Here is a 57134-nt window from a genome sequence, read left to right as displayed (position 1 = left end):
CTAGAAATTGCATAAGAATATTTATCCGTATAAATGCTTATTTTATTTGGGGAAATTACAGTTTAAAAAAGCTGATATCTTCCTATTATTTATCGTAAGGGTAATTTAGATGCATATATCGGCTCAAAATCAATCGGAAAAATGGCGCTTGCCGCAAAATTTGTAGCAAAACGGATTGAAATGGAGGAGCTTGTACCTACCGTCATACGTGATGTTAAAGAATAGCAGCAAAATGCAAATAAAAATGAAAGATTGTATTAATATTTTCGACGCAATAAACAAATTGCAGGTTTTGGGCACTATTAAGCAGATATAAACGTAAATGAGAGCTTCCATAAGCAGGGGCTCTCCTTCACATTTACGATTGGGCAGCCTCGCCGGAGATTTCGCGGTGAACGATGTCATAGGCTTGTGAAATCTCACGCATATCTTCCGTATTTTGCGCTATTAATTTTTCAGCCGCTTGTTTTAAAGTATTCGATTCATTCCCTAAAGTTTTATGCATAATATGTTCTTTTAATAGAGCTACATAATTTTGAGGCATTATTTTCCCACCTTCACTGTTTTTAATCTATATTGAATAAACAAATTTTAAAATACATCCAATGATCCCCATGACAAAGCAGTAGCTTCATTCAAAAAGGCAGGATTTCTGGCTTATCGTCGTTTCCCGCATTTTCTTGTTTCGGCAGTAGAAGAAAATACAGAAGATCCTGAATCACAGTTGCAAAGCAGCGACGGGCTTTCACCGTTCTTTCCTTTTAATTAGATTACCCAATTAAACCTTTTCCAAAGACAGAATCTTATTGATTCCAAGACGGCTATTTGCAAACTTATAGGGGAGAGTTCAAACAAATAGACATCCGGCAAACAGTAAAAAACCATCTTCTGCTAGTGGAAGATGGTTCAATTAATGAAGTCAATACAAATAAACCTGCTGTGTACAGGTATTTCAATTCGTTTGACGTACGCTTGATTTCACCGCCCATTTCCACGTGAGCATTGGTGTGTACTGGAAATTGGCAGGTCTCCTGGCTCATCATCTACATTTTTTGCGCCTTCCCAAGCGGCCGCTTAGTGGCATTTGCAAAAAACTCCGAAATTACAGTTGCGGGACAGCGACGGAATTCCACCGAACTTCCCTTTTAAGCTTATTTTCATAAGCACCAATTTTTACACGATTCATATATGTTTTTTTAAAACTAATTTGATTGTAGAGGAACATTTTCGAAACGTCAACAAGGAAAGTTATATTAAAAAACCTGCATTTAAAAAATTGAAAGTTAAAAACTAAAAAATTCGCACATACTATTGTCAAAAAATGACGAGGTATGATAGAGTTAACAGTAATTTCATAACAAAGTGTAGAAGTGCTCTTTAATGAGTTAAAAGGGAAACTAGTGAAAGTCTAGTACAGCCCCCGCTACTGTAACAGCAAATGAAACTACGATGGCCACTGAGAAATCGGGAAGGTGTAGGAGTAAAGTGAAGCTGAAGTCAGGAAACCTGCTTTTTCACGTATAAACGACTTTTCGGAGGGAGAAGGACGGCGAGAATACATTATTTTATTTGATTTGTAGTCATTTCATTTATCATTTTAGCCCATTTCCTGCATCTGCCTGCCGGAAATGGGCTTTTTGGTATTTCGTGTGCAAACACTGAATATAAAATGATTTTGATAAGGAGTTTAAAAACATGAAAGCATTACGTATTTTATTGCTGTCATTAATGGCGATCATTTTGGTCGCTTGTAATAATGACGATGCGGCCCCAGATACGACTAAAGGAACGACAGCGGGAGAAGCAGCGAACGAGACAAAGCAAGAGGAGACTTCGGAATATCCTAAAACATTTACAGATGGACGAGGAAAAGAAGTAACCATTAATGAAAAGCCATCACGCATCGTATCTACAACATTGGCGATGGATGAATATTTAGTCGCGTTAACAAATTTGGACAACATTGTTGCGGTAACGAATATGTCTACTGATGCAACAATTTCAAATGTAGCGGGCCTAACAGATACAGTGAAAACGAAATTCGAAACGGTAACGTCCGAACAGATTTTGGCGCTGGATCCTGATTTAGTGATCGTGCCATCTTATATTAGCCCTGATATATTGAACCAGCTGGATGACGCAGGGCTTACTACATATCAAATTACGGATAACTCATCATTTGAAGGCGTCATTGATTCAGTGAAAGTTATCGGTGAAATCATCGGTGAAGAGCAAAAAGCAAATGAGATTGCAGCAGATATTGAAAAGCGCATGGAAACGTTGAAAGCAGATGCTGAAGGAGTTGAATCGAAAAAGCGCGTGCTTTACTATACAGAATATTTATCAAGTGTTACGGATAATACGACAATCGGCGAAATGATTCAATTGGCCGGTGGCGTAAACGTTGTGTCCGAAGCGGGAATTGTCGGGGATGATTATCCTGACTTTCCGAACCTTTCGAAAGAAGTATTGGTCGAGCTAAATCCGGAAGTTATATTTACTACTGCATGGGGTGCTGTAGAAGGTGAACCAGCATTCGTGACAGAATGGAAAAACGACCCGGCATTGTCGGACGTCGCAGCTATTAAAAACAATCAAGTATATGTTCTTGATGGAGCAAATGTAACGACGGCATCTCACTTTATTATTGAAGGCGCGGAAGAAATGAAAGCGATTTTAGCCGGGGAATAAAATGATTAAACAATATAAATCCACATCGATGTTTACATTGCTATTTATATTGTTGCTGTTTGCAATCGTCATTGCCACAATGTTAGGTGGCGTGACGATTCCTTTAAAGGAAACGGTAACAATTTTATTGTCGTCCTTGCCATTGATCGATCTGGATGTCACATCGACATACGAAAAAATCATACTGCAGATTCGCTTGCCACGGGTGCTTGTAGCGGGTTTGGTCGGGGCAGGGCTTGCTGTTGCGGGCGTTGTCATGCAAAGCATTTTTCGCAATCCAATGGCAGATCCGGGAATCATCGGCGTGTCTTCCGGCGGCGCATTGGGCGGGGTTGTTGCCATCTATTTTGGTTTCACTGCAATCGGAAGCTTCATGATTCCGGTATTTGGATTTATCGGTGCATTTATTACACTTTCCATTGTATATGTCATTTCGACAAGCAATGGCCGTACATCGGTTTTGACGCTTCTGTTAACAGGTGTCGCGATTAGTTCATTTTTATCGGCTTGTACATCGCTTATTTTAACGTATTCGAATTTAGCGCAAGTGCAGCAAATTTTATATTGGTTAATGGGCGACTTGAACGGACGAGACTGGGATCATTTACAGCTAATGATTATTCCTGTACTGATTTCATGCGTCATTTTTTATATTTACCGCAATGAACTCGATATTTTGCTGCTGGGAGAAGAGGAAGCGAAAAACTTAGGCATCAATGTGCAATTCACAAGAAATTTGCTATTAATTGTGGCGTCTATATTAACAGGTGTCTGTGTATCTTTGACGGGCGCAATTGGCTTTGTCGGATTAATCGTTCCGCATATGATCCGTTTATTGATCGGTCCTTCACATAAATACCTCATCCCTGCGAGCATTTTGGGGGGCGCTATTTTTTTGATTTTGGCAGATTTGATTGCGCGACTATTGATCCGCCCCGCTGAAATCCAAATCGGCATTATTACCGCATTTTTTGGAGCGCCTTTTTTCATTTACTTAATTATTTTGAATAAGCGAAAGGAGTTAGATTAAATGACGATTCTCAACATCCAAAATGCGAGCTTTTCAAGGAAGACCCGCAAAATATTCGATAATTTTAATCTAGCTGTGCAAAAAGGGAAATTAATCGGCTTGCTTGGCCCAAACGGCACAGGGAAGTCCACATTGCTGAAAATGATGTCAGGGATTTTGCCGATTGAGGAGGGTGCCATTTATCTATTTGACATGCCGCTGCAGAAAATGAAGCAAATCGAGCGGGCGAAATATATATGCTATATGCCCCAAACAACGCATTTGGAAACAAACTTTACTGTAGAGCAAGTTGTGAAGATGGGGAGATATCCGCATAAAAAGCGTTTCGGCAACTGGACGACAGAGGATACGGAAGCCGTGGAGAGGGCGATTGACTTTACAGGTATTGCCCATTTAAAGGATCGCTTGCTTCCCAGCCTATCTGGCGGAGAACGGCAGCTTGTCTATTTAACGAAGGCGATCGCACAGGATGCCCCGGTATTGTTATTGGATGAACCGACGTCTGATTTGGATATTTACCATCAAATTATCGTAACAGAGGTTTTGAAAAAACTAGTCGCCGATGGAAAAACAATAGTTGCTGCGATTCACGATATTAATTTGGCTGCACGTATTTGCGATCAGTGCCTTATTATAAAAAACGGCGAAATCATTGTTTACAGCGAAAATGATATAGCGCTGAGCGAACACTATCTGCAAAGAGGTTTCCAAGTGAAAGTCCATGTATATGAAGAACAATTCACAAAGTCGATGCAAATGATCCCATATGAGGTAGAACCATGATTTATGATGTTTGTGTGATCGGCGGCGGACCAGCCGGCATGTACAGCGCCTTTTACAGTGCTTCAAGAAGATTGGATACAGTACTTATTGAAGGAAATGATGAACTTGGCGGCAGGCTCAATTTGTTTCTGGACTATGCGATTTACGATATCCCGGGGCAATTCGGGATATTAGCGTGCGATTATAAAAAAGCATTGATTGAGCAATTGAAGGCAAGTACCGCAAATGTGCAGCTTGGTGAGCCTGTATTGAAAATCGAGAAGGCAAATGAGTTGTTTAATGTGACGATGGCAGCCAAAACAATTGTTGCGAAAACGATTATCGCAGCAACCGGAAATGGATTTAGCGAGGCGAAAAAACTAAAGAACGCCAACTTTTCGCGTGAAATCCATTATGGTACGCCGACAATAAAACAATATGATTGTCCAATCGCCATCATCGGCCATACACCGATGGCAGCTGATTGGGCGATTCAATTAGCGCTCCAAGGAAATACAGTAGCATTGTATGCAGATCAAGAGCTAAGTTTACAGCCCATTTTAATGGATGGGCTAGCATTGCTGAAAATTCCAATTTGTGCTTTCTCGGATTTCGATGAAGACGGCCATCATTTGATTTTTTGCCATATTGGAACAAAAAAACGATTAATTGAGCATGAACGGCGAATCGTACAAAGTGATAACGGGTTAACCGATTTTCCGGGCTATTTTGTCGCAGGAGATGCACGTCATGAACAGGGCAAACTAAAGCTTATACACGGGGCAACACATGATGCAATGCAAGCGGTCAATAGCGCTTTTCAACATTTACATAAAAATGGTAATTATCAGCCTATTGTTTCAACACATGAACCAATTTTTAAGGAGTGGAAGAAATGAAGAAGGATTTACGATACATTTGTTATACTTATATGCGCGAAAAGAGCTGTAAAGTGGACTATGAGCTGCTATCAGACTGCTTAACAGTTTCAATCGGAATGGTATTGCCGTATTTAGTGAAAGAAACGGAACAAAGTGTAAAAGAAGATTTAATGAAAATGCAGGAATTGGTGTATCATGCAAATGGTTCTGTACGGGGAATGCTTGCGATTACAGAGCAGGATATTGAATGGCTAAGTGGGCGCTATGATCATTATTGCGGGCTAGTAGGGGAAAAAACAAAGCATTTCGTCATTCCCCAAGGCTGTTTAGGAGCAATCCATCTTCACCAAGTCCGAAATGACGCAAAGCTTGTATACCGTGCGCTCCATCATTGCAATAAAGAAGAGCCTGTACCACAGCTTATTTTTAAGTTTACAGGCATTTTGTCGAATATTGCTGCAGTGCTCGCACTATACGTGAATGAATTAAACGGGGTGGAGGAGATTCCGTTCCATACGAAATCCTATATTTTAAAATAACCTATTAAATAGGAAGAAAGAGCCGTCCGAAAAGATAAATTTTATCGTTTCTTTTCGTGGCAGCTCTTTTCTTTACGGGATATTATCCATCATTTAAAACTTAAACGTATCATCCGTTATTGGGGCGACTTTTGCTACTGCGTAAGTCGCTCCTTTTTGGCTGAAGAAATCATATGTGGACCCTGTGTTGGAAATGCCGTTCATGACAACTGGATTCACTTCCTCGTCTGGGAACATCGTATCCAGCCCCAAATTCATCAATGCTTTGTTTGCATTATATCGCACGTATTTCTTCACTTCCGGGGATAGCCCTGTTTCCGCATATAAGTCATCTGTATACTTCATTTCGTTTTGATATAAATCGAGCAAATATTCGTAGCCCCATAATGTTAGTTCTTGCTGTTTTTCCGTTGTGAACGTTTTAAATATGTTCTGCGCGAAAAAGCCGACTGCCACTCCATGAATGGACTCGTCACGCAAAATTAAACTGATCACTTCGGCACTGTTTCTCAGTATGCCTTGCCCGCCTAAATAAAGGGGGTAGAAGAAGCCTGAATAGAACAGGAAGCTTTCAAGCATGACAGAAGCATACATCGCTTTCCATAAGCTTTCTGGATCATCTTCTTTTATCGCGGTATAAACCTCCCCAATGCGATTAGCTTTATATTGAAGAAACTCGTTTTTTTGTACCCATTCAAACACTTCGTCAATTTCCGTGTTTGTACAAAGGGTTGTGAATATATACGAATAAGATTTCGCGTGGATCGCTTCAAATGAGCCGAATACGGTTAAAACAGCTTTTTCCTGAAAATCCGGCGTGAATTTCGCGATTTCGTTCATGCCGATATTCGTTTGGACCGTATCGAGCAATGTTAAGCCTCCGAACACTTTTTTGTATGTATCCTGATGTTCGAATTCCTTCCATTGCTTAACATCTTTACTTACGGCGATTTCTTCGGGGAACCAGATCTGCTTCCATTGCTGATCCCAGAAAATGCGTGCAAGTTCGCTTGTGGGCGTGTTCCAGTTGACTGCTTTATACGTTAAATTTGACATGCGACACACTCCTCAATTGTTAGTAAACGTTGACGGACATAATAAACGGATTTAATTCCTTTTGTCCATGCATAAATATAAGCTTTTGCCAATTGTTCGGTGTTCCATTGATCTGTAACGTAAAGCGTCATGGAAATGCCTTGGTCCACATGCTGTTGGGCAGCTGCGTAAAGGTCGATCAGTTCATACGGGTTCACTTCATAAGCTTCGGTATATAGCTCTTGATTGTCATTCGTTAAAAATGGCATCGGATAAATCGTGCGGCTATCCGCATAGTCTCTTACTTCCACACGCTCTGTTACCGGTGCGATGGAAGCCGTACAGCTGCGGATGTAGGAGATACTTCCAGTGGGAGCGATTGCGAGCCTGTATGAATGGAACAATCCATGCTCTAATACATCAGACTTTAACTGTCTCCACATTGTCTGTGTAATGATAGGGGTTGCTCCTAGTGCTTTAATTACTTCCGGTAGCAGTTCTTTTTCCTCTTTATTAACATAGCTTTCAAAATAAACCCCGCTCGCATAATCGCTGTCCTCGAAACGATAAAACGTTTCTTTCTTTTCCTTCGCGATTTCCATCGACGCTTTTAATGAATAATAATTCAAAGCTTCCATGAATGCATCGATAAATTCAATCGACTCTTTGGAACCATAACGGATGCCGCTTTGTACAAGGTGACCATGCAAGTTCATGACACCCAATCCGACAGAGTGCATCACTTTGTTTGCCTTTGATACAGAAGGGACGTTGACGATATCGGTCATCGTCGAAACATTCGTCAAAAGGCGCATCGCTGTATCGACAAGCTGTCCGAAATCCTGAACTTTCGTTGCTTCATGAATGTCGATTGAGCCTAAGTTACAGGATACATCCAGCCCGTATTCGTTTGGTTCGTTTTGATTACTAATAACGCCTGTTTGCTGGTACTGAAGAATTTCCGTGCATAAATTCGACATCTTCACACGTCCGATTCCCTTTAATGGATGGGCGTTATTGACATTATCGTCCAGAATTTCGAACGGGTAGCCTGATTCAAATTGTGCTTTTTTTACTTCTGTATATAGTTTGCGGGCATTTAATCGTTTTAGTTTACGGATGTTCGGATTATCCAATAGCTCGTAGTACATTTCCGTAATCGAAATTTCCGACATCCGTTTGCCGTATTCTTTGTAAATATCATAAGAACTGAATAAGACGATATCTTTATCTCGTCGCATCAGTTCAAAGAAAATATCCGGTAAAATAATCCCTGTTGATAGAGTAGCTAAACGGATTTTGTCATCGGCATTTGGTTTTTTGGAAGAAATGAACGCTTCAATATCACCATGGAAGACGTTCAAATATACGACGCCGGAACCGTTTCGTTGGCCAAGCTGATTCGAATATGAGAAAGAGTTTTCCAGCAGCTTCGCAACAGGCATAACTCCGCTCGCACGGTTCAAAATCCCTTTAATCGGATCCCCTAGCGGACGCAAATCGGTCAAGTTTACCCCGACGCCGCCGCCTAAACGGGAAAGCTCAAGACAATAGCCGATATTCTCGGCGATTGAATTCATCGTGTCATCCATCGTTAATTTAAAGCATGATACAAGCTCGCCGCGCGCCTTTTTCCCGCTGTTCAATGCAGTAGGTGTCGCAGGCTGGTAGGCAGTCATGACCGCTTCAATGGCCTTTTCCGCCAGCGCTTCGTCGCCTTGTGCTAAATAAAGGGCGATAATGACGATTCGGTCCTCATACTTTTCCAGAATTTCCTTTCCGTCACGGCTTTTCATCGCATAGCTTTCATAGAACTTTGAAGCACTCATGAATGAAGGGAATCGGAATTTGTATGAATAGGCTTTTTTGTACATTTGCTTAATGAATTCCATCGAGTATAGATCAAGAAACGCTTTTTCGTAATAGCCTTCATCAACTAAATAGCGCACTTTTTCCTCAATATCGATGAAATAACGTAAACGGACATTGACGTCTTCCAGAAAATAGCGCCGTGTTGCTTCTTTATCTTTCGCCAAATCCAGTTCGCCTGTAGCACGGTAACGGTTCAGAATATCGTTATTTAATTTTAAATACTGTTTCATATCGATGCCTCTTTCCAAATGGAGTAATAGTAATCTGTAATCGCTTCATAATTTGCCGGAGTTCCACGCATTTCCACTTTTTCGATTAACGGAATACCGTATTTTGCAGCTAAAAGGTCACCTGCACGACCGAAGAAAGCATGACCGAAATTCCGGTTTCCGCTAACGATAATTCCTTTGCATTGATCGTGATTAGCAGTCATGAACTGGTCGACGATAGGGGGAACAGAGCCTAATCCATCCGTATACGTAAATAAAAGATACGGTGCATCAACTTCCTCCACCTCTGCTATATCTTTCGCAGGCAAGCCGAGTTTTTGAATAATGGATCGTATATTGCCAGTCCGTGAAGCAAAAATGATCATGCAGTCATTTCAGAAATGCGATCGATAATAGAAGTCGGCTCTGCAATAAATTCGCCGTTTATTTCAAATAACGGCACAGAAAGAAAACCTGCCTCGATTACTTTTTGTTTGGCCGATTCGTCAAGATCAATATTAATGATTTCAACCTCCAAGTTGGCAGCATCAAGCTCCGATTTCACCCATAGGCATTTTGGACAAATTGTTTTCGTGTAAAGTTTCATGATAGAATCCCTCGCTATATAAATATTACTAGTAATTGTGCCGCGCATATCAGGGGGAGATGACTGTATCAAATAAAAAAAGCTATCCCGGGAAAAACAGGATAGCTTGAAATGGAAACGGAAAAATAGCGCCTCCATTTCCTATTCCCCGAAGAAATGTACATAGTTTTATGGCGGCAGGTCTCCTGGCTTTGCGTCGTTCATCAGACAGACCTTCCCATGCAAAAAAGCACAGTGGTATTTCCGTCATCAGTCAGCATTTACAGTTGCGGGGACAGCGTTGGAATTGCACCAAACTTCCCTATTAAACTACATTTAGTAGTACCGCGATAAAAAAACACAATATATAGTTGATTTGAGTATAAGCTTTCCGATTAGAAAAGTAAAGTATCCAAGCAGAAGTCGGACAATTCCGTCGAAGAGCCTATAAAAATATGAGTTGAAATTTTTTTCTAAATATGTTTTCGTTATTAATAAAATGTGAATATGCATCTTTATCAATTATTAGAAAGTTGGTCCGAAATGTCAATCCAGTTAAAAATAAAAAAGATACATTCAGAAGCAATTTTGCCAAAACAAGCGCGGCAAGGTGATGCGGGTATGGATTTAAGCTCGGTGGAAGAAAAAGTTCTGCAGCCGGGCGACTATCAATTGATCAAAACAGGTCTCCAAATCGAATTACCGGAAGGCACGGAAGCACAAGTACGCCCCCGAAGCGGTTTAGCGTTGAAAAACGGAATTACCGTGTTAAATAGCCCCGGTACAATCGATGCAGGATATCGAGGAGAAATAGGCGTTGTTTTAATCAATCATAGTAAAGAGCCATTCAAAATCGAAAAACATATGCGGATTGCCCAATTAGTCGTGCAATATGTTCCGCAAGTTTTCATTGTGGAAGTGGAAGAACTCTCAAATTCAGAGCGCGGTGGACAAGGCTTTGGTTCGAGCGGTGTGAAATAATTTATAAAGCGAAACAGCAAAAGCCTGAGCTCCGGAAAACTCAGGCTTTTTACAATTCTTTTTGCCATTTTATATAATTGTATGAAGCTTGAATGACAAGTAAAACCGCTAGTAAAGTTGTGGAAAATATAAAAAAATCAGAAAATCCTGCAGCAAAATAAATAATTGCCAGCGAAAGAATATAAATCGGAATTGAATACATTGTGCGTAAAAACTTGCGGCGGTACGAAAGACCATAATAAGCAAATTTAAAGCCTTTATCCACTTTCGGTTTTTTCTTGTAATAAAAATAAGAACCGATTAATAAGGCTGAAATGATAGCGGTGCTAAAGCCAAACTGAAAGAAAAAATAAATATTGAAATCCACTGGCATCCTAATCTCCTTTACGTCCTCATTTTGTATGGCGATTTCCGCAACAAATCTGGGAACCGGCAAATAGTTGATAGATTTTAAATATGTGCTTGTGCACCTTAAAACGAAGCTGACTAATTTACGGAAGAGCTGGATAAAAGTTTAGCTAATATAGCAATATATAAGGCTGTACCTTTTACGATCAAAAAATCAGCGTCCATATCCAATAATCAGCAATACATTCTTCTAATAGTAATTAATCAGACCAAAATCGCTTTGAGAAATAATCGTATGCTCATTATATAACTATAAAAGAATGCGGGAGTCAAACGAATGAATATTTTGTTTAAGATATGCTTACATCTCGATTAATATGGGCTTTGTTAAATATGATGAAAAGCAGAAATCTAAGGGGCACTTTATATCTTGACACTCGATATATATCTGTTTTAATATATGGCTATCGATATATCGACAGTCATTATATGGAGGGGCTATGATTCTATTATCAGAACCGACTTATTTAATTTTATTGGCATTATTAAAAGAACCGATGCATGGCTACGGCATTATTAAAACAATTTTTGATGTAAGCGAAGGGCAGTATGAAATCGCTCCCGGCACACTTTATGGGGTATTAAAAAATATAGAAAAACAAAAATTGATTGAGGTTGTTGGAGTGGATTTAGATAACCGCAAGAAAAAAATTTATGCCATTACACAAGCAGGACGGAACACACTAATTGAAGAACAACGACGTTATGAAAAATTATTATCATTTACATACAAATTTAAACATGAGGGATAATATGGCATTTACACGAACATTAAGCAAAAAATTCAATTCATTTGAGGATGAAGAACATTGGCTGAACGAGCTTGCGCAAAGTGGCTGGCGTCTCGTAGATTACAGCAAGGGGGGGCTTGCAGAAAATCACTATCATTTCCATGTCGATTTAGATGCGAAAAATATGCACTATAAAATTGATTATAGAACTATAAAAAATAGAGAAGAATTTGACGATTATAAGGAACTTTTCCATGAGACAGGCTGGGAGCTTATAGCTAAAAACCATTCTTATTTGAAGTATATTTTTATTTCAGCCGAGGGCAGGAAATTTTTTCGGATCACTCATCAGTTATAGACCGTGACCGAAGACGCCGTAATGTGGTGCTCATATTTATAATCGGTTTTGGAATCGCTGCATTAAGCTCGCTGGCCGCAAAGCTTTATGCAGATTATGATTGGCTAAACGTACTCATTATTATGTATACAGCGCTTGTTGTTTGGTATAGCTATACGTTTTATAAATACCATAGAAAAATTCGTCAATTAAAGCAATTGAGGTGAACAGATGAAACGTTTGAAAAAACTCGACAATATATTTTTATGATGACTTTATTTGGAGTCATTCCGATTATATTAGCGGCATTTGATATTTACCGGGAGCAATACCAAAATTTTAAATAGGCATTTTTAGTTCCGCTTTGGATCGGAGTAATTGGCTCCTTTTTTTTTAAAAGTACAAAATGAAAAAAAGAAAATTGATAAAAAAAAATGAGCAACAATCATCAATCGACTAAGTAATGAATTTGCTTGGTCTTTTTTTACATTCCCTGTATTTACGGAGTATAATGAATTATCAGAAAAAAAGGGGGGTTTATATGATAAGAAAATTAAAAAATACTGACCATGATCTTGTTATGGAGTTAGTTGAGAAGAAGCCTGCCGAGAATTTATTCATTATTGGAGATATTGAGGCATATGGCTTTGAGTCGGATATTCAAGATTTATGGGGGCAATTTGACGACGAACGGCTTATCGCGATTTTACTGCGCTATGATCAGAATTATATTCCATATAGTAATGGGGACTATGATGTGGCGGGTTTTGCAAGAATCATTAATGAAAATAAAGGACAAATCGAAATTTCAGGACTGCGGCATTTAGTATTGCCATTACGCCAATATATTGAACGCCATATCCGGAGGGACAGTGAAACGTATTACGCAAAATGCACGGAATTATCAGTTCCAATTTCGGATTTGGACTTTTCGGATGTGACATATCTACAGCCGCATGAGTATGTAGAAAATATAGAAATGCTAAGCTCCATACCTGAATTTTCCACAGGTACATTCAGTGTGGAAGCAAGAGAGCGCGCGGAGAAATTTAAAACGGGGCGTACATATATGATTCGGGATGCGCAAGGAGTGATGGTTTCATCTGCATCAACAACAGCAGAAAATTCACAATCCGCTATGATTGTAGGTGTGGGCACAAGGCCGGGCTACGAAAAGAAGGGCTATGCGACACATGCGATGCTAAAGCTTTGCCGCGATTTATTTGCGGAAGGAAAAACGGTTTGTTTATTTTATGATAATCCGGCTGCAGGAAGTATTTATAAACGCATTGGTTTTGTGGATATCGGCTTTTGGTCAATGATACGGTATGAAGCGACTAATTAATGAAAATAATGTGCCAGAATAAATTAAATTCAATGGCAGTTATATTCATCTTCAAATAAATCACAGCTGCTAAGCATAAGTTGAACAGCAAAAAAAATCGACCAGAAGGGAATTATTATCTATTCCCGAATAATTACTAAATATAGATTGGCAGAAATATGCGAAATTTCGTTTCTGATTATTTATTTAGGGGGGATCGTATGCGAAGCTGGCAAAGTGTTTTGTTTGAAAAATTTTTGATGTTACGGGGCACGAAAAAAAAGTTTTTAGATCATCGTTTAATGGATGACTTCATTGCAAGTAAATATAATGAAGCGCCTTATGAGCTGGATGCAAAATTTATGCAGCAACACAGTATTTTAAAAAATGAATTGAATCACATGCTCTATTACACAATCAATGAACAGCAAAATCCTAAAAAGGTGATTTTTTATTTTCACGGTGGTGCCTATATCAATGATCCGCTAATTTTTCATTGGCGCTATTTAGTAAAGCTTGCACAACAAACGAATTTTACGATTGTAGTACCGATTTATCCGAAGCTGCCTAGGAGCACGTATAAGGAATGCTTTGAGGCAATCCATAATTTATATGATGAGCTGACAGCAAAGTATGATTCCCCATTTATTTTCATGGGTGATTCCGCTGGCGGCGGACTGGCACTGGCATTTGCACAGGATGTTAAATTGCAATCGAAGAAGCAGCCGCAGCATATTGTGCTTCATTCACCGTGGCTTGATATTAGAGGAGAGAATCCACGCTATAAAGAGCTTGAAAAACTGGATCCAATGCTGGGAATCCGAGGGGCGCAGGAGCTTGGACGGATGTGGGCAAAGGATGTGGATTTAACGGATTACCGGGTAAGTCCGCTTCATGGCGACTTAACGGAAATTGGGCAAATAACGCTGTTTGTCGGGACAGGTGAACTATTGCTGGTGGATGCGCAAATGTTTTTGGATAAAGCAAACAAACAGGAAATTAAAATCAATTATTATGAATATCCAAAAATGAATCATGTTTTCCCCGTCTTTCCTATACCCGAGGCAAAAAAAGCACTTCAAATGTTAGTGAAAATTATTAATGATTAGCATGATAAATCAGAAAAGCTTCTGTACAGAAATAGCGCTGTACGGAAGCCCATTCTATTGAATGTCTATTTCCGAAATGATTTTTGTGATCGGCAAATAAGCAAGATCGCAATTATAACGACCATCAGGTAAATGTTTATATGTACTTGCTTTAATGGAATAAAGTTTGTTGTCGATGGCAACTTCAGTAGTATCAATGCTTTTACCCCCGCCATTTACAAATTTTATATCGCACACCCCTTCTGCGGATTTAATATTGCCAAAGTGCAAATGGTAAAAATCATAGGTGTAAAAGCTGGAAAGAATGAGCATAAACAGCATAAGAACACCTAGCATGAATGTATTAGCACTATATGCCGATTTTTCCTTTTTCCAAAACTCGCGAATAAAAAATACTGTCACAATGATCAATAACAAAGCAAAAATTATAAGACCGCTATAAAATCCAAGCAACATTTTTATGTAACCCTTCACAATTTGCTAACTAATTTACGAGGCAGCTAGTAAAAAGTTTCAGCAACCGGCTAATTCGCAGTTTTTTTGCGTCGTTAAATTTTCCTGAAAAGTGGAAAAAGAAAATTTGAATATTTCAGAAAATAAAGTTGCCAAATAAAAAAGTATACTGTATAGTCAATATAATTTAAGGGGGGTATCTGTATGCCGAAAGCTGCTATGTTTATTTTCAAAACAACACATCATCATACATAAAAGTCTTGCTATCTTTATTAATTTTTTAATATCGAATAGGAAGACTTTTTCCAGTGGAATCGTATAAATAAAGCCGTATGGAGCTTTATGGAAATACGATTTTTTTTATTGCCAAAAATAAGGAGGAAGAAAAAATGAAGAAAATGGAATATCAAAATGTAAGAGGTACACAAGATTTTTTGCCGCAAGCAGAAGCAGTGAGACGCAATATCCGGCGCACGCTTGAAGATACATTTATTTTATATGGCTGTAAGACAATTGAAACACCAATCCTCAACTATAGCGATTTAATGACGTCAAAATATGCAGGCGGCGCAGAAATCCTTCAGGAGATGTACACATTATCGGATCGTGGCGATCGTAAGTTGGCACTTCGCTATGATTTAACGATCCCGTTTGCGAAAGTGGTAGCGATGAATCCCAATTTTGCGATGCCGTTTAAACGCTATGAAATCGGCAAAGTGTTTCGTGACGGGCCGATTAAGGCTGGACGCTTCCGTGAATTTACGCAATGTGATGTGGATATTGTCGGGGTTGAATCACAGTCGGCCGAAGCAGAATTAATGATGATGGCAGTGGACGCTTTTGAAAAACTGAATGTGAAGATTCAAATTCAATATAATAACCGCAAATTATTATATGGTCTGCTGCAAATTTTCGAGGTACGAGAAACCGTTATGGATCGCGTTATTTTAATTTTGGATAAAATGGAGAAAATTGATCGTGCAACATTAATAAAAGAGCTGTCTGAGCTTGACTTGGCGGATTCTTCTTTACGCGTAATCATGCAGTTTTTAGAAGCACCGCCTACACTTGATTATTTTAAAAGTTTGACAGAACAAAATGAATTTGTAAAACAAGGTGTTGCAGAACTATGTGAGCTGATGGACTATTTAGCGGCTTTGCAGATTGATGCATTATGCATATTCAACCCATTTTTGGCGCGCGGTCTGGAGATTTATACGGGAACGATTTACGAAATCTTCATTGCGGATGGCACGATTAAATCAAGTATTGGCAGCGGGGGGCGCTATGATAATGCCATTGGCGGACTTATCGGCACCGGGCAGCAATATGCGACAGTCGGTATTTCATTTGGTTTAGATGTCATTTATACAGCATTTGAGCTCGCAGGGAAAGTGGAACAGAACCTGTGTGATATCGATATTTATATCATCCCGATCAATACTGAAAAACAAGCACTCCAGCTTGCGACTAAACTGCGTAATGCAGGCAACCGCGTAGAAGACGAGCTGACAGGGAAAAAGGTCCGTAAAGCAATGGATAAGGCAAATCGCGAAAATATCGCGCAAGTAATCGTGCTAGGTGAAGAAGAGGTTCACAATAATTCAGTAAAGCTAAAAGATATGAAAAGTGGTAATGTAAAAGAAATGGAATTTACTTTCAATTAAAAAACAGGAAATGGCAGATGATTCAATATGAAAAATTTATTCGTCGTAAGCGATATTCATGGGTATTACAAACAGTTCGAGAAAATTCTGGAGTTTTGGAATACCGAAGATACACTTGTTGTTCTTGGTGATTTAATCGATCGCGGTCCGGAATCATTGCAAGTAATCGAAAAAGTGATCGAGCTGAAATACGCATATTGTGACAATGTGGTTTTTTGCAAAGGAAATCATGAAGAGATGCTGCTGAACTTTTTGGAAAACCCATTAGGTAAACAGGAGCAATATTATATTAATGGCGGTCAGCAAACAATGCAATCTCTTTTGGCAAAATTGCCAAACGAAGCCGCCGATTTACCGGTCGTACAGCAAGCAATGCTCATTAAAGAAAAATTTCGCCCGCAGCTTGAATTTTTGCGAAATGGCTTGTTTCATAAGATTATAGGCAATGTCCTGCTGACACATGCAGGCTTTAATTCACAGTTTACGTCGCTTGATGAAACGTCGGCATCTGATTTTATAAGAATTCGCAAGCATTATTTGCAAGAGAATCACACACCGTATATCAATGTGTTCGGTCATACACCAGTAAGCTATATTCATGAATCAAATGATGTATGGCTGAGTGAGGATAGGCGGTATATCGCCATTGACGGCGGCTGCTATATGAGCGGCCGGCTAAACGCAGTATTATTATCGCAAGCAGGCGAACTGCTGGATGTATATAAAGTGAATTTATAAAAAAAGTGCCCTACAGCAGGACGATGGTATATTTGTTATATTTGCCTATTCAAAATTTGCAGGTCGGCAATGCTTGATAAGTCGTTTGCAATCACTTCGATCGGTTTTTGGCAATCATTTTTTATCCACTCAATAAAATAGCCCATCGTCCCATACGCGGTGAATGTCGCGAACGCCTCGTTTTTTAGATGTGCGGCAAGCGCTTCATATAAATAATAGAAGAGCCGGTTTTTAAACTGTTCTTCATTTATTAGTTCTTTATAAAATGCGCGATTGCTGAAAATATGTCCGCAAATTTGTATCGTTGTATTAATCGGGCTCGTATTGCGATTCGTATTCCCATAATAATATGAAACTAATTCTTTCAGCTTTTCCTCTGTTACTGTATGTAAAACTTCATATTTATCCTGAAAATGCAAATAGAAAGTCGAACGGTTAATGCCGGCATGCGCAGCAATTTGCTTCACTGAAATCTTTTCGGGGGAATGCCGTTTTAACAGTTCTTTATAAGAAGCTAGGATATATTGTCTAATCGTTGGCTGTTCGATAATTTGTCTCTCGTTCATAAGTTCAGCTCCTTCATATAGACACTTTACTATACAATGTCGTTTGAACGGAAAGAAAAAGCTGGATAAAATGAACATAACGTGAATTTAGGAGGTCAAACATATGACAAAAGTATATGTAATTACTGGCGGCACAGGCGGTATGGGGAAAGCGACAGCAATGCGTTTAGCAAAAGGGAACACATTTTTATTGGCGGATATGAATGAAGAGCGTTTAGCACATACGGCGGAAGAATTAAAAGCGGCAGGTGCAGCGTCTGTTGAGTATATGACGGGGGATATTTCGAATCGCGAACGTGTGAAAGCGCTTGCGGAAAAAGCGGCTTCAATGGGGGAGCTGGCCGGAATTGTTCACACGGCAGGTCTTTCTCCAACAATGGCTGACTGGAAAAAAATTATGGAAGTCAACGCATTAGGAACAGCCTATATTTTAGATGAATTTGTTAAAATCGCGGGAACAGGCACTTCAGCGGTAATGATTTCATCAATGAGTGCACATATGGTACCAGCAACACCGGAAATTCGTGCTGCTGTAAAAAATCCATTAGCTGAAAACTTCATGCAAACGATGGAGATGATGACAAAAGGCGCAACACAAGCATCTTATCCATTCTCGAAACTATCTGTTATCGAAATGGTGAAAGATTTAGCATGGGCTTGGGGCGAAAAGGGTGCCCGTTTAAATTCTATCTCCCCGGGAACTATTGATACAGCGATGGGGCGTCAGGAAAAAGAGCAAAGCGAACAGATGGCAGTATTATTATCGTATACCCCATTGCGTCGTGAAGGCGATGCGGATGAGATTGCAAAAGCAGTGGAATTCCTTTTAAGTAATGCGGCTTCATACATTACAGGTACAGATCTTTTAGTCGATGGCGGCACAATTGCCAATATGGGACGAATGCGTGAAGCAATGCAACAAAATTAACGATAGAAATTAGGCAGTTGATTATATTTCTGCTATAATGATTTAAATTGCATTTTGAGGTTACTTCCTTTTCTTTTATAGATGGGAGGTAACCTCTTTCGTGTTTAAAGAAGTTTTTCAAGGGGGAAACAATTTGGAGCAATATACAAATTTACGGGCAGGAGAAAAAGGTGCCTATTTATCAATCATCGCCTACATTTTTTTGAGTTCGCTGAAATTGATCGTTGGGTATATAGGGGACTCAGAAGCATTGAAAGCAGATGGTTTAAACAACACAACAGATATTATAGCCTCAATCGCTGTTTTAATAGGGCTCCGAATTTCGCAGCGTCCCCCTGATGATGATCATCGATACGGTCATTTTCGAGCAGAAACAATTGCATCGCTTATCGCTTCATTTATTATGATTTATGTCGGAATTGAAGTGCTTTTGTCGGCAGGGGGAAAAATAGTGAATCCAATCCATCAAGATCCTTCCATCGTGACAATTATCGTTGCCGTTTTTAGTGCGCTCGTCATGTTCGGGGTTTATAAGTATAATATTGCACTTGCAAAAAAAATTAACAGTACGGCCGTAAAAGCTGCTGCATATGATAATCGTTCGGATGCTCTAGTTAGTATAGGAACTGCAATCGGTATTAGCGCAGCGATACTAGGCTTTCCGATTATTGATACAATTACTGCTTTTATTATCGGTTTAATTATTATAAAAACAGCGATTGACATATTCAAGGATGCGGCCTTTTCTTTAACGGACGGCTTCGATATTGGGCTCATCAGTTCAATTGAAGAGCGTGTTGCAAAAATTCCGCGGGTAAGGGAAGTGGTGGAAGTGCGGGGAAGACAGCATGGAAGCTTAATATTAGTGGATATTACAGTATGTGTAAACCCGAATTTAAATGTCCGCGATTCGCACACGATTACCGAACAAATCGAAAAAGCGGTTCAAAAATTGGATCGATATGCTACAACGCTAGTCCACATTGAACCTTATGATCCGAAAGAGCTTATAATTTGCGAAGACGATTATCACTTTTAATATTAAACATTGAAGATATGTCGGAATGAAATGTTTCCGGCATATCTTTTTTTATTGACAACTGTGTAAAATCCAATTTCAAAGTGAATGCCATTTGGCTTCGAAATATCGGCGCCATTTTTTGCCCCGCAAAATTATGCTATACTGTCGACTAGAATAAAACGTTTTGAAAGCGGTGGATTTTTTGTATAAAACAATCGGTGTATTGGCACATGTCGATGCAGGGAAAACTACATTTTGCGAGCAATTGCTTTATCATACAAATTCTATAAAAAAACGCGGTCGCGTCGATCATCAAGATGCTTTTTTGGATAACCATTCAATTGAACGCGAACGCGGGATTACTATTTTTGCAGAGCAGGGGAGAATCGATTATAAGGGGGATGTTTATACGTTAATCGATACACCCGGACACGTCGATTTTGCGCCTGAGATGGAACGTGCGATTCATGTGATGGACGCGGCAATTATTATAGTAAGCGCAGTGGATGGAATCGAAGGCCATACTGAAACTGTGTGGAATCTGTTGCGAGAACAGCGCGTTCCTACATTTATTTTTATTAATAAGGCAGATCGCGAAAGCGCTGATGTTGCGGCAGTAATGGCGGCGATCCAAAGCGAGTTATCTCCAAATGCCCTGCAGTTTGACAACGGCTTGGATGCGAAAGCGAAGGAATGGATTGCAGAGCGTGACGAGCAGCTCATGGAGAAATACTTTGCCGATTCATTAAATGATGAGGAATGCGCAGTAATATTAAAACAACTCATACATAATGAACAGGCATTTATTTGCATGAGTGGCTCGGCTCTAAAAGATGAAGGAATATTAGCCTTTTTTAAAACGATTGCACAGCTGACGGAAACAAATTTTGATGCGAGTATGCCGTTTGAAGGGAAGGTATATAAAATTCGTCATGACAATCAGCAACGCCTAACTTTTATGAAAGCATTATGTGGCACTTTAAAAGTGCGGGATGAATTTACATTTGGCGACAGTACGGAAAAGGTAACGGAAATCCGGCTTTATAATGGAGCCAGCTTTACAGCAGTGCAGCAAGTTGAAGCAGGGGATATTTTTGCCGTGAAAGGGCTTGCTAAGCCGATAATCGGCGATGTCATCGGGGCTGCTCAAATGGATCGGTCAATTTATGAAATGATTCCTGCTTTGCAAGCGAAAGTAATATATGAAGGGGAGTTGCATATTAAGGAACTTACTCGTATCTTTCGCGAACTGGAAGCAGAAGAACCAAGTTTGCGTGTCATTTGGAAAGAGAAGTTTCAGGAAATATCCGTACATGTAATGGGCATTATTCAGCTTGAAGTTTTGACGGAGCTAATGAAAGAGCGTTTCGGCATCGAAGTGGGATTTGGGAAGCCGCAAATTCTTTATAATGAGACAATTGGAGCAGCTGCGGTTGGCTATGGGCATTTTGAACCTTTAAAACATTATGCAGAAGTCCATTTAAAAATGGAGCCGAATCCCCGTGGCGCCGGCATAACATTTTCAAATAAATGCCATGCGGATGATTTATCGGTTGGGCATCAGCGATTGATCAAGAAGCATTTGTTTGAACGGGAACATCATGGTCTGCTCACTGGCTTTCCGGTAACCGATGTGCATTTTACGCTATTGACAGGGCGTGCACATAATAAGCATACAGAAGGCGGCGATTTCCGGGAGGCATCATTCAGAGCTTTACGACAAGGGCTTGAGCAGGTGGAAAACCTTTTGTTGGAGCCATATTATCGATTTAAAATGAAAGCTTCAAATGAGCATATTGGGCGGATGATGACTGATATTCAGGCCGCAAGCGGAGTATTCGAAGCGCCGCTATTGACGGAAGATACTGTCACACTTTATGGAAGGGCGCCTGTAGCCACATTTATGGATTATAGTACCCGATTTGCCGCATACACAAATGGCAAAGGAGCTCTAACTTTACAATATGACGGCTATGATTTATGCCATAACAGCAGTGAAGTCATTGAAAAAATTGGCTACAAAAAAAATGCCGACCCAGAATATACATCATCCAGCATTTTCTGCGCAAAAGGAAAAGGCTACAGTGTCCCTTGGGATGAAGCAAAGGAAGCGATGCATTGTGAATTGAAGGAAGATGAATAGCTTATACAAACAGAAGGTATCCAGCAAAAAATATTTGCCGGATATCTTTTATTGCATGGCGCTTTTAAAATGAATCATTTAAAGAAAAAGCTATAATAAAAAGCTGGGGGTTGTAGAGTGGTTGCCTGAAACACTTACTTTATCGTACGTTTAAACAAAATCCCCAAAGTATTCGGGCCGCAATGTGTTGAGATGGTGCAGCCCGCTTTTGTAATAAGCACATCATCAAATTGCTTCAGCTCGCTTAGTGCCTCTTTTACTGATGCGACAGTTTCATCCGAGCATTCAGAGTGCGTAATGAAAATTCGGGAAGTATCAATATCAGTTCGGCCGGCTAAACGGTCTTTAATATACTTTTCGAGGCAGCCTTTAAAATTGCCGCGATATTTTTTGCCGACTTCCATTTTGCCGTTTACGACTTCAATAGAAGGTTTAATTTTAAGCAATGTTGCCCCAAATGCTTCGATGCTTGAGCAACGCCCGCCACGTTTTAAATACTCCATTTTATCGATTACAAAGCTTGCTTCGATTTCCGGGATTAAAGCTATCAGGCGTGCCTCAATTTCCTGAGGGCTTTTACCTTGCCGCGCCAATTCAGCCGCTTCGACAACAAGAAGCCCGCTGCCCGAAGATAGATTTTGCGAATCGATTACAATGATTTGCTTTAATTCCTGTGCAGCAAGTGTCGCATTTTGATAGCAAGAGGAAAATTGACTGCCTAGGCTAATATGAATAATTGTTTCATGCGTTTCCGTAAATGGCTTGAAAAACTGTTCATACTCATATGTATTAATTGCCGCTGTTGAACAACTTTTGTTTTCTACACTAACATATCGGAAAATATCTTTTGGTGTAATATCCACACCATCCAAAAAGTCATCCTCCTCAATGAGCACGTGAAGCGGTGCTAATGAGATATCATACTTTGCAAGTAATTCGGGGCTTAAATCGCATGTACTATCCGCTGTTATTTTTATCATTTTTCACACCTCTGTTAAATTAAATATGTACCATTGTAACATGGAGTGATTTGGAGAGGTAAGCAAATCGCCCGTCATGAACAGGTCCCGATACAGGGGAGGGTGGCAAAGTATGTCGCCTGAACCATTGTGCATAAATAGTAGGATTATTTATTTTCTTCGATTTTTAGGGAGGGGCAGAATCTGATTAATAGAGGAAGTGGCTTTTAGTTTTTTTTAAATTATTGCCGTTGACTGGAAAAGAGCATGATTAAAAAGAGGAAAAAAAGTTACTTGAAATATTTACGCGGAAAATTAAATATTTAAAAACGCACCCGTTGCGTTTTCAAAACAGCTAAATTTAGAAAATCTAAAAAGGTAACACAAAGGTAACATAAATCCCGGGAAAATCCGAAATTTCCCGAAAATCCAATCTTTGTACAACTCGGAAAAACCTTGTTATAATGGGCATTGTGAATAGATATGAAAGAGGGCGAAAATATGAACGCTTACGATGAATACATGAAACAAGTAACAGAGCCTATGCGTAAAGAGCTTGAAACGGCCGGCTTTACACAATTGACAACTGGAGATAGTGTGCATGAGTTTATGGCAGAAACAAAAGGCACAGCGCTTGTTGTCATCAATTCAGTATGTGGTTGTGCGGCGGGCTTGGCGCGTCCTGCTGCTCGTGAAGCAGTTGCGGAAGTTAAGCCAGACCAATTAGTAACAGTTTTTGCTGGGCAGGACCCGGAAGCGACAGCTGCAATGCGCGGCTATTTTGATGAAGTGCCGCCTAGCTCACCATCTATGGCGATTCTGAAAGATGGTCAATTAGCTTACTTCATCCCGCGTGATCAAATCGAAGGCTTCCCGATGGAGCAAATTCGTGATCATTTAGCAGATGTGTTGAAGCAAATATGTGCAGAGTAACCATTGTTACAACTGCAGGGCGTCCGGACGAGCAATCATTGGAATTGGCTCGATTCGCAAGTGAAGCGCTACATGCTGACATTATACAAAGGCAAAAACGATCGGTTAGCAAACTTTCCGAAATTTACGATGCCAATGTGGTTGTTGCAGGTAAAAACCGCTTTGAATATTATGCGAAAGGTGCTGAGGCGCCTTTCTTTTTTCATCCGAATTCCGCTGCATTCCGCCTGAAACGGGTAGCCCGCGGAGAAGAGGATCCTTTGCTTGCGGCATGTGCTTTACAGGAAGGGGATACATTTTTGGATTGCACGCTTGGAATTGGCTCTGATAGTTTATTGGCAGCCTATGCAGTTGGCGAAGACGGAAAAGTGATTGGGCTTGAAGCGGATGAAAATGTAGCGTTTATCGTGAAAACAGGAATGAAAACATATGACACGGCAGAACTTCCTTTAACGGCATGTATGCGTAATATTGAAGTCGTCCATACAAATGCACTGCAGTTTTTGCAAAAGCAAGGGAATGACAGCTTTGACGTTGTGTATATGGACCCGATGTTTGAAGAAGTAATCGAGGAATCCACAAATTTTGAAGCGCTCCGCCATGCAGGGAAACATATCGCACTGACGGGTGAATGGGTAGCTGAAGCGAAGCGTGTAGCGAAAAGCCGCGTTGTTTTAAAAGCGCATTACAAATCGAGTTTGTTTGAACGGTACCGCTTTGAACGCGACGTCCGTTTAACTGCAAAATTCCACTACGGTATTTATGAAAAATAATAGGGTTGATGCTCTCTAGATAAAGAGTTTCAACCCTATTTCGTTAACTAAATTTTTTGCGCCAATTCATCTATTTTTTCCGCAACTTCTGTTAGTTGTTTAATTGAATTTGAAATTTCATGAATGGCATTGCTCTGAGCGTCTGTAATATGCATTGTGCTTTCCACCGATTGGGAAACTTCAGCGACTTTATTTTTCATCGCTTCCAATAACTGACGAATTTCATTGACCGCCTCGCCGCTTTGGTCGGCCAGCTTTGTAATTTCTTTCGCAACGACAGAGAAACCTTTCCCATGCTCGCCAGAACGTGCAGCTTCAATACCGGCATTGAAACCTAAAATACGTGTGCTTTTAGCGACAGTATTAATCATCTCCAAAATTTTTGCTGAATCATTCACTTGATGTGTTAAATTTTCCTGTGCCTTCGAGATGTTCTGCATATATTCGGACAGGTTTTCGGCAGAGGAAGATAATTCGACTGTGGAAGCGCCGATTTCCTCGGAGGAAACCGCGAATTTATCGGCAATATCGACTAAATCAGCGCGATTTTGAACACTCGTACTTACAGCTAAACAACCAACGACTTTCCCCGCTCCATTCACTAAAGGCACGAATGCGATTTTTAAATCCATGCCATAATATTCTTTTGGAATATCTAATGTTTGAGCCCGATTATTTTTCATAACTTGCAGCATCGGATCTTGTGGAGTCAAAAGCCGATTTTCACCATTACCGCTATTTATTTCTTTTGATTCGATTTGCATGACCACTTTTTCTAAATCTGAAATCGAAATTAAAACGTCTGCAGTAAACAGTTTTTTTAGCATCGGCGCAAATTGGATAATATGCTGTAAAAATGGATCAAAGCTTACTTCAGTAGTACTTGTCAAAATTAAGTCCCCCTAAATTTCCTTTATATAGTTTTATACTACCACGGCTTTAGAAAAAAATAGTAATAAATTATTAAAAAGTCATGAATTTTTTCTGATATTTTTGCGGCCGTTTTGCTTGAAAGCCATTCAATAGTTTGAATAAGGGAGACACGGAAAAGTTGATTATGTATATGTAATTGTGTAAAAATGAAAAGTTATATCCAGCAACGATGGCCGCAAACGGACTCATAAAGGGAGATGCATTAAAATCCGCTTGTTTAATGCATCCCTTTTTAAATTCAACTCCTGTCAACCGTTATGATTCTTTTCGCATTATAAAGCTTAAATGTCGGCCTGTTTCACGATCCTGGCGATAGGAAAATCCATTGCCGCTTTTAAATGTACATAATGGATCAATCGAAATATTCTCTTCCGGCACCCCTGCAAGGACACATTGCTTTTTCACCGTAAGCTGGTTGTCAATATGGTATTTATGTGTTTGGTCATTCCAATATATATATTCATCCGCATAGCCCAGCGTCTGGAATTTCTCCTGCACATCCGAATCTACTTCAAATTTTTCCTGGCTAATGGCAGGCCCGATTATCACTTTCACATGGTGTAAATCACAATTTTCCGCCTGTTTTAAATGCTGAAATAATTTTAAAGAAATTTCTTTTACCGTTCCTTGCCAGCCAGAGTGGACAGCACCGATTACATCCGATTTTTCGCTGTAAAAGAGCACAGGGACGCAATCTGCTGTAAAACTGGAGATGACAATATTCGGTTCGTACGTATACAATGCATCCGTATTTGCAATGGCTGTCGATTTGTCTGTTGCCCCTTTTCCGATATCGGATTTTTCTACACGGAAAAAGTTGGCGCTATGTGTTTGATTTGCACAAACAAAATTCGAAAGATCTGCCTGTAAAAGTGCGGCAAGTTGTTGACGGTTTTCTATAATATGTGCTTCGTTTTTACAGACATGCAACGCCATATTATTTTCCTCGCCAAATGAGTCATCCTTCAATGTCACGCCAATTAGCCGTTTTTCATTATTTTCGTAAAATTTTATATTCATTTTATCACCCATTGTAATATACCCGTTTGAGCGGTTTTTGTATAGAGAAAGCCGATTTGGTATAATTATGAAAAATGGGGGGCAGCATGATGAAAAGTTGGCAAATTATTTTTTCGGGCTTTTTGCCTTATGTTGTGGCTGTGTTTGTTTTTATTAGCTATACATTTCCTTATGCAAATGAATCGATGACGTTCGGTGCAGCTGTCACAGTTGTTTTATATGTTCTGCCAGCCTATTGTTTTGTGATTGTGCCGTGGTATTATTTGTTGTATATGGTGCGCAAACATTTTAATAAGCGAGCTTTTTTCTTAGCGAGTCTCCTTTTTTGCGTAGTACAGCCGATAATCATCTCGATTTTCCTCAAAGTGAAAATTGGCGGCGCTGAATTTTGGCTTTTCGTTTCGCCGCCGTTAATAATAGGAATACTTATATTTACACTATGTATTAACAGATTCTTTAAAGCGAATACAGAACATGTGACAAATGGAAGGGGAGAGGCTATTGAAGCTAATGATTGAATGGCAATATATCACACCTGCAAAACAGGAAATCACATGGAGAAGTGAAGCGATGCCTGCTGCCCATGTGTATACAATCGTCGAGGATTTGCAAAAAACCGGGCGTCTGAAATCCGTTGTTTTAACAGATGAGCATGAAAGTACATGGACATTCAAAGAATTGAAAAAGTATTTAAAAGAGCTTGAAACCGAGCCTTCTGAAGTAAAGGTATATTTTGACGGCGGTTTCAATCGTGAGGAAAAGCTAGCTGGCTTAGGTGTTGTCATCTACTATAAGCAAAACGGAAAAAATTGCCGATTGCGCACAAACCGATTAGCTGAATATTTGATGTCAAACAATGAAGCGGAATATGCGGCCCTGAATCTCGCAATCGAGCAACTTGAAGAAATGGGTGTGCATCATCAAACGGTTGCGATCTTCGGCGATTCCCAAGTCGTTATTAATGAAATGAACGGAGAATGGGCTGTAACTGATACAACGCTGTCAGCATGGGCGGATAAAATCGATGCAAAACTGCAAAGGCTCGGAATTCGTCCGCAATACGAGTTTATCGATCGTAAACTAAATGCGGAAGCCGATCAATTGGCAACTCAAGCATTGCAGCATATTGATATTCATGCGGATGTAGATGTGCAAAAAGGGAAAGGGTAATTTTATCTTCAATATGCTTATACAGTTTTACAATAAAACTAGCCCTTTTTTCATCTTGTATCATTCCGCTCATTTAGTAAAGTGGTATTAGCGATGGAAAAGAGGAAGCGAAATGGGTATTTGGATAGTCATTTTATTAATAGCCGCCATAGCGCTTATGTTATTCCAGGCCGAGTTAATGTACATACGCGCGGAAAAGATAAAAAAGCGAAAGAGGGGGGATAATTCATGATTCGTTCTGTTGGAGCCGGAAGCACAGGCTTGCAAAATCAAACACGTCGCAAAACACAGCAGGAGCAAACAATCCCCTTTCCTAAAATCGGGGACTCCGGAAATGTGGGGCTATCACAAGAAGAATTGCGCAGTGGGCAGTCTGAAATAGCTCAATTGATGGTCGGTGTTAAACCGAAAAAGCAGTTGAAATCCATTTTTGATGAAAACAATGACGTCGTGAAGCAAAATGCAGATGGCGACAGATTGGAAGTAAGTAAACGCGCCATTTCGCTGGCAAAGGAAATTCTGTTTGCTTAAATAAAGAAGCTCCGATGAGAAGTCAATTTCCCATGGGAGCTTTTTTTCAATCCATTATTTTTTTTCCAATGCACGTTCGCCTGCAATACCTGGCTGTGTTAATTCGAACGGGTTTAATATAATATCCAATTGCTCTACAGTAAAGAAGTTGTATTCAAGGCAAAGTTCACGTACAGATTTTCCGCTATGAAGTGCTTCACGGGCAATCTGGCTTGAGCGCTCGTAGCCTAAATGAGGTGCCAAAGCTGTTACTACACCTATTGAACGCTCTACAAAATCATGTAAACGCGCTTCATTCGCTTCGATATGGTCCAAGCAGTATTTTGTGAATACAGTAAAGCCGTTCGTCATAATTTCAATTGATTGCAATAAGTTGAACACTAAAACAGGCTCCATAACATTCAGTTCGAATTGACCTGCTTCAGATGCAAGGGAAATCGTCACATCATTGCCGATTACTTGGAACGCGATCTGGTTAATCAATTCCGGCATAACAGGATTCACTTTCCCTGGCATAATCGATGAACCAGGTTGGCGCTCAGGTAAACGGATTTCTGCAAAACCTGCTTTCGGCCCTGAAGCCATTAAGCGTAGATCATTACAAATTTTCGACATATTCATCATGGCGATTTTTAACATGGATGATACTTCAGCATATGTATCCGTATTTTGTGTACCATCGATTAAATTATCCACTTTCACGAACGGGAAACCACTATAAGCGGCAATATTTTCTACTGCCAATTTCATATACTCCGGGTCCGCATTTAAGCCTGTACCAATAGCTGTTGCCCCAATGTTGATTTGAAGCATCGTTTGCTGCGCTTTTTTAATGCGTGCGATATCACGCGCCACCACTGCAGCGTATGCGCCAAATTCTTGGCCTAATCGAACCGGAACCGCATCTTGTAAATGTGTGCGCCCCATTTTAACAATCGAATCGAATTCCACTGATTTTTGGATGAAGCTATCACGCATGACTTCCATCGCCATAATCAAATTGTCCAAAGTTGTCACTGTTGCGATATGGATAGCCGATGGGAAGGCATCATTTGTTGATTGGGCCATATTAACATGGCTGTTAGGACTAATGATTGAATAAGTACCTTTTTCTTCCCCTAAAATTTCTAATGCGCGATTTGCGATGACTTCGTTGGCATTCATATTCATGGAAGTGCCGGCGCCGCCTTGAATCGGGTCTACAACGAATTGATCGTGTAAATGCCCTTTAATAATGTCGTCAGATGCTTGCGCAATTGCATTGGCAATTGTTTGATCCAATTTGCCGATTGCTGCATTTGCAAGTGCTGAACTTTTTTTCACGATGGCAAATGCACGGATTAATTCTGGGTGCATTGTCATTTTAGTGATTGGGAAGTTTTCTAATGCACGAGTTGTTTGAACGCCGTAATATACGTCCTTTGGAATTTCCAATGTGCCTAAAAAGTCTTTTTCAATACGTGTACTCATTTGTACGAACCCTCCAAGAGAATTGTGTAATAGTTGGATAAACAACTACATTATACGCTAAATTATCATAAAAGCGTACTTGCTGAATTATTAGATTATTTGACGTATTCATGAAAATCGAATTAATGGATATTTGCGCTGTTTCTACAATGCGCCACAGTCGAAGCTTTGTATAATTGTGCTATGATGAGAGGGGAATAATTATATATAAAGTCCGAAAGTGAGGTTACGACGTGAATTTTTCATTTCAAGACATTCATATTTTCGCGGAAATCGAAAAAGAAACGGAGCTTTTTAAGCATTATAAACTCGATGAAATAAAAGATAGGTATGATAGCAATTTTGTATATTTCAGAAGATTGCCTACGCTGCAGGAATTGAAAGAGACACAGTTTTATTTAACGAAGTTCCAGCGATCAAGAAGGCAAAAATTTTTAAAGTTCGTCTTTCCACAAGACGTGGAACTCCCTTTTTATATTCGCCAATATTTTTCGTCGCAGCAGTTTAATATTGGAATTTTGGAAATGTATGCGATCCAGCCAAATGTATTTACGAAAGAAAGAATTCATCCTTCTGTAAAAATCGAACCTGTTACAGCACGTACAATCGATTCCTATTTAGCTTTGCAATATGAAGAAGATCTACAATGGGGAGAAAGCTATGCGAACGGAAAGCGTGCCATGTTGAAAAGGGACTTTGAGCAGCACCGCAAACAGCAATTTATCGCATTGATCGATGAACGGGTTGTTGGTATTGTCGATGTCATTGAATCACAAAAAACTGCAGAAATCGATAACTTTTTCGTAAGTCCGCAATTTCAGCGTCAAGGGATCGGCACAACGATGCAACAATATATTATGGAAAACTATGAGCGGAAGGTGATTATTTTAGTAGCGGATGGAAAGGATACGCCTAGGGAAATGTATACAAAACAAGGATATACTTATATTGGAAAACAATATAACGCACTTAAAATGAATTTTGATTGAAAAACTGTCCTAAACAATATATTTTTGCGCAATAATATTGAATTTCGTAACTTTTGTTTCTTTCATACGACTAATGTATGAAAGAAACGAGGTGAATTACATTGAAAAAATGGTTTCCTTATATAGTTGTTAGCATAATATTTTTACTTGCAGCGTGTAATATGAATGAACAGACAAATTCGTCAGAACCTGTTGACCAAGAACAAACAGACAATAAAGAAAATGAAAATGATGATCAAGGCGGAACGAAAAGCAATGAAGTTCAATATGAATTATTGTTTCAATTAGATTCGATTCCCCCAGAAGTCGGTACAAGCATTTCAATCGTGCAAGACGAGAAGCTTTATACAGCATGGGCGGAAATTTTCGGATTTGACTCTGTTCCGGCAATCGATTTTGAAACAGAGGAAGCTCTTTTCGTCACAGCATATTCGGATGGCTGCGGAAGAGAGCTTGAATATATTGATAAAGAAGAGGAAACGCTGATCATCAAGTTAAATTATCATGAAAATATTCGAAAAAAGGACGAAATTGCGTGTACAGACATAGCCTTGCCGAACACATATGTTGTGAAAATGGAAAAAACGGATACGAAACAAGGAAAGCTGATTGATATTAATCGCACATCGTATGAAGATGATTCAATTGTTCAGGATAAGCTGCAATAAAAATCAGAAAGCGTGAACTGCGCGTAAATACAGTTTCAAACAATACGAGGAGCTACCAATTCCTTCATAATAAATAAGTATTGAATATTACACTGAAAATGATAGATTCATTATTTTCGGTGTAATATTTTTTTAGCGGAAATTTTCTGTAATAGGGATGCATAATAGTGGAAATATAGGCAAATTGCTAGTCATTTGTAGATTTGCATTTTAAGAGCATTGTATCGGATGACAATAATTGATAGTATTAGTTATCGTACAATAATAGTATTGAACGCGATCTATAGGAAGTTGGAAGATGCCGACAACTTATGGGCAAATAATTGCATATATATCAAGCGAAGATCGTCGTGGATGACACTACTGACGGGAGCAGTTTCTGGAGAGAGCGCGTATAACGCGTCGCCGAAGGGTTCATAATCTCAGGCAAAAGGACAGAAGAGTAATGAGAGACGTTATTATTCTTATTTAACAGGGCTGATATTTTTATCGGCCCCTTTTTTATTTTCAGAAAATTCGATTGATGGACCGCGTTGTTTTACTTATTATTTTGCGCTGCGAATAAGCAGACAAAATATTTATCCTTTGGAGGGAATCGTTTTGGAACAACATGAATTGAAGCGCGATCTTAAAAATCGTCATGTTCAATTAATCGCGATTGGAGGAACAATCGGAACGGGGTTATTTTTAGGCTCGGGAAAAGCGATTTCACTTGCAGGGCCATCTATTATTTTTGCGTATTTAATCGTTGGAACTGCACTGTTTTTCGTTATGCGTGCACTTGGTGAATTGCTTTTGTCAAAAGGCGGCTATTCATCGTTCACGGAGTTTGCGACAGAATATTTGGGAGATTGGGCAGGCTATGTGACAGGGTGGACGTATTGGTTTTGCTGGATTATGACCGCTATGGCGGATATTATTGCGGTCGGGATGTATACGCAATATTGGTTTAATATTCCGCAATGGGTGCCGGCAATTGCATGCTTAGTCGGTCTTCTGGCACTGAATTTGCTGACTGTAAAATTATTTGGTGAATTGGAGTTCTGGTTTGCCCTTATTAAAATTATTACGATTGTCGCTCTCATTGCAATCGGCATCGTCTTGTTGATCATCGGTTTTGAAACAGAAACAGGGAAGGTTGCCGTAGCGAATCTTTGGGAGCACGGCGGATTGTTTCCGAATGGCGCATTTGGCTTTTTAATGGCATTCCAAATGGTTGTATTTGCTTTTGTCGGTGTGGAGCTTGTCGGTGTATCGGCAGCGGAAACGGCCAATCCCCAAAAGAATATACCATCAGCCATCAATAAAATACCAATTCGCATTTTATTGTTTTATGTTGGGGCGTTATTTGTCATTTTAACGATCAACCCTTGGAATACGCTAAGTGCAGCGAGCTCGCCGTTTGTGCAGGTTTTTGCGTTGGTGGGAATACCGATTGCAGCGGGTTTGATCAACTTTGTTGTGCTGACATCGGCAGCGTCTGCGGGAAATAGCGGGATGTTCTCGACAAGTCGTATGTTGTTTAGCTTAGGAAACAATAAGCAAGCACCAGCACCATTCAGCCGATTGAATAAAAATGCCGTACCGCAAAATGGCTTGCTCTTTTCGGCGGTAGTTGTGTCGATCGGGGCATTGCTTAGTTATTTCATGCCTGATGATGCGTTTAATATTGTCACGACGATTAGTGCAATATGCTTTATTTGGGTATGGAGCATCATTTTAATTTCACATATTGTCTATAAAAAGCGTCACCCGCAATTGCACGCAAAATCGATTTTCAAGGCACCGCTGACACCGTTTATCAATTATGCAATATTGGCGTTCTTTGTGTTTTTATTAGTCATTATGGGTGTTTCGGAATATACTAGAACATCTTTAATGCTTACTCCGTTATGGTTTGTTTTATTGTTCATTTTATACGCAATTCGAAAAAAATAGGGAAAAGAATCCGGGCTTCCATAGAAGAGGCCCGGATTGTTCTTTTCGATGCTTTTTCAATTTAGGCTTACCTGTATTTGCATAATGGGGGTTAATTGCTTCATAATGCCATTTACTGCAGTTTACCTAATAGATGCTTCCTTGCTTCCATATATATTTTGTCATCGCAAGCATCGCATGAAAACTTCCCGCGCATATTCCGTTTGAACTTTTGATATTTCTTCGTGCCCTCTTTTAAAAGGAAAGGCTTTTTGCAGCAAAAACAAGTCGTTTCATATGTGATCATTTTATCTCCTCCTGAACGAAAAGAAATTTATTTTTCAATAAATGAACATAAACGAAGCAAGCAATCAATACACCGATAAAAGCGAATAAACTAGTAACAAGCCGGATTGAAAACATTTCCGCCAACAAGCCGATAATCAATGTTAAAGAAATTTGCATTATACTTTCGATTAGGCTGAGCGAACTGCTGAAACGCCCCATCAACTTTGCAGGAATTGTTTGCTGATAAAATGTTGCATATCCTGCATTGCTGAATGCCATGAACAACCCGAGCAGTATAAAGGCTCCAACAGCAATGAGCAGATTTTGCGAAAAATAAAAAGTGAAATAACAAATGAGAGTGAATGTAAACCCTGCTCCAATATACGAAGCCAATGAAAATTTATGTACAAATTTCGCGGCCAAAAAACCGCCGACAATAGCGCCGATTCCTGTCATCCCAACGATGATGCCATATGCAGTATCGGAAACGTTATGGAAATCCTTTAAAAAAGACATTTCCTGAGAATCGAGCGAATAGCAAATCATGAGCGCGATGGAATAGAACATGAAAAATTGCAGCATTGCTTTTTTTTCGCGAATGAACTGCCAAACGAGATAAAAATCATCAAGTATAATGGCAGGTGTAAGCATTTTGGACTGGCTGTCTTCTTTTTGCTGCACATTCGGCAATAAATACATCATCGATGCACTGAGAAGCAGCATGCAGCCATTCGTCCACATCGCGGCGGCCGTATTGCTGAAGGCGATAATTGCCCCGCTTAAAGCAGGTCCGATCATAAAACTCCCCGAGCCTAACATGCTATTAATCGCATTGAAGCGCAAGCGATTCTTTTGCTCGACAATTTTTGCGATCATATATGTGCCGCTCGGATTTGAAAAGCTCGTCGTAATATTGGCCAGAAAAATGAAACAATAAATCATCCAAATATCCGTAAGAAAGGGCATTGTAAAAACGATCAAAGCACGAAATAAATCGCCGCCAATCAAAATGAATCTTTTGTTTGACCGGTCCACGATGGAACCAGCGAAAAAACTGCAAATGATGCGAGCGATGGGGCCTATTATATAAATGCCTGCAACAGCTGCGGGTGACTGTGTTAAATGCCAGACAGACAGATTAAGCGCAATCAAATAAATCCAGCTGCCTAATCGGGAAATGCCGAATCCAAACCATAAATAAAAATAATCCTTCTTCAGCTCCATATGCTTCCTCCTTAACGGCTCATACGCTGCCGTATGTTTTCACTTGCACCGAGTGCCAGCTTATAGCATTGGCTCGCTTGCTTATAGGCGTTCAAATGTTCATAAAATCGTCCCCATAGCGGTGCATAAAAAATTGTCAATGCATAATATTGCTGGTCATTAAAATGGGGGAAAACCGTCTCTTCAAGCTCCTTTAGCCGTCTGATTGAATGGCCCTCTTCCAAAGCGTATTGAAGAAGCCGCCGCTGGTAAATATGGTGCAGCACTGAAAATGCAGATTCATCATAGCGTGAGAGTAACTTGTTTAATTGGGCGGAATCGTTTTGCTGATAGCAAGTGCGCATCCAGTTAATAACAGAATGCAAATCTTCATCATATTGGTTGGCGATTTTATAATGCTCGCTTGCCCTTTGAAATGATTGTTGGCACTCATAGCAATACGCAATATTATTATGCAGTGAACTCCATTGCAGCGGCGATTGGATTGAAGGTACATTTGCTAGCAAGTCAAGTCCCGCTTCGAATTCCCGCAATGCTTCACGAAAGCGGTGCAAATCATTGTAGATGACGCCTTTCATCGAATAGAGCTTAAGTTGAAACAATGGCTTGAACTGATGTTTGAAAAAATGGTTTGCCAAGTCAATATGGTGAAGCGCCTTTTGGAAATTGTAGCTTCGATGATTCGAAAAAGCGATATGATAATGGTAATTTGCAAGCTCGAATGGATGGGCGTTTGCTAAATATTGCGAATAGGCATGGCGCTGCTCTTTCATCGCCAGTTGTTCAAACTCCGAAAAAGACAAATGTCCGAATGCGGTGATCGCAACAAAAAGTTCTGTAATGCGGTCCCTTTTCCAACTGACAATCGGTTCGATTTCGCGCAAAAGATTTCTCGCCTGAATATCCTCTTTTATCGAATACAAATAGCGTCCATACACGAGCTTTGCGAGTATTTGCTGTTCAACGGATTGTTCATTTTGCTGCAAAGCAAGCAGCTGGTTGATTTCGTCGGCAGTCAATGCATTATTGGACAGTAATTTTTCATACGCCGTTTCCAAAAAAGCCATTTGATTTTCCAAATGTTGCTGAAGGCTAAAAAAGTTTATGCCCAACTTATCGAATAGTTGTTCATACATAGAGTTTTCCGCAATGACTAGTTCATTTTCGATGCGGCTTAAATAGGAGGGGGTGCATATGCCGAATGCGACCTCGTCCTGTGTTAATTTCTTTTTTTGCCGGAAGTATTTTAATAGCTTTCCCCAAGCCTGATCATTTTTTTCCATTTCGAACACCTCGTGTTTATTTTAACAAATTAATAACTGATTATATTGTGAATTTTCACTCGAAAATGGGCAATCAATGTAAGAAAAACGGGGAAATTACACAAATGTTGCGGTGAAATATGTTTTTCTAATTGCATAATCGCACATTGCTCTATATGATAAGAAAATAAAAAAGGTAATTTCGTTTCAAATGGGAGCTTAGATTGGAGAGATTCATATGTTTTTTTATGAAGTGGATAATGAAATTCAGTTAAAATTAATTACGCAAAATGATGCGGAGGAAATTTTCGCATTTATTGACCGTTCGCGCGATTATTTGCGGGAATGGCTTGGCTGGGTGGACAATACGAAAACGGTCGAAGATACACGCGCATTTGCCGCATTGAATTTAGAAAAATTTGCAAAGCGCGAAGGACTCGACACGGCAATTTTTTATAAAGGGAAATTTGTAGGGAAAGTGTCGATTAACACGATTAACTGGTCGCTCAAAAAATGTGAGATCGGCTATTTTTTAGATGAAGAATTTCAAGGTGAGGGCATTATGACGCGTGCTGTAAAAGGGATTATTGATATTGCGTTTCACGAATATAAGCTTCAAAAAGTTGAAATCCATGCAGCGGTGAATAATCGAAAGAGCCGTCATATTGCAGAGCGTCTTGGCTTTATGCATGAAGGAACAATCCGGCAGGCGGAATGGCTGTATGATCACTATGTGGATCATGCGGTATATGGATTGCTTGCAGATGAATGGGTTGGAGAATACAAATAAATTTTTAGCCTCGTCAAAATAATATTTGGCGGGGTTTTTTAGTTTTTTTAAAAATTTCCAGAATAATGGTTGCATTAAAAAATGTAACGGTGTAATATGTAACTAGAACACTAATACGGAGGAGAATATGAAATCTTTTATCGGTTTATTAAAAAAAGAGCATGCGCATTATGCTAGTTTGAATTTTGTCATGGTTGGCTTTGCGGTTTTTGCAATATCGATCGTCCCGGTCGTGCTGCATAATTATTACAGTCAATCGACCATTCAGGGCAATCGTTTTATATTCACTTTAGTTGCGTCAAGCATTGTTTCCTTTCTCTGTATATTTTCTTTCTTCTCAAGCCTGAAAGCGGATATTAGAAAAAAGGAGCTGTGGCTGCATAATACGCAATCGATTATTACATTAATAATGGCTAAAGCGGTGTATCAGCTTGTTTCTGTTCTCGTTATTAATGCCGTTTGCTTTACGGGGTTCTTCTTTGTCGGGGATCAGATTGATGGAACACTCGGTCAGCTTTGTCTGTTTTATATTTATTGTATATCCATCATCCTCGTCTTATATCCAACAATGCTCATATTAACATTGTTTTTTTATGCCATATCGCTTGAATTGAAGCGTTATATAGGCAAATTGAGTGTTGTTGTGTCGTTCTTTCTTGCCGTAGTATTCTTTTCAATGGCTGATGAAATCCCGAGCGGCTTCTTCCGATTCGGAAAAGTTCCGACAGACTGGCTGTTTGTGAATTTCCCGAAGTTTAATGGGGGTATAATGGTTACACAAATGGACATGTATGTAGGCAGCGAAATTGCATCGTTTTTATTTTTGGGCGCCCTGTTTGTCATTTCATGCAAATGGATTGAAAGGGTGATCACACGATGACGATGGATTTTGCTAAGGACCGTCCGATTTATTTGCAGCTCGTTGAGATGGTTTGCGGTGATGTAATCAAAGGAAAGCTGAAACCTGGCGATAAACTTTCTTCGGTTCGGGAATTCGCCATTGATACGGGAGTGAACGTCAATACGATACAACGTGTATACAAGGAGTTGGAAATGATGAATTTGACGGAAACAAAACGCGGTCAAGGGACATTTATTACAACAGATACGGCGATTATTCATGACGTGCGCGAGCAGATGAAGGAGCAGGTGGCAGCCCATTTTATTTCTTCCATCCAGTCTTTCGGCTTTACATTGGATGAAATTATCGAAGTTTTAAAAAAGAATGGGGGACGCTAAATGAAGGCTGAGCAACTATGCTTTTCATATGGGCGGAAAGTGATTGTGGAGCGCATTTCCTTTACAGCGGAAAAAGGCTGTATTATCGGGCTTATCGGCGAAAATGGCAGCGGGAAATCAACATTGCTGAAGTTATTCGCCGGAATACTGACACCTAGCAGTGGTTCGGTTACACTGAACGATGAAAAAATAACGAGAAGGCTCGCAACTAAAATTTCCTATCAGCCCGATATTGATTTATTTTATGAAAAGATGACCGCTGATAAAGTTTTTGATTATTACGCAACACAGTTTGCCGATTTTTCAATTGATAAAGCATATGAAATCACAGCTTTTTTGCAAGTGCCGACAAATATTAAACTTGGAAAACTATCAAAAGGAAATCGCGCAAAAATCAAACTTGCTACATTTATTGCACGGAATGCGGAAGTTTACTTATTTGATGAACCTTTTTCTGGGCTTGATCCACTTGCCCGTGAAAGTTTAATGAAGGCGATTATCCGTTTTATCGATATCGAACACTGCTCGGTCATCCTCTCTACGCATGAAGTGAATGAGGTAGAACCTATTTTGGATAAGGTCGTCCTACTGAAGGATGGGCATATTCGCGCAATGGAGGATTTGGAGCAAATTCGGAGCGAGCGCGGGGAAAGTGCTGTACAGTGGATGAAAAATTTATATGGAGAGAAGGTGTAGACAATTGACACAGCCAATTGTTGAAATTAAAAATCTGAATAAAAAGATAAAAGGCAAGCATATTATCAAAAATTTAAACTTAACGTTTTATCCTGGGCAAATAACGGGCTTTCTAGGTCCGAATGGTGCTGGTAAAACGACGACGATTCGTATGATGACAGGGTTAATGTACCCATCTGAAGGCGAAGTGATCATCGATGGCCATGCACTATCGAACGATTATGAGCAGGCGATCAGCAAAGTCGGTGTCATCGTTGAAAACCCTGAAATGTACAAATATATGTCAGGCTATAAAAACTTGCAGCATTTTGCAAGGATGCATAAAGGAGTTACGAAACAACGAATCGATGAAGTCGTTGCACAAGTAGGCCTGCAAAACCGTATTCATGAAAAAGTGAAAACATATTCATTGGGAATGCGCCAACGTCTAGGTTTAGCCCAGGCGATGCTGCACCGTCCGAAGTTTTTGATTTTAGACGAGCCGACAAACGGATTGGACCCTGCAGGCATCCGCGAATTTCGTATGTACTTGCGTAAAATTGCGGAAGAAGATAATGTGGCGATCGTCGTATCGAGCCACTTATTATCTGAAATTGAGCTCATGGTCGACCGTATCGCGGTTATCCAAAACGGCGAGCTTATCGATATTCGTGAGCTCCAGCAGGAAGCGGCATTGCAATATTATATTGAAGTGGGGCAAAAAGATAAGCTCCAAGCTATATTCGAAGAGCCTTTAACGAAAGAAAATGGCGGATATGTTGTAAATTTAACGAAAGAGGATGTTCCAGCGTTTGTTCGAAAACTGGTTGAAGCCGGAATTGATCTATATACAATTCAACCGATTCAAAAACGTCTCGAAGATCAATTTATCGAGATGACTGGTGGAGGTGCGATTGATGCAATACGTTAAAAATGAATGGATCAAAATGTGGTCCCAAAAGAATGCTTGGATTATGTGCGGGCTTTTAGTTGTATTAATCGTGTTCGTTGCAGGTATGAATAAATACTATGATGTTGATTCAAGTACTAAAGAAGCGCGATTGGCGGCAAATGAACAAAGGTTGACAGATTATAATGAAATGCTCGCTGCAGAAGTTTTAATGCCGGAAGATCAGCAATACTACAATGAAGAAATCGCAATGATAGAATACCGCATCGCAAATGATCTGCCATCAGCAGAATCAATGACATTTATGGAACATATGGATTTATCGTTATCATTGACGATTATGGTAACGAGCATATTTACGGTTGTTATTGCCGCGGGTATCGTATCATCTGAGTTCGGAACAGGTACGATTAAAATGCTGCTGACGCGACCTGTAGCAAGATGGAAAATCCTTCTATCGAAACTCGTTGCATCGATCATTTATGGAATTGCGCTATTTGCAACTGGAATTGTTGTCGCGTTAATTGTCGGAATGGCATTATTCGGCACGGACAGCGCGATTGCGTTATCGGTCGTTGATGGTCAAGTCGTGCAGGAAGCAGTGAAGAATACCTTTATCGAAACGACATTTTATTCTCTAGGCTCAATTATCATGACGATTTTATTTGCGTTCATGGTCGGCACAATTTTTGGTTCAAGTACGTTGGCGGTAAGTTTATCGCTATTCATCTTATTGATGGGCCAAACAGCGACAATGTTTATTGCCCAATATGATTTTGCGAAATACATTTGGTTTGCAAATGACCTGTCGTATTATGCACCGGGAAGCATGCAGATGATTGAGGGCTTGACATTCACGTTCTCATTAATCGTCAATATCGTTTATGCGATTGTATTTTTAGCGATTACGTTCGGCTACTTCATGAAACGTGATGTAACTGCATAGTGAAAAAGAAAGTTATCTGGGATATTCAAAGTATTCCAGATAACTTTTTAGTTTTTATTTGCAGGAAATTTTGCACGGACATCTTTTTTTCATAATTTTTACAAGAAGTTCAACAATAATCTATTATAATATAGCATTTATAAAATCCCGCTTTATACTAGAGAAATAAGCAACTTGTTTTAGGGGATGAGTAAATGATAAACGATAAGTATAAGATCATGATGTGTGATCGTATTATTTCCACAATCAATAAATGGGAGCAACAACCGTCGATCAAGGAACATGATTTATATACATTTCTACATAATTTAAAAGGAACGGCAGGCTCGATCGGTATGGAAGATCTATCGGAAATTGCCGGTACAAAGCTTAATTTTTTAGAGGAGCAAAGCGAAGAAAGCTGGGAAAAAGATAATTGGAAGGATTTTTTATTGCCAATCGAGGAAGTTGTCAGCTTTGTTGAAACGAATATGCAGCGGCACATTCAGGAAGAGCATGAACCCCATTTCGCCAGCGCCATCAACAGCAAAAACTTTATTTTGGTCATTGATGATGATATGGTGTTCGTCTCCTATATTAAAACGGTATTGGAAGCGAAAGGGTTTATGGTCATTGTCGCCCACAATGGTCAGCGCGGCTTGGAACTGATTTATGAATTAAGCCCGGCTCTTGTATTTTTAGATATCAAACTGCCGGATATTAATGGTTTTTCAATATTGGAAAATATAAATAAAATTAAGTCGAACCATATGTTTGTGGCGATAATGAGTGTGGATGACAGCAAAGAAAACCGCGCGATGGCCTTTGATCTGGGCGCTTTTGATTTCATTAAAAAACCGCTTGATGCCACTATTTTGACTTCGTATGTAAGAAACCGCCTGTCATTCAAACAGGAGCTGGAACTTTCGATTGTGACAGATGAACTTACACAGGTTTTCAACCGGAAATATATGAATCTGCAGCTGGAATTGCTGACAGAACAATATGAAAAAAATGGTGAAGTGTTTTCGATTGCCATTACAGATATCGACTTTTTTAAAAAAGTAAATGATACATATGGCCATATTGTCGGTGATGAAGTGCTCAAAGGCTTTTCTTCTTCCATCATGTCCGCAAAGCGTGAGGAGGATGTTTTTTGCCGTTACGGCGGAGAAGAATTTGTACTGATCATGCCGAACACAACGAAAAATGCCGCTTTCGGTGTATTGGAGCGCATGCGGAAATTAATCGGCGAACAGCAGTTTACCGCGAACGGGCAACCGTTTTTTATTACGTTTTCTGCCGGAATCACAGAGATTAGCGAACAGATCAGGCACCCGAAAGCACTGATGGAGCAAGCAGACCAGTCACTATACAAGGCGAAGTCATCAGGACGGAACCGATCCGTCGTTTTCACAAATGACGAAGTGTTCAGCAGCGTGCAAAAAGTTAAGTTGATCGTCATTGATGATGTATCGATCATTCGTAATTTAGTGGCAGGCTATTTTATGAATATGCAATTACCGGAAGACTACTTGCTCGAAATTGAGACATATGAGAATGGTGTAGAATTTTTACAGACGAAATGGCATGAAGAAAATACGAAATATATTATTTTACTTGATGGTATAATGCCGAAAATGGATGGAATTGACGTTTTAAAAGAAATTCGCAAAAACTATCAGTCGAACGAAGTAATTGTTTCGATGTTGACAGGCCGCAACGATGAGGAATATTTATTAGAGGCATTGGCAAACGGGGCGGATGACTTTATCGTAAAGCCATTCAATATTGCGGATGCATCGAATCGTATTCTTCAGTTGGTTAACCGACTGTTTGTAAAAGTACGTCAGTAGAAGGGAAAAGAATGATGAATAAAATTTTAGTAGTAGATGACGAGGAAATTTTAAGAATGCTTATTTGCGATACATTGGAAGATTTCGACTTTGCGATTGATGAGGCTGAGGACGGGGTGGAAGCTTTAGCCAAGATGAACGACAACGACTATGATCTTGTCATTTTGGATTATATGATGCCTTATTTGACTGGATTGGAAGTAATAGAGCAGCTTTCGCAACAGTATAAAGAAAAAACGCCAATTGTTATGCTGACGGCAAAGGCGCAGGAATCGGATCGGCAAATTGCATTGGACAAAGGTGCGAAATACTTTATATCGAAGCCTTTTAGTCCAATAGAATTGATCGCATTTGTAGAGGAGCTCATGAATGCCTAAATTAATCCCGACGATAAAAAATAATATCCGCAACCAGTTTATACGGATGCTGCTGTCAATGCTCTTTTTATTTTCCTTAATTGTCATCGCATTATATATATATATTGATTCGAGCAATGATAAGCTGATAAAAGAAAGAGATGCAGTAAGCGGAAAATCGCAAATTGTCCGGAACATGGATGAAAGTTTCAATGAAATATTTTTTCGGGCAAGGGGCTATTACGCTTTTAAAGATCAAGATGAGCTGAACTTATTGTACGATGAAATGGATATTTTTGAAGTGCAGCTTTCGGAATTTGGAAAATTGCCTCTTTCAAGCGAGGAAATGGTGCTGTATGGAGAATTGAAGGAATTTTTAATAGCCTACAGAGATAAAATTTTGCCGAGAGCCGTTTCATATGTAGATGCGGATGACTACGGAGCATTGCGCGAATTATCGGGCAGCGGCACAAATGATCTTGTCAATAAATTCATTTCCTATACGAAAACATACAATAATGAAACAGATTTAACATTAACGGATTTATTCAACCGGATATTGGAGCAAGTGCAATTTTTAACGGTTTTATATATTTCGCTTGGCATTATCGTCATTTTGATTATTGGTGTTATACTGCGCAGAGTAATCCAAAATCTGATTGCACCAATAGAAAAACTGACGACCGCAACAGATGCTTTTGCAAGCGGGGGCTATGTAGATATTACTGATCTAAAGAAAAAAGAAGATGAGCTTGGACTATTGGCGACATCCTTTTACAATATGACGCTCTCCATTCAGGAAAAGGAAGAAGTGCTGACAACACAAAATGAAGAGCTGATGGCACAGCAGGATGAACTCCAAGGCAACCAGGAACAGCTGCAGCAATCGTTGAGCCAGCTGGAACAATACAATGAATTGAATCATGCATTAACCTTTACACTGGAAAAAGGAAAATTGCTGGACGATTTGCATGAGTATTTGCGCCGCATTTATGAATTTGATTCTAGCTTAATGTATTTAGTCGACAGTAATGAGTTTGTGTCAAAAGGATTGGCAAAAGAGACAGCAGAAAAACTGATCAGAAATTTGGAAATTGATAAAATCGCAAGGCTTGAGGAAGAAAAATCGTTCGTCATACGTCGTCAAATCAAGCCGAACGGGCAAAATATTGCTCAAGCACCATATAGCGCGTATGACTTGTATGCATGCATTTTGAATTCCGAAAAAAAATTGGTGGCTGTTTTATTGGCGACACGCGAAGGATGGGACATTTCCAAACAAGATCTTCTTGATATTGATGGACATATGAACCAGGCTTCAATCGCCTTTGAACGAATCTTCATGTATGAGGAAGTGGAACGGGCAAGAAAGCTGAATCAAAGCATAATCGATACCGTGAATGAAGGCATTCAATTTGTGTCTAAAATGGGGGAAGTATTGCTATTAAATAAAGCGCTGTTCGGAATTATCCGATACCCGTACTATAATGTTGAAAATAAAATACCCCAGCAAATTTGGCTCAAGCATTTCCAATCAATTGTCGATGAATCCGAGGAGCTTATTTACTTCCTCAAAAATGCGATCATTGAAGAATTTGCGAATACGAGAACGATGCGCTATTCGATTGGAAATGAGATGCCGATTTTCGTTGAAGTATATGCTACTAGTGTATTTGAAGGTGATGAAAAGGTAGGAACGATGTTTGTCCATCGGGATATTACGAGCGAATATGAAGTGGATCAAATGAAATCCGAGCTTGTGAGCACTGTAAGCCATGAATTGCGCACACCGCTATCAAGTGTATTAGGCTTTACGGAATTGCTGTTAACGAAAGAAATTCAGCCGGACCGCCAGAAAAAATACATCGAAACAATCCATAAAGAGGCGAAACGTTTAACAAACTTAATCAACGACTTTTTGGGTATCCAACGAATGGAATCAGGCAATCAGCTGTATTCAATGGAGAAGATTGCATTTGTTTCACTGGCAAAGGAAGTATTAAAGAATTTCAAGTTCGATCCATCGCATGAAGTCCGCTTTGTGGATCAGTCGACAAATTCCTTAATATTGGCTGATGAAGAGCGTTTAGTGCAATTGTTGATTAATTTAATCGGAAATGCGGTTAAGTTCTCCCCAAATGGCGGCGAGATTATGATGAAAGTGGAAAATAATCAGGAGTCCGTCAAAGTGTCGATTAAAGATAAAGGAATCGGAATACCGGAAAATGCAATTCCGACATTATTCCAAAAATTTAAGCGAGTGGATAATAGCTCCCGACGCAAAATAGGCGGGACAGGTTTAGGACTCTCTTTATGCAGGGAGATTATTTCTAAGCATAATGGGGAGATATGGATTGAATCACAGGAAGGTGTTGGCACTACTGTATTCTTTACACTTCCATTATATGAGCAGAACCTTGGCCGGAAGCTGGATGTTATTCCGGCGTCAAATTCCTTTTCAGATCAGAAAACGGTTATGATTGTGGAAGATGATTTAAGCCTGGCATTATTATTATCGGAAGAGCTAAAAAGTAAAGGTTTTTCGATTATTTATCATGATGATTTAAAAAGGGCATTTGAAGAGGCCATACAAACGCCGCTAGTAGGGATTGTCATTGATTTAATCATTGGTGATAATATTCAAGGATGGGATTTGGTTGAAGCTTTAAGGAATCATGAAAAAACGAGAGACCTTCCAATCATTATTTCTTCTGCATTGGACAAATCAAAGGTGAATATGGATAAGTACAAAGTGGAAAGATACTTTACGAAACCATACCCGCCGGAAGAACTTTCGAAGCTTCTATTAAATATAAATGGAAAGTAATATTGGATGACCGCAAAAAGTAAAGGAGGTGGCAAAATGGCTGCGAAAATTGTTTTCCATTTAGATATGAACAGTTTTTATGCATCTGTGGAACAGGCGCATAATCCGAGTTTAAAAGGAAAACCGATCGCAGTGGCAGGCAATGTAAAAGAACGCCGAGGCATTGTCGTTACAAGCTCGTATGAAGCGCGTGCAAAGGGGATTTACACGACGATGAATGTTGGGGAAGCGAAGCGGAAATGTCCGGAGCTGCTATTATTGCCGCCTGACTTTGCGAAATATCGAGCGGCAAGCGCGGCGATTTTCTCAATACTGCGCAGCTATACCGATTTAGTGGAGCCTGTATCGATTGATGAAGGCTATTTGGATGTAACGGAGCGAGCCAAATCGCAGCACCCATTACAGTTGGCGGAGGAAATCCAGCAGCGAATTTTACATGAGCTTGATTTGCCTTGCTCAATCGGGATTGCGCCGAATAAGTTTTTGGCCAAAACTGCGTCAAATATGAAAAAGCCGATGGGAATAACGATTCTTAGAATAAGGCAGCTGCCGGAGCTTTTATGGCCGCAGGATGTTATTGCAATGCATGGTGTCGGGGATAAGACGGCGAAAAAATTAAATTCCCTTCAAATTTTCACGATCGGGGATTTGGCGAATGCAAATGAACGCGTTCTATATAAAGAATTAGGGAAAAACGGCGTGCGGCTAATGAAGCGCGCAAATGGCATGGACAACCGGGAAGTGGACCCCAATGCCATTTTTGATACGAAAAGCGTTGGCAACTCCACGACATTGCCACGCGATGAAACAGAATACTACATTTTAAAGGAAACGTTTGAAAAGCTTAGCAAAAGTGTTGCGGAGCGGCTAAAAGTGAAGTATTTGGCGGGTACGACCGTGACGATCCAAATCCGCAATTTTGATTGGCAAAATTCGTCACGCAGCAAATCATTGCGCAATGCGGTGCAAAACGCCGATGAAATTTTTGAAATCGCGTGGAAGTTATTTACCGAGCACTGGGATGAAACACCTGTCCGTTTAATTGGCATCACGGTTTCAAATGTCGTTGATCAATCCGAATTGACACAGCAGCTCAATCTTTTCAATTTTGAACAGCATATTAAAGATGAGCCCATTGTAGAGCTGGTCGATTCGATTGAAAAGAAATTCGGAAAAGGGGCGATAAAGCGCGGTGTTCGCGTAAAATCGAAAAGCTACGCATCCAAGACGAGCTTCAGCAAAGATTTTTTGGAAGATCATACGAATTGAATTCAAGGCTGTGCTGAAAGTTTTTGACTTTAAGCACAGCCTTTCCGGTTTTCAGCTAAACTTCCTATGTCAGCCAAATGTCTAATTTTCGTCATTTATTGTGAGAATAATTTTCATTCAGTTAGGTATGAGCGAAATGCCCATGCTATAATAGAGTTGATTTCAAGCATCAGGAGGGCAAAATGGGTATTCATCCGATACGTTTTTTACGAATAATGGGCTTACTTGATGGAATCTCGCTCATTACATTATTATTTATTTCGATGCCGCTTAAATACTTTGCTGATTTACCTCAATTTGTAAGTGTAAACGGCAGTATTCATGGCGGTATATTTATGATTTATTTTTTGGCAATTATACTCGTTCAATTGCGTATTCAATGGAATATCGGCTGGTCGTTTTTGGCAATCCTCGCCGCATTTATACCTTTCAGCAATTTCGTGCTCGAAATAAAATTGAAAAAAATGCAGCCTTTATTACATACAAAGCCATTTCCGAAACATTGGCTAGTCTATGCAATTATTTTCTTCTCGTTTTTCGATTTATTCGTACAGCTTCCAGTTATGAGTACATATGCTTTATCTGTCGGTGCGAGCGTTTTTATCGCGGGCATTGTTGTCGGCCTCTATTCGTTTATGAATACGTTCGGCAATATTTTTTCTGGTGTATTTACAGATAAAATCGGCGCGTTCCGAATTTTAGTATTCGGGCTTTTCACTTCTGCAATGTCGCTATTATGCTATCAGCTTGTCGATAATACTGCCGTTCTTTTAATTGTTCGCTGCATTCACGGATTTAGCAGCGGTTTTATTACACCGGCTGCTTTTACGCTGCTTGCGAATATGCGCACGGCAAAAGAGCAAGGAAGCGGCAGTGCTGTTACAGGCTCGTTTGTCGGCATTGCCGCTATCGTCGGACCTGCTTCAAGCGGAATTTTGGCGAGCAAAATTTCCGTGCCGAATGTGCTCAGTCTTGTCGCACTATATGGCATTATTTTATTAATCGGGCTGCTGCTATTTTTGCGCAAATCCCCATTGCCAAAGCGGAAAAAGAAGGAAACCTCCGAAAAGCTGCAATGGAACAACGGAATTTTAAAAGCATATTGCGGGGCGTTTTTCCTCATGTTTTCGCAAGGCGTGCTCGCATATTTATTGCCGATTTACGTGCAGGATTTAGGCTATGGGGCCCGAATGTCCGGCACGCTGCTGAGTGTATTCGGCATTGTTGCCGTATTGATTTTTGTTTTGCCGACGAATAAAATTTTCGATTATTTCGATGCGCAGTTTACATTGCTGATCGGTGTTTTATTGCTTGGGATTGCGCAAATCGGAATTGGCCTAACGTCCGAAATGACATGGCTTTATGCGATACTTGCATTATACGGGGTAGGATTCGCGTTCTTGTTTCCTTCCATCAATGCTATATTAATCGAAGCAACGACGGAAAAAATCCGCGGAAAGGCATATGGTTATTTTTATGCGTTTTTCTCATTTGGCGTTGTGGCTGGATCTTCGGTATTGGGAACACTTAATTTAGTCGGCACATCCGGCTTTTTATTCACGGGGATATTGCTGTTCAGCTTCTGTGGTTTTATAAGCTTTTCATTATTTAGGTCCGATGCTTCGCTGGTGAAGGCTAAAGCGTAAATAAATTTGGCGCAGCCATTAATCAATCTATATTAATGCTGTTTTCCTCTGCAATGCAAATTTCTTTCTGATGCGCTTTGTTGAATAGTCATGTATACTAGACAAGGTGATTTTTACGAGCGAATATCGAATCGAAAGGAATTTAAAAACATGGTAAAATTACATTTAGAAGTATTGGAACGATGCAGTAAAGAGACGGAAGATACGATTACTGCAGAAAATATCGAATTTGCAGCAACTCCGATTCATTATTTGAAGGACAATCAAGGTGAGTTTATCTATACGGAATGTGCCGAATTCAATGATATCCGTATCGATGCTGTTGCACTTGAATTTGATGATGCATTCAATTTATATACGGCATTATTCGGCTTGAAACTGCAAAAGAAGCATAGTGAAGCAATTCGCAGCTATTTAAAGGAAAATGTAAAATCGGCATTAGGGAGCAGCAGTGCGTCCTTTTCGGGTCAAGAAGGGCTATGGGAACTGAATATTGCCGTCGATTGTATTGAAGGTTTTCATGAGCAGTCTTCCATCGAGGAAGTGTGTGAACTGCTTTATCATTTTGTTGCGCGATTATTAAATACAGTTGAAAAATAAGCGACGATGAATTATTTATACTGCTTTGCGTGGAAAAAAGATGAATATGAACTTTCAAGATTGGAAATGCGCACATTTTTCAACTTTCATGTGGAAGGAAATCTTTTGATCAGCAAGCAAAAAATTGCACCGAGCCGCAGCCCATTTATGCGGGCGCGTTTAAATATTCTGCTTGAGGCAAATTCGATCGGACAGCTTGTGGAAATGGCCGGGAATTTGCAGCTTGGAGAATGCACTTTTAAAATACATTGCCTGAATAATAGTGAAGATGCGGTTGAACCAAAATTAAATCGTACTGTCCGGAATGATTATATGAAGCAGCTTGGCTATGCTATAAAAGCGGAACCGGATTTGCATAAGCCGGATATTATACTTGGGCTGGTCCTTCATGAAGAGCGTTTTTATTTGGGCGAGCTTGTCTATGGCGAGGCAGTGTGGTTTAAGCATATGCAAAAACCCGAAATGTATTCGACGGCACTTAGCACACGGGATGCCCGGGCCATTGTTAATATTGCGGCACCATATCCGGAAGGCTTAAAAATTATCGATCCTTGCTGTGGCATAGGAACCGTTTTAGTGGAGGCAATGAGCATGGGGATTGCCATTGAAGGCCGCGATATTAATAAGCGTGTTGTATGGGGCTCTCGCATTAATCTCCGTCACTTTGGCTATGAGCCGAATGTAGAGATTGGACCGATTGAAGAGGCAAAAGAAGGCTATGATGTAGCCATTATCGATATGCCGTATAATTTATTTACACATACAACGGGCGATTTGCAGCAAAGCATTATTGCAAATGCGCGAAGAATCGCGAAGCGTATCGTTATTGTTACGATCGAAACGATGGATGATATGATACATGAGGCCAATTTAACAATTAAAGAAAGAGCCATACTGAAAAAAGGCAAATTTGAACGCCAAGTAATAGTATGCGAATAACTAAAAACATTTCAATCCAAATTAGAATGGATTGGAATGTTTTTTTAATGCGCAAATTATTGACAGCATATCATTTACATGTTATATTTATCTCGAATTAAAGATAAATGAATTCGTAATAATAGAGGGGAGGTTTCTTTATGAGTGAATATGAAAAGCAATTAAAGGCATTTACAGTTTTGCACAGGGCAACTTCAGCCGTACATGAAGCAACGAAAAAAGATATTCAACAAAATGATTTAAATTTAACCGAATTTGCCGTGATGGAAATGCTATATCACAAGGGAGATCAACCAATCCAAATTATAGGCAAAAAAGTATTGATCGCGAGCAGCAGCATTACGTATGTAGTCGATAAGCTCGAAAAAAAAGGACTTGTTTCACGTATAGCTTGTCCATCTGATCGCCGTGTTACATTTGTATCGTTAACAGATCAGGGAAAAGAAATGATCGAATCGATTTTTCCATCGCATGAAAAAAAGATCGCCTCAATTTTTGATGTACTATCAGCTGAAGAACTGCAACTGCTTACCGAATATTTAAAGCGTATTGGACTTCATGCAAGCAAATTATAAATTTTAAGTAATTATACGATGCAAAAGATTTTTCTGAATTAATATTTCGAAATCGAGAAAATGGAGGAAATAAATATGAACCATATTAAAGGTATTCACCACGTTACAGCAATTACGAGCAGTGCAGAAAAAAATTATGAGTTTTTCACATATGTATTAGGAATGCGACTTGTGAAAAAAACGGTCAACCAGGACGATATCCAAACATACCACCTGTTTTTCGCGGATGATAAAGGTTCAGCCGGGACTGATATGACATTCTTCGATTTCCCTGGCATTCAAAAAGGCAAACATGGCACAGATGAAATTTACAAAACTGCTTTCCGTGTGCCAAATGATGCGGCGCTCGATTATTGGGTAAAACGCTTTGACCGCCTGCAAGTAAAGCATGAAGGAATAAAAACATTATTCGGCAAGCAAACATTGTCATTCGTCGATTTTGATGACCAGCAATATATGCTCGTTTCCGATGAAAATAACAAAGGGATTGCATCAGGCACACCATGGCAAAACGGTCCGATCCCATTGGAATTTGCGATCACGGGTTTAGGCCCTGTTCATATCCGTGTGTCAAGATTCGATTATTTCAAGGAAGTATTGGAAAAGGTGATGGTAATGCGCGAAGTGGCCCAGGAAGATTCCTTGTACTTATTTGAAGTGGGCGATGGCGGAAACGGGGCATCGGTAATTGTCGAGCACAATACGGTATTACAGTCTGGGCGCCAAGGTTTCGGGACGGTGCATCATGCGGCATTCCGTGTTGAGGATACAGCCGTATTGCATGAGTGGATCAATCGTCTGGAAAGCTTCGGCTTCGGTACTTCAGGCTATGTGGACCGTTTCTTCTTTGAATCGCTCTATGCGCGTGTAGCACCTGGCATTTTATTTGAATGGGCAACAGATGGACCAGGCTTTATGGGCGATGAGCCATATGAAACTGTCGGGGAAAAACTTTCATTGCCGCCATTTTTGGAAAGCAAGCGCGACTATATTGAAAGTGTCGTGCGTCCGATTGATACAGTGCGCTCAACAAAAACTATTGAAAAAGAATATGAATAGTTTTAATAAATGATTGAGAATGGAGAATGTCCGATGAACTATATATTTACTAAAGGCAAAGAAGATAAACCGGTATTTTTATTGCTGCATGGCACAGGCGGGGATGAAAACAGTCTGCTTGCCCTCGCAGAAATCATTGACCCGGAAGCATCTGTTTTAAGCGTACGGGGCAATATTCTGGAGCATGGGATGCCGCGATTTTTCCGTCGCTTAGCGGAAGGCGTATTTGATATGGACGATTTAGCATTCCGCACGAAAGAGCTGTATGAATTTATCGGCGAGAAAGCGGCAGAATACCAGTTTGACCGTAAAAACATCATTGCAATCGGCTATTCGAACGGTGCAAATATTGCCGCGAACCTGCTGTTTGAATATGAAAACGCCTTGAAGGGCGCGATTTTGCATCATCCGATGGTGCCGAATCATGAAGCGACTGTTGCTAAACAAGAAGGCACATATGTGTTTATAGCGGCAGGTGTCAATGACCCGATCTGCCCGCAGCAAGAGGCAACAGATCTGGAGCGTTATTTGCAGGATGCAGGCGCAAACGTGACATTGGAATGGGAAACAAACGGGCATCAGCTTACAATGAATGAAGTTCAAAAAGCGAAGGCTTGGTATGATAAAACTTTTTAAAGAATAAACAATAAGGCATTTTCTGTTGTATTTTGATCAGGAAGTGCCTTTTTTCATTTACGCTTTCATAAAATTATGGAGAGCTTTTTAAGAAGACGATAATAAGCGGAGTTTTTCCGGCTATCTTTCTGGATGGGCTTTTATTTTGGCCTCCTAATCTACATGTCAATACAAGCGGTTCCATTTTTCCTTTGCATAAACTTATTTGCAATCTATAATAAATATAACGATAGTAAAAAGCTTCTACATGAGGCAAACTAAACTCGTGTTAGGAGGAAATGACATGCAAATACAATTTTTGGGCACAGGTGCAGGAATGCCGTCAAAAGAACGCAATACGAGTTCGATTGCATTCAAGCTTTTGGAAGAGCGGGGAACCATTTGGCTGTTTGACTGCGGTGAAGCGACACAGCACCAAATTTTGCATACAGCGATAAAACCGCGCAAAATCGATAAAATTTTTATTACGCATTTACACGGCGACCACATATTCGGGCTGCCCGGCTTTTTGAGCTCCCGATCCTTTTTGGGCGGGGAGGATGTGCTGACAATTTACGGACCAGCCGGATTGAAGCAATGGATTGAACAAACATTGCACTTATCGAAAACCCATTTAACGTATCCGATTGAATTTGTGGAAGTAACAGAGGGCAAAGTATTTGAAGACGGAAAATTTACGGTTCGTGCTTTGCCGCTTCAGCATGTCGTCCCATGTTTCGGCTACCGGATTGAACAAAAGCCGATGCAAGGTGAACTGCTGATCGACAAGGCTCTAGCTTACGGGGTGCCAAAAGGTCCGTTATTAGGTCGTTTAAAAGCAGGCCATTCCGTACAGTTGGAGGATGGAACGATTGTGGAAAGCAGTGATGTGACGTCACCGCCGCAGCAAGGGTTCACTGTTGCAATCTTGGGAGATACAAAGTACTGCGAAAACAGTATCCGGTTAGCAGAGCATGCAGATGTGGTCATCCATGAAGCAACATTTGACCATTCGACAATCGAGCTTGCGGGCAAGTATGGGCATGCGACAAATACAGAAGCGGCGCAAATAGCGAAACAGGCACAGGCGAAAACTCTGTTGCTGAATCATATTAGTGCACGTTTCCTTAAGCATGACTTGATCCTGTTTTTGGACGAAGCAAAAACAATTTTCGAAAACAGCTATTTAACAAATGATTTCAGCCAGTATGAGTGGCGGAAAAATGAATTGATTGAAATTGAATAAGCATATGTAAATGAGGTATATAGTAAAAGGATAAAGTATTTACTATACACCTTTTTGCTTATTTGAGAAAATTCTAGTCATTTGCAGAAGTAATTCGCTATAATGGAGAAAAGGGGGATGAATGATGCAGCAACCGACAATTTCACCGAAAGTATTACGATTGCTAGTTATTTTTCCAAATGTAATGAGCTATATTTTATTATTTGGAGTCGTTGTGTACATACGAACAAACCTGGAAATGCTGAAGGCGACAGACAGCTTAATGATGTGGCTGATCATTGCCGCGGTATTGGGGCCCATTTCGCTTTATACGACATTCAGTATTGCGAAGCGGATTAAGAATGGTACTTTGTAAAAATTTAACAGATTTATTTTATGATAATAAATCATCTGCAATATGAAGCGCATGCAAAAACACTCAGTTATTTTTTGAACTGAGTGTTTTCTTATGAATTCTATTCCCTTATCAATCGCAGCAGCTGTAAACCGTCAGACGGATGGCTGCTATATCCCGCCATCCAACGAGGATAGGTAACCGGTATAATCGTAAATAAAAATTGAAAAAAATTCAAAACTGCTGTCGCCCATAAGAGTGAATGCAAATCCCCGATAGATATATTGTTTGCGAATAAGAAACATACTACGGAAATTAACAATGACAGTGCCGGACCACCTACTAAACTACAGACACGTTGTTGTTTATTTAATTCTTTTTCCCAGTAGCAATAACCTGTATATGACCAAACGATATGAAAATGAAGTCTTCCAAATCTAAAATTTTCTCTGTTCTTCTCAGTTGTATGACCCAAATTAATATGTGCGTGAGACTTTGAAGAAATGACGACTCCGAGTCCATGCCCTATTTCATGCAATAAGACAGTCATCGGCCAAACTAGTAAATAAAAAATTAAAAATATTAACAAATCTTTCTCCTTCTTTTTTTAACTGAAATTTGGATGCAGCAAAAAAAGAAAGACACAAATTCATACAAATTGTGTCTTCCATTTCACGATCATTTACTGTTTTACCCTTATTATCCTATAAAACTATTCCCCGCGCGCCAGTTCTCTTGAGCGGTTTTCTGCACTTCGGACACAGTTTACAATGGCCTCGTTAAACGACATCGATTCAAGTGCCTTAATCCCGGCCTCTGTCGTTCCGCCTGGACTTGTCACTTTTCTGCGCAATATTGCAGGCTCCACATTTCCGGATTTTAGCATTTCCGCAGAACCGGCAATTGTCTGTACCATCAGTTCACGGACAATTTCCTTTGATAAACCGAATTCAGCCCCGGCACGTTCAAATGCTTCAACTAAATAATACAAATAGGCAGGGCCGCTTCCGGAGAGTGCAGTGACTGCATGAAGCTTTTCCTCCTCGACTTCAATGACAATGCCGATCGCTTCCAGCATTTGAATATAGAGCGCATGCTGGATGTCTGTCACGTGCTGATTAAATGCAATTCCCGATGCAGACATCCCGATTGTTGCGGAAGTGTTCGGCATTACGCGAGCAATTGGCCGGTTTCCAAGATACTGTTCGATCGTTTCAATGCTTACACCTGCCAATACCGATAAAATTGCAGTTTCAGCACCTAAAAAGGGCGCGATGACTTCCATTGCAGCACGGGCATCTTTTGGCTTCACCGCTAAAATGACGAGATCGGCATTTTTGAAATGTGTATTATCTTCCAATAGGTTGACATTGTAGCTTTCGGCAAGTTCCTGTAAGCGTTCTTTATTGGACCGATTGGATATGAACAGGGCGTGCGGGTTGACAACATTTTTATTGATCCATCCATGAATGAGTGCTTCTGCCATCGACCCCGCGCCGATAAATATAATTTTTTGCATAATATATCCCTCCGATTTTTAAATCCGATACCTTTAAACTTTCGTTAAAGAACATAAAAAAGCATTTCCATCCCTACAAATCAGTAAGGACGAAAATGCATTGATTTCCGCGGTACCACCTTTATTCACACAATGATGTGTGCAGCTTCAGCCTTTTTATCGCAAAGGGTACGGTTATGTTGTCATAACGGCTCAAAAGGAGGTTCGATCATTTCAGCGGGCTATGCCGATTTCAGCAAAGACGGCACTCTCTGCAACCTTAAAATAATGTACTTGGCTTTTTCATTGCCTGTAAATTTTGAATTATCCAAAATTATAGTGCTGTATTGAAAAACTGTCAACCTTTAACGTGACGAATGAGGAAAAAAGAGTTAAAATAAATGAATAGTCATTCATAACGAGCGAATCAAAGGGGATTAAAATATGGAAGTACATAAAATTGTTATACCAACACCATATGCAGTAGGTGATGTAAATGCTTTTCTAGTAAAAGGAGATGCACTGACATTATTCGATGCAGGGCCGAAAACGGAGGAAGCATATGAAGCAATCAAATGGGGTTTGCGCGGTGCAGGCTATGACTTGAAAGACGTGGAACAAATTGTCCTGACACATCATCACCCAGACCATGCTGGATGGATCGATGCATTTCCAGGCGCGGAAATTTTAGGCCATCAATATGTCGATTACTGGATGAAAAAAGAGCCGTCTTTTCTGCAATATCATGAGCAATTTTTTAAAAAGCTTTTAATCGAACAGGGCGTACCGGATAAATATGTGAACCGGATTTTACATGTAAAAGGGGAAATCGAATTATTCGGCACAATCCCTCTTACGGGTTATTTAAAAGAGGGTGATGAAGTGCCGGGCCACCCTGGTTTGAAAGTATACGAAACACCCGGACATGCGCAGAGCCATTTAATTTTTGTCGAAGAGGATACAAGGGAAGGTATCGGCGGGGATCTCTTGCTTGAGCGCACATCATCCAATCCATTAATTGAGCCGCCGATTGATTTATCGATGGAACGTTCTAAGTCTTTACTGCAATACAATGAATCGCTGAAACGCCTGAAAAATTTAGGGATATCGAAGCTGTATACAGGGCATGGCGGGGAACTGACACAGATTGAATCACTCATCGATGAACGGTTGGAAAAACAAAGACAGCGCGCATTAAAAGTATACGATCTGCTCGATACGCCGCAGACGAACTTTGAAATGACAACTCAATTGTTTGAACGGATTTACCAGCAGCAGTTAGGGCTGACACTGAGTGAGACGTTAGGGCAGTTTGATTATTTAGTAGATCAGGGAATGGTTGTGATTGAGGAACGGGATGGGATTCATTATTACAGGAAGAGTTAGTTTGGTTTGTTTTGTATAAGAGTGGGAGAAACCATTGTAAGCTAAAATGATTCTTATCCAGTGTGGAAGTTCATGTCGTGGAAATGTTGTAAAAGTTACGGATAAGTGAGTAGTTAGAAATAATACGATTATTGGTTCTAATGGGCATGGTTTATAATCCTGTAACCCCCTCTGTTAGGATAGATGTCGTACCGAGCTAACGTGATATGATTAAGTAAAATACACGGAGGTCGAGACGAAT

At 40.0% G+C, this 57134-nt stretch carries 60 protein-coding genes and 5 riboswitches (1 of these 65 running past the window's edge); of the genes, 44 read left to right on the top strand and 16 right to left on the bottom strand.

Annotation, left to right across the window (positions count from 1 at the left end; translation table 11 throughout):
* Positions 1–4 carry the final stretch of a histidine phosphatase family protein gene (locus ACTHOQ_RS00300; RefSeq protein WP_440493654.1) on the top strand. 530 nt of this gene lie to the left of the window's left edge, so only the last 4 of its 534 coding nucleotides appear in the window; its start codon lies beyond the left edge, outside the window; the stop codon is at positions 2–4.
* Between the two features lie 354 nt (positions 5–358).
* Here ACTHOQ_RS00300 and ACTHOQ_RS00295 read toward each other — a convergent pair whose 3' ends face one another.
* Positions 359–544: a hypothetical protein gene (locus ACTHOQ_RS00295; RefSeq protein ID WP_440493653.1), complete on the bottom strand. Its 186-nt coding sequence runs from the start codon at positions 542–544 to the stop codon at positions 359–361.
* Positions 545–625: 81 nt separating this feature from the next.
* Positions 626–803, bottom strand: a riboswitch (cobalamin riboswitch).
* A gap of 201 nt (positions 804–1004) precedes the next feature.
* Positions 1005–1186, bottom strand: a riboswitch (cobalamin riboswitch).
* A 165-nt stretch (positions 1187–1351) separates the two neighbouring features.
* Positions 1352–1528: riboswitch (cobalamin riboswitch) on the top strand.
* 167 nt (positions 1529–1695) lie between these two features.
* On the opposite strand from ACTHOQ_RS00295, the gene ACTHOQ_RS00290 reads away from it, so the two are divergent.
* The 5 genes from ACTHOQ_RS00290 to ACTHOQ_RS00270 are packed head-to-tail and all read left to right on the top strand — an operon-like array spanning position 1696 to position 5903.
* Positions 1696–2691: an ABC transporter substrate-binding protein gene (locus ACTHOQ_RS00290; protein WP_440493652.1), complete on the top strand. Its 996-nt coding sequence runs from the start codon at positions 1696–1698 to the stop codon at positions 2689–2691.
* A gap of 1 nt (position 2692) precedes the next feature.
* Positions 2693–3721, top strand: coding sequence for a FecCD family ABC transporter permease (locus ACTHOQ_RS00285; protein ID WP_440493651.1), 1029 nt, complete (start codon positions 2693–2695; stop codon positions 3719–3721).
* Complete coding sequence (locus tag ACTHOQ_RS00280) at positions 3722–4504, top strand: ABC transporter ATP-binding protein (RefSeq protein WP_440493650.1); 783 nt, start codon at positions 3722–3724, stop codon at positions 4502–4504.
* Complete coding sequence (locus tag ACTHOQ_RS00275) at positions 4501–5382, top strand: NAD(P)/FAD-dependent oxidoreductase (protein ID WP_440493649.1); 882 nt, start codon at positions 4501–4503, stop codon at positions 5380–5382. Before ACTHOQ_RS00280 ends, ACTHOQ_RS00275 begins: the two co-directional genes overlap by 4 nt.
* The gene (locus ACTHOQ_RS00270; RefSeq protein WP_440493648.1) at positions 5379–5903 is read left to right on the top strand and encodes a cobalamin adenosyltransferase family protein; all 525 of its coding nucleotides are present in this window, start codon (positions 5379–5381) and stop codon (positions 5901–5903) included. Before ACTHOQ_RS00275 ends, ACTHOQ_RS00270 begins: the two co-directional genes overlap by 4 nt.
* A 93-nt stretch (positions 5904–5996) precedes the next feature.
* Here ACTHOQ_RS00270 and nrdF read toward each other — a convergent pair whose 3' ends face one another.
* The 4 genes from nrdF to ACTHOQ_RS00250 are packed head-to-tail and all read right to left on the bottom strand — an operon-like array spanning position 5997 to position 9626.
* On the bottom strand, positions 5997–6959 hold the full coding sequence (nrdF, locus tag ACTHOQ_RS00265) for a class 1b ribonucleoside-diphosphate reductase subunit beta (RefSeq protein WP_440493647.1): 963 nt from the start codon (positions 6957–6959) through the stop codon (positions 5997–5999).
* Positions 6947–9040, bottom strand: coding sequence for a class 1b ribonucleoside-diphosphate reductase subunit alpha (nrdE, locus tag ACTHOQ_RS00260; RefSeq protein ID WP_440493646.1), 2094 nt, complete (start codon positions 9038–9040; stop codon positions 6947–6949). The genes nrdF and nrdE overlap by 13 nt, the downstream gene beginning before the upstream one ends.
* A complete protein-coding gene (gene nrdI, locus ACTHOQ_RS00255; protein ID WP_440493645.1) occupies positions 9037–9405 on the bottom strand; it encodes a class Ib ribonucleoside-diphosphate reductase assembly flavoprotein NrdI in 369 nt (122 codons plus the stop codon). Before nrdI ends, nrdE begins: the two co-directional genes overlap by 4 nt.
* Positions 9402–9626, bottom strand: coding sequence for a glutaredoxin family protein (locus tag ACTHOQ_RS00250; RefSeq protein ID WP_440493644.1), 225 nt, complete (start codon positions 9624–9626; stop codon positions 9402–9404). Before ACTHOQ_RS00250 ends, nrdI begins: the two co-directional genes overlap by 4 nt.
* Positions 9627–9784: 158 nt before the next feature.
* Positions 9785–9970: riboswitch (cobalamin riboswitch) on the bottom strand.
* A gap of 178 nt (positions 9971–10148) precedes the next feature.
* Here ACTHOQ_RS00250 and dut point away from each other — a divergent pair.
* On the top strand, positions 10149–10586 hold the full coding sequence (gene dut / locus ACTHOQ_RS00245; RefSeq protein ID WP_440493643.1) for a dUTP diphosphatase: 438 nt from the start codon (positions 10149–10151) through the stop codon (positions 10584–10586).
* Between the two features lie 49 nt (positions 10587–10635).
* On the opposite strand, the gene ACTHOQ_RS00240 is transcribed toward dut, so the two are convergent.
* Entirely contained in the window at positions 10636–10959 is a 324-nt protein-coding gene (locus ACTHOQ_RS00240) for an ATPase (protein WP_440493641.1), read from the bottom strand.
* 475 nt (positions 10960–11434) lie between these two features.
* Between ACTHOQ_RS00240 and ACTHOQ_RS00235 the strand changes: the two genes are divergently transcribed.
* From ACTHOQ_RS00235 to ACTHOQ_RS00215, 5 genes are all read left to right on the top strand, one after another.
* A complete protein-coding gene (locus tag ACTHOQ_RS00235; protein ID WP_440493640.1) occupies positions 11435–11746 on the top strand; it encodes a PadR family transcriptional regulator in 312 nt (103 codons plus the stop codon).
* Between the two features lies 1 nt (position 11747).
* Positions 11748–12083 (top strand): DUF2812 domain-containing protein, encoded by a 336-nt coding sequence (locus tag ACTHOQ_RS00230; RefSeq protein ID WP_440493638.1) that lies wholly within the window; start codon positions 11748–11750, stop codon positions 12081–12083.
* Positions 12084–12106: 23 nt separating this feature from the next.
* Positions 12107–12289: a hypothetical protein gene (locus ACTHOQ_RS00225; RefSeq protein ID WP_440493637.1), complete on the top strand. Its 183-nt coding sequence runs from the start codon at positions 12107–12109 to the stop codon at positions 12287–12289.
* Between the two features lie 314 nt (positions 12290–12603).
* Entirely contained in the window at positions 12604–13407 is an 804-nt protein-coding gene (locus ACTHOQ_RS00220; RefSeq protein ID WP_440493635.1) for a GNAT family N-acetyltransferase, read from the top strand.
* Positions 13408–13607: 200 nt separating this feature from the next.
* On the top strand, positions 13608–14495 hold the full coding sequence (locus tag ACTHOQ_RS00215) for an alpha/beta hydrolase fold domain-containing protein (RefSeq protein ID WP_440493633.1): 888 nt from the start codon (positions 13608–13610) through the stop codon (positions 14493–14495).
* Positions 14496–14549: 54 nt separating this feature from the next.
* Here ACTHOQ_RS00215 and ACTHOQ_RS00210 read toward each other — a convergent pair whose 3' ends face one another.
* Entirely contained in the window at positions 14550–14951 is a 402-nt protein-coding gene (locus ACTHOQ_RS00210) for a cobalamin biosynthesis protein CobN (protein ID WP_440493632.1), read from the bottom strand.
* 386 nt (positions 14952–15337) lie between these two features.
* Here ACTHOQ_RS00210 and ACTHOQ_RS00205 point away from each other — a divergent pair, with 386 nt between their 5' ends.
* Positions 15338–16615 carry a histidine--tRNA ligase gene (locus ACTHOQ_RS00205; RefSeq protein WP_440493631.1) on the top strand — a complete coding sequence of 426 codons (1278 nt, stop codon included), beginning with the start codon at positions 15338–15340 and terminating at the stop codon, positions 16613–16615.
* 27 nt (positions 16616–16642) lie between these two features.
* Entirely contained in the window at positions 16643–17353 is a 711-nt protein-coding gene (locus ACTHOQ_RS00200) for a metallophosphoesterase family protein (RefSeq protein WP_440493629.1), read from the top strand.
* 35 nt (positions 17354–17388) lie between these two features.
* Here ACTHOQ_RS00200 and ACTHOQ_RS00195 read toward each other — a convergent pair whose 3' ends face one another.
* Positions 17389–17919: a TetR/AcrR family transcriptional regulator C-terminal domain-containing protein gene (locus tag ACTHOQ_RS00195; protein ID WP_440493628.1), complete on the bottom strand. Its 531-nt coding sequence runs from the start codon at positions 17917–17919 to the stop codon at positions 17389–17391.
* A 103-nt stretch (positions 17920–18022) separates the two neighbouring features.
* Between ACTHOQ_RS00195 and ACTHOQ_RS00190 the strand changes: the two genes are divergently transcribed.
* The 3 genes from ACTHOQ_RS00190 to ACTHOQ_RS00180 all read left to right on the top strand — a co-directional run bounded on the left by ACTHOQ_RS00190 (position 18023) and on the right by ACTHOQ_RS00180 (position 22011).
* Positions 18023–18847: an SDR family oxidoreductase gene (locus tag ACTHOQ_RS00190; protein ID WP_440493626.1), complete on the top strand. Its 825-nt coding sequence runs from the start codon at positions 18023–18025 to the stop codon at positions 18845–18847.
* Positions 18848–18980: 133 nt separating this feature from the next.
* Positions 18981–19886, top strand: coding sequence for a cation diffusion facilitator family transporter (locus ACTHOQ_RS00185; protein WP_440493625.1), 906 nt, complete (start codon positions 18981–18983; stop codon positions 19884–19886).
* A 184-nt stretch (positions 19887–20070) separates the two neighbouring features.
* Complete coding sequence (locus ACTHOQ_RS00180) at positions 20071–22011, top strand: GTP-binding protein (protein ID WP_440493623.1); 1941 nt, start codon at positions 20071–20073, stop codon at positions 22009–22011.
* Between the two features lie 134 nt (positions 22012–22145).
* Here the strand turns inward: ACTHOQ_RS00180 and ACTHOQ_RS00175 are convergent, their stop codons facing one another.
* On the bottom strand, positions 22146–22991 hold the full coding sequence (locus ACTHOQ_RS00175; protein WP_440493621.1) for a DegV family protein: 846 nt from the start codon (positions 22989–22991) through the stop codon (positions 22146–22148).
* 480 nt (positions 22992–23471) lie between these two features.
* On the opposite strand from ACTHOQ_RS00175, the gene ACTHOQ_RS00170 reads away from it, so the two are divergent.
* Both ACTHOQ_RS00170 and ACTHOQ_RS00165 read left to right on the top strand, forming a co-directional pair.
* The gene (locus ACTHOQ_RS00170; RefSeq protein ID WP_440493620.1) at positions 23472–23903 is read left to right on the top strand and encodes a BrxA/BrxB family bacilliredoxin; all 432 of its coding nucleotides are present in this window, start codon (positions 23472–23474) and stop codon (positions 23901–23903) included.
* The gene (locus ACTHOQ_RS00165; protein WP_440493618.1) at positions 23891–24676 is read left to right on the top strand and encodes a class I SAM-dependent methyltransferase; all 786 of its coding nucleotides are present in this window, start codon (positions 23891–23893) and stop codon (positions 24674–24676) included. The genes ACTHOQ_RS00170 and ACTHOQ_RS00165 overlap by 13 nt, the downstream gene beginning before the upstream one ends.
* Before the next feature lie 47 nt (positions 24677–24723).
* On the opposite strand, the gene ACTHOQ_RS00160 is transcribed toward ACTHOQ_RS00165, so the two are convergent.
* Together ACTHOQ_RS00160 and pgeF are read right to left on the bottom strand one after the other, a co-directional pair.
* Positions 24724–25566: a methyl-accepting chemotaxis protein gene (locus tag ACTHOQ_RS00160; RefSeq protein WP_440493616.1), complete on the bottom strand. Its 843-nt coding sequence runs from the start codon at positions 25564–25566 to the stop codon at positions 24724–24726.
* A gap of 298 nt (positions 25567–25864) precedes the next feature.
* Positions 25865–26629 carry a peptidoglycan editing factor PgeF gene (pgeF, locus tag ACTHOQ_RS00155; protein WP_440493615.1) on the bottom strand — a complete coding sequence of 255 codons (765 nt, stop codon included), beginning with the start codon at positions 26627–26629 and terminating at the stop codon, positions 25865–25867.
* Between the two features lie 89 nt (positions 26630–26718).
* Here pgeF and ACTHOQ_RS00150 point away from each other — a divergent pair, with 89 nt between their 5' ends.
* The 3 genes from ACTHOQ_RS00150 to ACTHOQ_RS00140 all read left to right on the top strand — a co-directional run bounded on the left by ACTHOQ_RS00150 (position 26719) and on the right by ACTHOQ_RS00140 (position 28330).
* Complete coding sequence (locus ACTHOQ_RS00150; protein ID WP_440493613.1) at positions 26719–27147, top strand: ATPase; 429 nt, start codon at positions 26719–26721, stop codon at positions 27145–27147.
* Positions 27131–27799, top strand: a complete 669-nt coding sequence (locus ACTHOQ_RS00145) for a reverse transcriptase-like protein (protein ID WP_440493612.1) — start codon at positions 27131–27133, stop codon at positions 27797–27799. The genes ACTHOQ_RS00150 and ACTHOQ_RS00145 overlap by 17 nt, the downstream gene beginning before the upstream one ends.
* Before the next feature lie 228 nt (positions 27800–28027).
* Positions 28028–28330: a DNA primase gene (locus tag ACTHOQ_RS00140; RefSeq protein WP_440493610.1), complete on the top strand. Its 303-nt coding sequence runs from the start codon at positions 28028–28030 to the stop codon at positions 28328–28330.
* A gap of 54 nt (positions 28331–28384) precedes the next feature.
* On the opposite strand, the gene aspA is transcribed toward ACTHOQ_RS00140, so the two are convergent.
* Entirely contained in the window at positions 28385–29800 is a 1416-nt protein-coding gene (aspA, locus tag ACTHOQ_RS00135; protein ID WP_440493609.1) for an aspartate ammonia-lyase, read from the bottom strand.
* A gap of 233 nt (positions 29801–30033) precedes the next feature.
* Between aspA and ACTHOQ_RS00130 the strand changes: the two genes are divergently transcribed.
* From ACTHOQ_RS00130 to ACTHOQ_RS00120, 3 genes are all read left to right on the top strand, one after another.
* Positions 30034–30789, top strand: coding sequence for a GNAT family N-acetyltransferase (locus ACTHOQ_RS00130; protein WP_440493607.1), 756 nt, complete (start codon positions 30034–30036; stop codon positions 30787–30789).
* 161 nt (positions 30790–30950) lie between these two features.
* Positions 30951–31457, top strand: coding sequence for a dehydrogenase (locus ACTHOQ_RS00125; RefSeq protein WP_440493606.1), 507 nt, complete (start codon positions 30951–30953; stop codon positions 31455–31457).
* 369 nt (positions 31458–31826) lie between these two features.
* A riboswitch (glycine riboswitch) is annotated at positions 31827–31905 on the top strand.
* A 152-nt stretch (positions 31906–32057) separates the two neighbouring features.
* Positions 32058–33395 carry an amino acid permease gene (locus ACTHOQ_RS00120; protein ID WP_440493605.1) on the top strand — a complete coding sequence of 446 codons (1338 nt, stop codon included), beginning with the start codon at positions 32058–32060 and terminating at the stop codon, positions 33393–33395.
* Positions 33396–33507: 112 nt separating this feature from the next.
* Here ACTHOQ_RS00120 and ACTHOQ_RS00115 read toward each other — a convergent pair whose 3' ends face one another.
* Genes ACTHOQ_RS00115 through ACTHOQ_RS00105 form a run of 3 tightly spaced genes read right to left on the bottom strand, consistent with a single transcriptional unit; the run spans position 33508 to position 36169 of the window.
* A complete protein-coding gene (locus tag ACTHOQ_RS00115) occupies positions 33508–33681 on the bottom strand; it encodes a hypothetical protein (protein ID WP_440493604.1) in 174 nt (57 codons plus the stop codon).
* The gene (locus ACTHOQ_RS00110) at positions 33678–34886 is read right to left on the bottom strand and encodes an MFS transporter (RefSeq protein WP_440493602.1); all 1209 of its coding nucleotides are present in this window, start codon (positions 34884–34886) and stop codon (positions 33678–33680) included. The genes ACTHOQ_RS00115 and ACTHOQ_RS00110 overlap by 4 nt, the downstream gene beginning before the upstream one ends.
* A gap of 11 nt (positions 34887–34897) precedes the next feature.
* Positions 34898–36169, bottom strand: a complete 1272-nt coding sequence (locus ACTHOQ_RS00105) for a helix-turn-helix domain-containing protein (protein WP_440493600.1) — start codon at positions 36167–36169, stop codon at positions 34898–34900.
* 217 nt (positions 36170–36386) lie between these two features.
* Here ACTHOQ_RS00105 and ACTHOQ_RS00100 point away from each other — a divergent pair, with 217 nt between their 5' ends.
* From ACTHOQ_RS00100 to ACTHOQ_RS00015, 18 genes are all read left to right on the top strand, one after another.
* Positions 36387–36938, top strand: a complete 552-nt coding sequence (locus ACTHOQ_RS00100; RefSeq protein WP_440493598.1) for a GNAT family N-acetyltransferase — start codon at positions 36387–36389, stop codon at positions 36936–36938.
* A gap of 127 nt (positions 36939–37065) precedes the next feature.
* The gene (locus ACTHOQ_RS00095; protein ID WP_440493597.1) at positions 37066–37818 is read left to right on the top strand and encodes a hypothetical protein; all 753 of its coding nucleotides are present in this window, start codon (positions 37066–37068) and stop codon (positions 37816–37818) included.
* Positions 37815–38177, top strand: a complete 363-nt coding sequence (locus ACTHOQ_RS00090) for a GntR family transcriptional regulator (protein ID WP_440493596.1) — start codon at positions 37815–37817, stop codon at positions 38175–38177. The genes ACTHOQ_RS00095 and ACTHOQ_RS00090 overlap by 4 nt, the downstream gene beginning before the upstream one ends.
* The gene (locus ACTHOQ_RS00085; RefSeq protein WP_440493594.1) at positions 38178–38873 is read left to right on the top strand and encodes an ABC transporter ATP-binding protein; all 696 of its coding nucleotides are present in this window, start codon (positions 38178–38180) and stop codon (positions 38871–38873) included.
* A gap of 4 nt (positions 38874–38877) precedes the next feature.
* Positions 38878–39783, top strand: a complete 906-nt coding sequence (locus tag ACTHOQ_RS00080; RefSeq protein ID WP_440493592.1) for an ABC transporter ATP-binding protein — start codon at positions 38878–38880, stop codon at positions 39781–39783.
* Positions 39770–40708: a DUF2705 family protein gene (locus tag ACTHOQ_RS00075; protein ID WP_440493591.1), complete on the top strand. Its 939-nt coding sequence runs from the start codon at positions 39770–39772 to the stop codon at positions 40706–40708. Before ACTHOQ_RS00080 ends, ACTHOQ_RS00075 begins: the two co-directional genes overlap by 14 nt.
* 194 nt (positions 40709–40902) lie before the next feature.
* The gene (locus ACTHOQ_RS00070) at positions 40903–42543 is read left to right on the top strand and encodes a diguanylate cyclase (protein ID WP_440493590.1); all 1641 of its coding nucleotides are present in this window, start codon (positions 40903–40905) and stop codon (positions 42541–42543) included.
* Positions 42544–42557: 14 nt separating this feature from the next.
* Complete coding sequence (locus ACTHOQ_RS00065) at positions 42558–42920, top strand: response regulator transcription factor (protein ID WP_440493834.1); 363 nt, start codon at positions 42558–42560, stop codon at positions 42918–42920.
* Positions 42913–45726, top strand: a complete 2814-nt coding sequence (locus tag ACTHOQ_RS00060; RefSeq protein ID WP_440493589.1) for an ATP-binding protein — start codon at positions 42913–42915, stop codon at positions 45724–45726. The genes ACTHOQ_RS00065 and ACTHOQ_RS00060 overlap by 8 nt, the downstream gene beginning before the upstream one ends.
* 36 nt (positions 45727–45762) lie before the next feature.
* Complete coding sequence (locus ACTHOQ_RS00055) at positions 45763–46995, top strand: DNA polymerase IV (RefSeq protein WP_440493588.1); 1233 nt, start codon at positions 45763–45765, stop codon at positions 46993–46995.
* A gap of 182 nt (positions 46996–47177) precedes the next feature.
* Positions 47178–48641 carry an MFS transporter gene (locus ACTHOQ_RS00050; protein WP_440493587.1) on the top strand — a complete coding sequence of 488 codons (1464 nt, stop codon included), beginning with the start codon at positions 47178–47180 and terminating at the stop codon, positions 48639–48641.
* A 150-nt stretch (positions 48642–48791) separates the two neighbouring features.
* Positions 48792–49241: a protoporphyrinogen oxidase gene (locus ACTHOQ_RS00045; RefSeq protein WP_440493586.1), complete on the top strand. Its 450-nt coding sequence runs from the start codon at positions 48792–48794 to the stop codon at positions 49239–49241.
* A gap of 105 nt (positions 49242–49346) precedes the next feature.
* Positions 49347–50180 (top strand): TRM11 family SAM-dependent methyltransferase, encoded by an 834-nt coding sequence (locus ACTHOQ_RS00040; RefSeq protein WP_440493585.1) that lies wholly within the window; start codon positions 49347–49349, stop codon positions 50178–50180.
* Positions 50181–50320: 140 nt separating this feature from the next.
* Positions 50321–50755, top strand: coding sequence for a MarR family winged helix-turn-helix transcriptional regulator (locus ACTHOQ_RS00035; RefSeq protein WP_440493584.1), 435 nt, complete (start codon positions 50321–50323; stop codon positions 50753–50755).
* A 75-nt stretch (positions 50756–50830) separates the two neighbouring features.
* Complete coding sequence (locus ACTHOQ_RS00030; RefSeq protein WP_440493582.1) at positions 50831–51814, top strand: ring-cleaving dioxygenase; 984 nt, start codon at positions 50831–50833, stop codon at positions 51812–51814.
* A 33-nt stretch (positions 51815–51847) separates the two neighbouring features.
* Positions 51848–52450, top strand: a complete 603-nt coding sequence (locus ACTHOQ_RS00025; RefSeq protein ID WP_440493581.1) for an alpha/beta hydrolase — start codon at positions 51848–51850, stop codon at positions 52448–52450.
* Between the two features lie 283 nt (positions 52451–52733).
* Positions 52734–53675 carry a ribonuclease Z gene (gene rnz / locus ACTHOQ_RS00020; RefSeq protein ID WP_440493579.1) on the top strand — a complete coding sequence of 314 codons (942 nt, stop codon included), beginning with the start codon at positions 52734–52736 and terminating at the stop codon, positions 53673–53675.
* A 124-nt stretch (positions 53676–53799) separates the two neighbouring features.
* A complete protein-coding gene (locus ACTHOQ_RS00015) occupies positions 53800–54030 on the top strand; it encodes an acyl-phosphate glycerol 3-phosphate acyltransferase (protein ID WP_440493578.1) in 231 nt (76 codons plus the stop codon).
* Positions 54031–54721: 691 nt separating this feature from the next.
* Here ACTHOQ_RS00015 and proC read toward each other — a convergent pair.
* The gene (proC, locus tag ACTHOQ_RS00010; protein ID WP_440493576.1) at positions 54722–55528 is read right to left on the bottom strand and encodes a pyrroline-5-carboxylate reductase; all 807 of its coding nucleotides are present in this window, start codon (positions 55526–55528) and stop codon (positions 54722–54724) included.
* Positions 55529–55951: 423 nt separating this feature from the next.
* Here proC and ACTHOQ_RS00005 point away from each other — a divergent pair, with 423 nt between their 5' ends.
* A complete protein-coding gene (locus ACTHOQ_RS00005; protein WP_440493575.1) occupies positions 55952–56893 on the top strand; it encodes an MBL fold metallo-hydrolase in 942 nt (313 codons plus the stop codon).
* The last annotated feature ends 241 nt before the right edge of the window (positions 56894–57134 follow it).

Source organism: Solibacillus silvestris, assembly GCF_051967575.1.
Lineage (GTDB): Bacteria > Bacillota > Bacilli > Bacillales_A > Planococcaceae > Solibacillus > Solibacillus silvestris_B.
The sequence above is the reverse complement of the archived record's forward strand: the minus strand, read 5'-3'. Positions and strand labels throughout refer to the sequence as shown.

Excerpts from the sequence above, each read along its gene's own strand:
- ACTHOQ_RS00195 (WP_440493628.1), bottom strand. The coding sequence starts at position 17,919 with ATGAACGAGAGACAAATTATCGAACAGCCAACGATTAGACAATATATC.
- ACTHOQ_RS00275 (WP_440493649.1), top strand. The coding sequence starts at position 4,501 with ATGATTTATGATGTTTGTGTGATCGGCGGCGGACCAGCCGGCATGTAC.
- aspA (WP_440493609.1), bottom strand. The coding sequence starts at position 29,800 with ATGAGTACACGTATTGAAAAAGACTTTTTAGGCACATTGGAAATTCCA.
- ACTHOQ_RS00100 (WP_440493598.1), top strand. The coding sequence starts at position 36,387 with ATGTTTTTTTATGAAGTGGATAATGAAATTCAGTTAAAATTAATTACG.
- proC (WP_440493576.1), bottom strand. The coding sequence starts at position 55,528 with ATGCAAAAAATTATATTTATCGGCGCGGGGTCGATGGCAGAAGCACTC.
- ACTHOQ_RS00110 (WP_440493602.1), bottom strand. The coding sequence starts at position 34,886 with ATGGAGCTGAAGAAGGATTATTTTTATTTATGGTTTGGATTCGGCATT.
- ACTHOQ_RS00235 (WP_440493640.1), top strand. The coding sequence starts at position 11,435 with ATGATTCTATTATCAGAACCGACTTATTTAATTTTATTGGCATTATTA.
- nrdI (WP_440493645.1), bottom strand. The coding sequence starts at position 9,405 with ATGATCATTTTTGCTTCACGGACTGGCAATATACGATCCATTATTCAA.
- ACTHOQ_RS00015 (WP_440493578.1), top strand. The coding sequence starts at position 53,800 with ATGCAGCAACCGACAATTTCACCGAAAGTATTACGATTGCTAGTTATT.
- ACTHOQ_RS00190 (WP_440493626.1), top strand. The coding sequence starts at position 18,023 with ATGACAAAAGTATATGTAATTACTGGCGGCACAGGCGGTATGGGGAAA.
- ACTHOQ_RS00105 (WP_440493600.1), bottom strand. The coding sequence starts at position 36,169 with ATGGAAAAAAATGATCAGGCTTGGGGAAAGCTATTAAAATACTTCCGG.
- ACTHOQ_RS00060 (WP_440493589.1), top strand. The coding sequence starts at position 42,913 with ATGCCTAAATTAATCCCGACGATAAAAAATAATATCCGCAACCAGTTT.
- ACTHOQ_RS00290 (WP_440493652.1), top strand. The coding sequence starts at position 1,696 with ATGAAAGCATTACGTATTTTATTGCTGTCATTAATGGCGATCATTTTG.
- ACTHOQ_RS00205 (WP_440493631.1), top strand. The coding sequence starts at position 15,338 with ATGAAGAAAATGGAATATCAAAATGTAAGAGGTACACAAGATTTTTTG.
- ACTHOQ_RS00095 (WP_440493597.1), top strand. The coding sequence starts at position 37,066 with ATGAAATCTTTTATCGGTTTATTAAAAAAAGAGCATGCGCATTATGCT.
- ACTHOQ_RS00270 (WP_440493648.1), top strand. The coding sequence starts at position 5,379 with ATGAAGAAGGATTTACGATACATTTGTTATACTTATATGCGCGAAAAG.
- ACTHOQ_RS00025 (WP_440493581.1), top strand. The coding sequence starts at position 51,848 with ATGAACTATATATTTACTAAAGGCAAAGAAGATAAACCGGTATTTTTA.
- ACTHOQ_RS00075 (WP_440493591.1), top strand. The coding sequence starts at position 39,770 with ATGCAATACGTTAAAAATGAATGGATCAAAATGTGGTCCCAAAAGAAT.
- nrdF (WP_440493647.1), bottom strand. The coding sequence starts at position 6,959 with ATGTCAAATTTAACGTATAAAGCAGTCAACTGGAACACGCCCACAAGC.
- pgeF (WP_440493615.1), bottom strand. The coding sequence starts at position 26,629 with ATGAATATAAAATTTTACGAAAATAATGAAAAACGGCTAATTGGCGTG.
- ACTHOQ_RS00030 (WP_440493582.1), top strand. The coding sequence starts at position 50,831 with ATGAACCATATTAAAGGTATTCACCACGTTACAGCAATTACGAGCAGT.
- nrdE (WP_440493646.1), bottom strand. The coding sequence starts at position 9,040 with ATGAAACAGTATTTAAAATTAAATAACGATATTCTGAACCGTTACCGT.
- ACTHOQ_RS00295 (WP_440493653.1), bottom strand. The coding sequence starts at position 544 with ATGCCTCAAAATTATGTAGCTCTATTAAAAGAACATATTATGCATAAA.
- ACTHOQ_RS00115 (WP_440493604.1), bottom strand. The coding sequence starts at position 33,681 with ATGATCACATATGAAACGACTTGTTTTTGCTGCAAAAAGCCTTTCCTT.
- ACTHOQ_RS00125 (WP_440493606.1), top strand. The coding sequence starts at position 30,951 with ATGAATGAACAGACAAATTCGTCAGAACCTGTTGACCAAGAACAAACA.
- ACTHOQ_RS00250 (WP_440493644.1), bottom strand. The coding sequence starts at position 9,626 with ATGAAACTTTACACGAAAACAATTTGTCCAAAATGCCTATGGGTGAAA.
- ACTHOQ_RS00175 (WP_440493621.1), bottom strand. The coding sequence starts at position 22,991 with ATGATAAAAATAACAGCGGATAGTACATGCGATTTAAGCCCCGAATTA.
- ACTHOQ_RS00035 (WP_440493584.1), top strand. The coding sequence starts at position 50,321 with ATGAGTGAATATGAAAAGCAATTAAAGGCATTTACAGTTTTGCACAGG.
- ACTHOQ_RS00150 (WP_440493613.1), top strand. The coding sequence starts at position 26,719 with ATGAAAAGTTGGCAAATTATTTTTTCGGGCTTTTTGCCTTATGTTGTG.
- ACTHOQ_RS00240 (WP_440493641.1), bottom strand. The coding sequence starts at position 10,959 with ATGCCAGTGGATTTCAATATTTATTTTTTCTTTCAGTTTGGCTTTAGC.
- ACTHOQ_RS00230 (WP_440493638.1), top strand. The coding sequence starts at position 11,748 with ATGGCATTTACACGAACATTAAGCAAAAAATTCAATTCATTTGAGGAT.
- ACTHOQ_RS00005 (WP_440493575.1), top strand. The coding sequence starts at position 55,952 with ATGGAAGTACATAAAATTGTTATACCAACACCATATGCAGTAGGTGAT.
- dut (WP_440493643.1), top strand. The coding sequence starts at position 10,149 with ATGTCAATCCAGTTAAAAATAAAAAAGATACATTCAGAAGCAATTTTG.
- ACTHOQ_RS00220 (WP_440493635.1), top strand. The coding sequence starts at position 12,604 with ATGATAAGAAAATTAAAAAATACTGACCATGATCTTGTTATGGAGTTA.
- ACTHOQ_RS00085 (WP_440493594.1), top strand. The coding sequence starts at position 38,178 with ATGAAGGCTGAGCAACTATGCTTTTCATATGGGCGGAAAGTGATTGTG.
- ACTHOQ_RS00055 (WP_440493588.1), top strand. The coding sequence starts at position 45,763 with ATGGCTGCGAAAATTGTTTTCCATTTAGATATGAACAGTTTTTATGCA.
- ACTHOQ_RS00140 (WP_440493610.1), top strand. The coding sequence starts at position 28,028 with ATGATTCGTTCTGTTGGAGCCGGAAGCACAGGCTTGCAAAATCAAACA.
- ACTHOQ_RS00065 (WP_440493834.1), top strand. The coding sequence starts at position 42,558 with ATGAATAAAATTTTAGTAGTAGATGACGAGGAAATTTTAAGAATGCTT.
- ACTHOQ_RS00200 (WP_440493629.1), top strand. The coding sequence starts at position 16,643 with ATGAAAAATTTATTCGTCGTAAGCGATATTCATGGGTATTACAAACAG.
- ACTHOQ_RS00090 (WP_440493596.1), top strand. The coding sequence starts at position 37,815 with ATGACGATGGATTTTGCTAAGGACCGTCCGATTTATTTGCAGCTCGTT.
- ACTHOQ_RS00215 (WP_440493633.1), top strand. The coding sequence starts at position 13,608 with ATGCGAAGCTGGCAAAGTGTTTTGTTTGAAAAATTTTTGATGTTACGG.
- ACTHOQ_RS00165 (WP_440493618.1), top strand. The coding sequence starts at position 23,891 with ATGTGCAGAGTAACCATTGTTACAACTGCAGGGCGTCCGGACGAGCAA.
- ACTHOQ_RS00070 (WP_440493590.1), top strand. The coding sequence starts at position 40,903 with ATGATAAACGATAAGTATAAGATCATGATGTGTGATCGTATTATTTCC.
- ACTHOQ_RS00280 (WP_440493650.1), top strand. The coding sequence starts at position 3,722 with ATGACGATTCTCAACATCCAAAATGCGAGCTTTTCAAGGAAGACCCGC.
- ACTHOQ_RS00045 (WP_440493586.1), top strand. The coding sequence starts at position 48,792 with ATGGTAAAATTACATTTAGAAGTATTGGAACGATGCAGTAAAGAGACG.
- ACTHOQ_RS00170 (WP_440493620.1), top strand. The coding sequence starts at position 23,472 with ATGAACGCTTACGATGAATACATGAAACAAGTAACAGAGCCTATGCGT.
- rnz (WP_440493579.1), top strand. The coding sequence starts at position 52,734 with ATGCAAATACAATTTTTGGGCACAGGTGCAGGAATGCCGTCAAAAGAA.
- ACTHOQ_RS00285 (WP_440493651.1), top strand. The coding sequence starts at position 2,693 with ATGATTAAACAATATAAATCCACATCGATGTTTACATTGCTATTTATA.
- ACTHOQ_RS00050 (WP_440493587.1), top strand. The coding sequence starts at position 47,178 with ATGGGTATTCATCCGATACGTTTTTTACGAATAATGGGCTTACTTGAT.
- ACTHOQ_RS00210 (WP_440493632.1), bottom strand. The coding sequence starts at position 14,951 with ATGTTGCTTGGATTTTATAGCGGTCTTATAATTTTTGCTTTGTTATTG.